Consider the following 57,419-nt stretch of genomic DNA (forward strand, 5'->3'; position numbering starts at 1 on the left):
TTTCGTAGCCCTTGGTAAAGAAAAAGTTTTTGGCGCAACCGAGAATGTCCTCTTTGCGTTCCTTTCCCTTTTGTATGTTCAGGTTTTGTTTTTTCATGGGCCAAAAACCGACCGACGGTCGGTCTATTTTCTGGGACCCGGATTGGCCCGGTCAATCAAAAATTTTTAGGGAAAATGTAGGAACTACCACGTTTTTCGAAAATGATCGGGAAGAATCGGAACGAATCTCGGAACATTCGGATTCTTTTTAAGAATGTAGGAACTCCTCTATTTTACGAAGCAAAAGAGAATATCCGTCTCCGCCTACGACTGAGGAAGCCGTCCGTAGAAGGTCCGGCGATTTTCCGAAATCACCCGAACCCAATTCTCCCGCAAACGGGATTCCGTATTCTTTTTCACAGAGCAAAGAAAGGAAAGAATGAACCGGCCCGATCGAAAACGTGCAGACTTTTTTGTTCAAAAAGATCGCTTCGAACAAGGATTGACCGAAGTAACCGACAAAACCCGAAGAAGAAGCCAAAAGATTTTGGAATTCGAACCGGGAAACCCGAGGAATAAATTCAATCGAATCTTCGACGGTCGGAACTCCGCCGACTCGAAGAATGCGCGTTCGTGTTTGGGCCGGGCCTTGGCGGTACCGTTCGATTTGCTCCGCGCCTCCGATCCGACTCGAAAGAAACAAATCCAATTCCCTCGTAAAGTCGAGGCCTATGTTGCCCGCATAACAAAGAATATGTGAACCGACCTTTCGTTCCGCGTTCCGCAAAGAAGGAGCGATCAAAATTTGATTCAAAGAAAATTCGGTTCGATTTTTCGGATGAGGAAGCAGGTCGTAACGGCCGTATTTGTCCCTTTCCGGTCCGAAATGATCCAAAAGAAGAACTTTAGTTTTTGAATATTCAGGAATTGGAATATCCCTGGAATCAACGATCAGCAAATCGGTTTCTCCGTCCTTTGGAAAATCGCGAAACCAGATCGTCTCCTTCGAAGACGAAGACAAAAGAGCGAAAAGAATTCTCGAACGTTCAAAATGACCGCTTCCGAATTCTTGCGGATCTCCGACTAAAAAACCGATCCTTGATTTTTTTACGGTCTCGGATTGAGGAGTTTGAAACCGGATCTGTTCCACGTTTTGATTTCCCGAAAAAACGCCCGGATCTTTTTCATAAAGTTCGATACATTCTTTCGCGCCGAAAAAAAAGCCGGATTTGTAAAGCGAACGAAAGATAAGCGAAGCGGTCTCGAAGTCCTTCGGTTCGTCCACGGTCAGTCTGAGTTTGGGAAGAATCTCCTTTTCGGATTCGGTAAGCAAAGAAGGAATCTTAAGAATCCGAAAACGATCCGGATTCTCCTTGATATGAAGACTTACGTGTTCCTTATGTCGTTCCTCAAGAACGTTAGGCGTCCATTGAAGCGCGTCGCGTGTAAAAATTTCTCCGCCCATTCCCAAAGGAAGCCCGGTGATATACGCGAGATCCGATTTCGAAAACGAGAACGCTTGTAAAAGTTGATCCAAGTGAAGCGTATCGTAAAACGGATTGTCCCCGGTAAGACGCAGAATCGTTTCGGCTTCGTAAAACTCGGAAGCGTCCAAATATCTTTTTCGTACGTCCAAAAGATTTCCCACAAACCAACGATAGTTTCTTTTCTCCAAAAAGGAACGAAGCTCTTTGTCTTCTTCCGGTATGAGATAGACGATCTGTTCTTCTGGAAGAACCGTTCGAATTCTTTCTTGGATTCTATCGACGAGGGTTTTGCCGGAATCGGGCGGGAATTCCTTTAAGACTTTTCCCGGAAGTCGGGTCGATCCGGTTCGAGCTTGGACGAACGCGTAAACCTTACGCGTTGAACGTATACCATTCATCGCAACTCAAACAGGGAGCGTTCGTGGTTTCGTGTTTTCCGTTTAAGGAATTTGCAAAGGACGAAAGTCCTTTTTGCCAAATCTGCATTAAGGTTTCATTGTGTAGATTTCCGGATTCTTTTCCGTGGGTTTGTTTACAAACGGAAACGCTTCCGTCCGAATTCACGTAAAGATCCCGGTTGAGATGCCAGCAGAATTCTCTTTGAATCGGAGTCAGATCGGTGACCCGTTTTTCCGGCATCAATCCCGCGTAACGGTTGTATTTTTGAAGAACGACTCCGTATCCTTGTTTTTCGGTTTCGTCCACCCAGGCTTCGACCTCTTCTTCTACTTCCTGGATTTTTAAGAATTGAAGATAGATCCGATTTTTAGGAAAAACTTTTCCCAACTTCTCCAAGTTGGAAAGAACTCGATCCGATTCTTTTTTGCTGTAAAGGTTCGCGTATTTTTCGGGATTGCGGGTCGTGAGGTTCACGATCCAGGTGATCTTTTCCTTGGAAGCCTGATCCAACGTATTCAAAAAATCTAAAATAGAATCGAGGTTCGTATACAACGCGGTTTCTATCATCAGCTCCTGAAGAAGATTCGGAGAAGAATGAAGAACGGTCGATACGAGTTTCGTAAACTCGGGATGCAAAAGAGGTTCTCCGAGTCCGCCGAAACAAACGCTGTATTCGTTGGAAAAGGATTCTTCCTGTTGTTGGATTAGTTTTTCCAAAATCGCGGGGCTTAAAAACGTTCCGTCCGTTTCGTTGGAAACGAATTGTCTCGGACAAAAACCGCAAGCGAGTTCGCATCCGCGATAGACTTCGAGTTCGAGATACGAAGGGCCGGTTCTAAAAACTTCGGGATGAGTTTGGATCCAAGGAAGAATTTCCGAATAACTCCATTCTTCCTTGGATTTTAAAAATCCCCGAACCAAGTTTAAGGATCTTTTGTTTTTTAAGGAGAAGTCGAGTCTGTACTGACGAAGATCCGGAGCGTGATAAAAAATCTCCACGTCGAAATGATTGATGTTCTTATTCAGATATTCCTGTGCGCCGTTTTGAATCGTATCGGGGATCGCGTTCGTAAATTCCCTCGAAAGAATCGTGGGAACGATTCCGGCGGGAAGATTTTCACTGTAAGAGTATTGGGAAAGATATCGATCGTGTCTTGCGTAGATCTCCGCGCTTAGATCCGCGTCCAAACAGGGAAAAAGTCCGGTGAAATAAAAAAAGGAAGCGTCGTCCCAATCCGGATCTCCGGTTCTGGAAGCGGGAAGTTCCGCCGAAATCTTTTTTAGAAACGCGATTTCGGAAGAATTTTCCAAAATCTGAATATTCAAAAAATTGTATATGTTTAGTTTTGAGTCGAAGGGCCAGGAGTTGAAAAAGACCTTGGAATCCGGCAGAATTCCCGAAAGTTTTTTCAGGGAAAGGCGGAGCAGATTCTCCCTTTCCGTCGAAGACAAGGAACCCAAAAGGGAAGCGGTTTCCGGATTGAAAAAAACCGCAGAATGGGAAATCGGAAATTTCATGGCTTGAATTTAGTATCGGTCGGATTTTCGAAACTCGTAATACTCAAAATCAATCCAGGTGAAACGTCTCTTCTTTGAGAGGAATTTTATTTTCTTTTCTGTAGGAATCGTCGAAGATCTGAATCGGGATTTCGGCTCTCGATTCCTTCAACCATTTGTGAAACGTGTCTTCTTCTTTGTCCCGATAAAGAATGTTTTGAATTCCTCCGCGCAGGTTTTCCATCGGGGTCGGTCGTTTGCCCTCGATTTTGAGTATGCAATATCTTTTACGTTCGTCTCGAAACACGTCCGAAATTCCTCCGTTGGGAAGAGGGGCCGCGATCGTCGCCGTGACCTTGCTGTATTTATAAAGATCAAAGGAGGAAATCCATTCCACAAGTCCTCTTCTGGATCGGAGCGCGGGATCGTTTCTCGGAGAACCCGCGACCAGAGAAAAGGAAGAAGGATCGGCGATCACCGATTTTCTGATTTCGGAAACTTCCTTATAGAGTTTGTTTTCTTCTTGGACCGAATCGTTTTCGGGAGCGATCGAAATGATTCTATAACGAATTTCGAATCCGACCTTGTCCTTGTTTTGATTGTACCAGTTTCGGATCTCGCTTTCGCTCGGAGGAGGAACCGCGATTTTCAACTGAAGAAGTTGACCCTTTTTGATTTGATACGGAAGTTCCGTAACCCAGAGTTCGAAGGACATTCCCGAAGAAGCTTCCATCGCCTTTTCGAATTGTTTGCGGCTGGTGATTCCCATCACTTCCATTCTTTTTTCGATTTCGGACTCGACCCTTTGTTCGTTGACTTGGATCGATTCTTCTTCGGAAACCACGTCCACGATCGCGCGGTCGATGAGAAAATCTATGATTCTCGTTCTGAGGGATTTACGGAAGTCCTCGTGTTTTAAATGTTTTTGAAGACGGTTGTATTTTTCACCGGCGTCGTCCAGATCGAGTTCCGAAATGGAAACCGTTCCCACCGTGGCGATGACCCGGTTTACCGATTCGGCGGTTTGAACCGGTTTTTGAAGAAATAGAAACACAAACATTCCTGCAAAGAAGAAGGTTTTTGCGTATGTTTGTTGCGAACGGTTCATGCACGGCTCCAAGGGTAAGAATTGCCTTTGATCTGTAAGATCCTAAGCAAGATCCCTTGGTTCAACCGTTTTTCCGGATTTAGTTGGTCTTAAACTTGCCCACTAATTGTCCGAGGTTTTCGGCTTGTCCGTGCATGTTTCCCGAGAATGACGTGAGATCGTCCGCGCCCGCGGCGATTTCCTGAGTTCCGTCGGAGATGCTCACGATCGTTTTTGTGATTTCGTCCGTGGCTCTTTTTTGTTCGAGAACTGCTTCTTCGATTTGTAAACTGAAGGTCATGAGTTCGTTCGCGCTTTGAGAAATTTCTTTCGTGTTTTCTTCCTGAGTTTTCACCGAAGTCAAAACGTTCTTTGCGTAACGATCGAATTCTTCGACTTGTTCTCTGAGTTTTTTAAGAACGTTAGACGCTTCCGAAACTTTCGTATTTCCGTTTAATACGGCGTTGTTTGTAGAGTTTACAAGAGCCCCGATTTCTTGAACGCTCGTGGAAGTCTGCGAAGCAAGTTTTCCGATTTCTTCCGCGACGACTGCGAATCCTTTTCCCGCTTCTCCGGCTCTTGCTGCTTCGATGGCGGCGTTGAGTGCCAACAAATTTGTCTTTTCCGAAATCTCGGTGATGATGGAAAGAATTTCCGTAATCCGAGACGCGCTTTCACCGATCGCCGCCATAGCGCTTGTGGAAGCGATCATCGCACTTTCTCCGGTCACACCTTGTTCTTTGGATTCGGCGGCAAGCCTAACGAGATCCTGCATTTCCCGATTGATGTTCGCAATTTGTTCTTTAAGACGATCCACGTTTCCATCGATTTCTTTCATGCTGGAAACCGCTTTCTCCATGGACTTTCCGACGTTCTGCGCGGAAGCCGCGAGTTCTTCGACAGCCGCCGAAGATTCTTCCGCAGCGGACGCTTGTGTTTGTGCGACATCGGAAAAACTTCTCGAAGAATCCGCCATCTTCTCCGAAGTTCCTTTGAGAGTATGTGCGGAACCTCCGATTTCACGAACGACTTTCAAAAGATTCTCCCGCATCTGGTTCATCGAATGAAGAAGAGTTCCGATTTCGTCGGAGCGGTGATACGTTTTTTCAACGACTAGATTTCCCTTCGCGATTTCCTCCGAGAAACCGATCGCTTTGAGAAGTCCGGTAGTAATCAATTTTTGGAATATAAAACTCAAACAGATTAAAACCGAAATCAAAATCAAAATCGCCGCAACATAACTTTTAAAAAGAATGCTCAACACTTCGCTTTGATAAATGGAATCGGGAACGCTGACCTGCATTACCCAATATCGTTTGTCCTTACCGACGTGAAACGGAAAGTAGTAGTGCGTATGTCCTTCCGAGTTGTACGTGAAATTCTTTCCTTCGTGTGCGAATTTTAAAAAGTGATCCAGCTCGGCTTTGTCCGGAATTTTCTTTCCGATCAAAGAAGGATCTTTCCCGTTGACGCCGTATAAACCGCTCGGAGAAATCAACGTCATAAATCCTTGACCGCGAAACGGTTTTTCTTCCCCGAATTTTTTTTGAAGTTCTTCGATTCTCAAGTCGATCCCGCAAGCTCCTCGAAAGAATCCGTCTTTGCTGATCGGCGCGACGATCGAAAGCATCATAACTTCTTGATTGCCCGCTTTATAAAGATACGGTTCGGAAACGAAGTACGTGTTGTTCTTTTTCGGAATCTGATAATAGTCTCCGCTTCCGTCGGTCTTATCGTAGTTGATGGAAGGTTCAATGAGCGCTTTACCTTTTTCACCGGATTGAAAGACATACGGAACGAATCTTCCGCTTCCGTCGTGCGCGGAAGCGTTTCGATATTGAGCGTCTTTTCCGTCGTAAAGATTCGGTTCGTAGACGAGCCAAAGAGCGAAGAACGTGGGATTTCTTTCGATGACTTCCTTCATCGAAACGATGATCTGTTCCCGAGACGGAGAAGTAAAAATCAAAGGAGAACGAAAGCCTCTCGCGTAAAACATCGCGGAGTCGAGAATGTCCTTCACTTCCAAGGACCAACGTTCGGAAGTGATCGCGGAATTATTTTCCACTTCGGATTTAAGATTCTGATACGAAGTGACAGAATTGATTGCGGCAAGAATGCTGAATCCGATAAACAAAACCACTGACAAATAAAGCGAAATACGAACTCGAATACTCATACCTTTCCACCTTTCTTACTTCCAAATAGGGAAGGATTATTGTAACAAAAATGTAAAAGTTATCAATTCAAATACTAGACATCCTCCTTTTGTTCCGGTAAGAATTATAATTTACAATGTGTTTTATAAATCTAAGAATCAAAAGTGAAATTTCTTTTTGGTCCTGAACGTAATTCTCCCTTTCAGTTGGTTCTGAATTTACCGATGAGTTGTCCGAGGTTTTCCGCTTGTCCGTGCATGTTTCCCGAGAATGAGGTGAGATCGTCCGCGCCCGCGGCGATTTCCTGAGTTCCGTCGGAGATGCTAACGATCGTTTTTGTGATTTCGTCCGTTGCTCTTTTTTGTTCGAGAACCGCTTCTTCGATTTGTAAACTGAAGGTCATGAGTTCGTTCGCGCTTTGAGAAATTTCTTTCTTTCGTGTTTTCTTCCTGAGTTTTCACGGAAGTCAAAACGTTCTTTGCGTAACGATCGAATTCTTCGACTTGTTCTCTGAGTTTTTTAAGAACGTTAGACGCTTCCGAAACTTTCGTATTTCCGTTTAATACGGCGTTGTTTGTGGAATTTACAAGAGCCCCGATTTCTTGAACACTCGTGGAAGTTTGCGAAGCAAGTTTTCCGATTTCTTCCGCGACGACTGCGAATCCTTTTCCCGCTTCTCCGGCTCTTGCTGCTTCGATGGCTGCGTTTAACGCGAGAAGGTTTGTTTTTTCCGAAATCTCGGTGATGATGGAAAGAATTTCCGTAATCCGAGACGCGCTTTCACCGATCGCGCCCATGGCGCTCGTAGATGCGACCATCGCATTCTCGCCCGTAACTCCTTGTTCTTTAGATTCAGCCGCAAGTTGGACAAGATCCTGCATTTCCCGATTGATGTTTACGATTTGTTCTTTGAGTCGAACTACGTTTCCGTCGATTTCTTTCATGCTGGAAACCGCTTTCTCCATGGACTTTCCGACGTTTTGAGCGGAAGCCGAGAGTTCTTCAACCGCCGCCGAAGATTCTTCCGCAGCGGACGCTTGTGTTTGTGCGACATCGGAAAAACTTCTCGAAGAATCCGCCATCTTTTCGGACGTATCTTTCAACACATTCGCCGAACCTCCGATTTCACGAACGACTTTCAAAAGATTCTCCCGCATCTGGTTCATCGAACCGAGCAAGGTTCCGATTTCGTCGGAGCGGTGATACGTTTTTTCCGCGACAAGATTTCCCTTTGCGATTTCTTCCGAGAAACCGATCGCTTTGAGAAGTCCGGAAGTAATCAATTTTTGGAATATAAAATTCAAACAGATCAAAACCGAAATCAAAATCAAAATCGCGGTTAAGAAACTTTTGAAAAGTATGTTTAAAACTTCCGTAGTGTAGATCGAGTTCGGAATGCTTACCTGCATCACCCAATAACTTTTATCCTTACCGACGTGAAACGGAAAGTAGTAGTGCGTATGCCCGTCCGCGTCTCGGATGAATTCTTTTCCTTCCGCGCTTTCTTTAAGATAGAAGTCCAATTCTTCCTTGTCTTCGATGGTTTTTCCCACGAGTTCCGGTTTGTTTCCGTGAACCGCATAAACACCCTTAGGCGAAAGTAAGGTCAGATAACCTTGATCCCGAAACGGTTTTACGCCGCCGAAGATTTTTTGTAGTTCTTCGATCTTCAAATCGATTCCCGCCGCGCCACGGAAGTTATCACCCAAGCTGATCGGTGCGACCAAGGAGATCATAAGAATTTTTTCACCGCCCACAACCGTATAAACATAAGGATCCGTAACTAAATATACGTTTTTCTTTTTGGGAATTTGATAGAAATCGCCGCTCGGATCCGTGTTGTCGTAGCCGACTCCCGCTTCGAGAGTGCTCTTACCCGGATCTTTTGTCTGATGAACATAGGCGACGAATCTTCCGCTCGCGTCGTGTCCCGGAGCGTTTTTATACTTCGCGTCCTGTCCGTCATACGCGTTCGGTTCGTAGACGAACCAGATTCCGTAAAAGTTCGGATTTCGGTTTAACACTTCCTTCATGGATTCGATCATCGCTTCTCTCGGAGGAGAAGTGAACATCAAAGGAGAACGAAATCCCCTCACATAAAACATAGCCGCGTCGAGAATGTCCTTCACTTCCAAGGACCAACGTTCGGATGTGAGTTTGGAACTTCCTTCCACTTCCTTTTTTAAGTTTTGATACGAGGTGATCGAGTTGATTACCGCGAGAATGGAAAATCCGAGAAAGAGAACCGCCGCAAGATAAATGGAAATTCGAGTACGAATGCTCATGAATTTTTCTCCGTTGATTGATTGAGATCGCCATCGGCGACTTTGAACTTGCCGATGAGTTGTCCGAGTTGTTCGGCTTGTCCGTGCATTTCACCCGAGAATGAAGTGAGATCGTCCGCGCCCGCGGCGATTTCCTGAGTTCCGTCGGAGATGCTCACGATCGTTTTTGTGATTTCGTCCGTTGCTCTTTTTTGTTCGAGAACCGCTTCTTCGATTTGTAAACTGAAGGTCATGAGTTCGTTCGCGCTTTGAGAAATTTCTTTCGTGTTTTCTTCCTGAGTTTTCACCGAAGTCAAAACGTTCTTTGCGTAACGATCGAATTCTTCGACTTGTTCTCTGAGTTTTTTAAGAACGTTAGACGCTTCCGAGACTTTCGTATTTCCGTTTAATACGGCGTTGTTTGTGGAATTTACTAACGCCCCGATTTCTTGAACACTCGTGGAAGTCTGTGAAGCAAGTTTTCCGATTTCTTCCGCAACGACTGCGAATCCTTTTCCTGCTTCTCCGGCTCTTGCTGCTTCGATGGCTGCGTTTAACGCGAGAAGGTTTGTCTTTTCCGAAATCTCGGTGATGATGGAAAGAATTTCCGTAATCCGAGACGCGCTTTCACCGATGGCGCCCATGGCGCTTGTGGAAGCGATCATCGCACTTTCTCCGGTCACACCTTGTTCTTTGGATTCGGCGGCGAGCCTAACGAGATCCTGCATTTCCCGATTGATGTTCGCAATTTGTTCTTTAAGACGATCCACGTTTCCGTCGATTTCTTTCATGCTGGAAACCGCTTTCTCCATGGACTTTCCGACGTTTTGTGCCGAAGCCGCGAGTTCTTCGACAGCCGCCGAAGATTCTTCCGCAGCGGACGCTTGTGTTTGTGCGACATCGGAAAAACTTCTCGAAGAATCCGCCATTTTCTGAGACGTTCCTTTGAGTTTGGAAGCGGAGGCTCCGATTTCACGAACGACTTTCAAAAGATTCTCCCGCATCTGGTTCATCGAACCGAGAAGGGTTCCGATTTCGTCTTGTTGTTCGTGAGAACTTTGTGCGACAAGATTTCCCTTTGCGATTTCTTCGGAGAAACCGATCGCTTTGAGAAGTCCGGAAGAAATCAATTTTTGGAATATAAAATTCAAACTCAAAAGAACGACGATCAATATGACTAACGTGGAAACAAAACTTCGAAACAGAATGCCCGCGATGTCGTCCCGATAAATCGAATTCGGAATGCTTACCTGCATCACCCAAAATCTTTTTTCTTTTCCGATATGAAACGGAAACAGATAATGCGTATAACCGTCCGCGTCCGCAGTGAATTTTTTTCCTTCCTGGCTGAGTTTGAGATACGTTTGCATATGCTCTTCGGGAATCGACTTACCGACCAAACCCTTATCCAAGCCGTTGACCGCATAAATCCCCTTAGGTGAAATCAGAGCCACGTATCCCTGATCTCGAAACGGTTTCGTATTTCCGATCAGCTTTTGGAGTTCCTCCAACTGATAATCGATTCCGGCCATTCCGTAATAACGGTTGTCCGCGCTGATGGGAACCGTGAGCGAGATCATGAGAATTTTGACATTACCTTCGATTTCGTAATAATACGGATCGGTCACGAAAGGGTCGTTGAGTTTTTTCGGAATCTGGTACCAATCCCCTTCCGGGCCGGTGCTATCGTAGAACTTGCAAGGTTCGAGAACGATTTCTTCCTTTGTTTTTCCGCGATGAAGATACGGAACGAATCTTCCCGTGGAATCGTGTCCGGGGGTATTGACGAACTGCGCGTCCTTTCCGTCGTACGCGTTCGGTTCGTAGGCGACGCTTGCTCCATATAAATTATCATTTCGCTTTAATATTTCTCGAAGAGAACGGATCACTTCAGTTCTGCCGGGAGAAGCGAATAGAAGAGGAAAACGGAAACCTCGAATCAAGGCCATCGTCGTATCCAAATGATCCTTTACTTCGAAAGTCCATCGTTCTGCGGTTACTTCCGAACTGCTGATCACTTCTTTTTTTAGATTTTGATACGCGCTGTAAGAATTGAAACCGGCTAAAACCGAAAATCCGATGAAAAGAACGACGGAAAGATAAAGCGAAATGCGAAAACGAATGCTCATTGCATGCTCCGAAGGAGTTACTTGAGAAATAGCAAAAGATGATTAAAGAAGATGGGACGAAAAGCTCGAGCAAAATATTGCCAACTTATAAAAAAATCATAATTTTTCCCCTCCGGCGCGGAGAAATTTCTCTATGTCTCATTTAAGTTTGAGGAGGGCATTTGCCGAACGGAAAGCATCTCTTCGAAAACGAATTTGATAAGCGAAATCATAAAATGGAGATCAAGTTTTCGGATAAAAAAGTGACGCTTACTCATTCATCCCCGATTAACGGTTGTCCGATCCCGTTTCTTTGATAAGTTAGAATGAAATAAACAGACTTTTCGAGTTTCCTTCAATCTACTTTGGAGGTTTTAGTCATGTCGCTTTCAGCGCGCAAATTGCTTTTAAGAATCAACGGGATCATGCTTATGATCGCTTCCGTCGTAGCGTTCTTGGTCCTCGATATTCTCGGGATATTTTTCGGCAAAGGACCGGCCCGATTCGTTTTGGAAGGCCAGGAATTTATGGGAGTCGGCGCGTTCGAAGCCCACGGACTTGCGTTTATCCTCGCGGTTCTTTTGTATCGAGCGGAACCGAAACGTTCCTGGCATATTGTGGCGATCGCGATCCATTCTTTATTAGGAACTGCGAATATTCTTATGTGGGGAATTTTCATCGCCATACACAATCTGCCGATGGGTTACGTCACGACCGGGATGCACTGGACTTTTGTCTTTCTGCAACTGCTCGCCGTTTTGTGGACGGACGAAGAGAAACGTTCGTAGTCGATCCAATCTTTAAAAAAAATCTTTCGGACAACGATTCTCGAAAGAAATCCGCAAGCGTGAGTTCCCTTTTTACGAATACTCGGAGGTACTATGACAGTTTCCACACGTCGATTGATTTTACGCGTAAACGGGATCGTTTTGATTCTCGCTTCCACCGTAAGTTTTTTCGTTTTGGATATATTAGGAATTTATTATGGATTCGGACCGGAAGGTCGGATTCTACAAGGACACGAGTTTTTGGGAATCGGCTTTTTCGAAGCGCACGGTCTCGCGTTGATACTCGGGATTCATCTGTTCCGCGCGGAACCGAAACGTTCCTGGCATTTGACCGCGATGGGGGCGCATTTCACATTAGGAACCGCTAATTTACTTTTTTGGAAGATATTTATCGTTTCGGGAAGTCTTCCGATGGGTTACGGAACTACGGGGATGCACTGGTTTTTCGTTCTTCTTCAGTTGCTCGCGGCGATTCGATCTCCCAAGGAGGAATGATCTTGAGGCGCGCGTTTTCTTTTCAAATCGTGGGAGAATTCTCCGTTTAAAAAGAGAACGCGTTCGCCTTCGGGAAAAAATAGTAAGAATTAAGAATATTCTAGATTCCTAAAATAAAAAAGACCGGTTCCGTTCGGAGGTCCGGTCTTTTTTGTTCCGATCTGAATTCCCCCGCGCAAAAGGATCGCGCGGAACGCAAATCTCGCCTTCGACGGCTCGGGTTTATGCCGAAAGGCCGAACACGTCGTGGATCTTGTTGATCGCGACTTTCGCCTGATCTTCGGGGATCACACAGGAGATTTTGATTTCGGAAGTGGAGATCATTTCGATGTTGATTCCGTTGTCCGCGAGCGCTTTGAACATTCCCGCCGCAACTCCGACGTGCGATTTCATTCCCACTCCGACCGCGGAAACGATCGCGATACTTTCGTTGATTTCGGGCTCTTTCGCGTTATGCGCCTTTGAAAATCCCTGAAGGATCGGTTTCGCTTCGAGAACGTCCTTTTTAGGAATCGTAAAGGAGATCGTATTGATTCCGTTATGCGGAGAGGATTGTACGATCATATCCACAAGAATATGTTTGGAGCTGAGTTCTCCGAAAAGTCCCGCGGCTAAACCCGGTTTATCGGGAACGCCCGCGATCGTAATTCTCGCCTGATCGCTCTTTGCGGTGACTCCGCTTACTTTTAATTTTTCCATAATCTTATCCTCGCTCACTACAAGGGTTCCTTGGTTTTCGTTGAAGCTGGAGCGGACGTGAATGACCACGTCGTAGTTCATTCCTAATTCGACGCTTCTGGAATGAAGAACTCCCGCGCCTAAACTCGCAAGTTCGAGCATTTCTTCGTAAGTGATCTGCGTATGTTTTTTTGCGTTCGGAACGACTCTCGGATCGGCGGTATAAACTCCGTCCACGTCCGTATAAATTTCACATTCTTTCGCGCCGAGAACCGCCGCGACTGCGACCGCGGAAGTATCCGAGCCGCCTCTTCCCAAAGTGGTGATGTTTTCTTCCGCGTCGATTCCTTGAAATCCCGCGATGATGACTACCTTTCCTTCTTTGAATGCGGAGTCGATTCGGGAACGATCGATCTCCATGATCTTCGCGTTGGAGAAGTTTCCGTCCGTAAGAAGTTTGATTTGAGAGCCCGTAAAAGAAGTTGCGGGAACTCCGATTTCCCAAAGGGCCATGGCGAGAAGGGCCGTTGAAATTTGTTCTCCCGTGGAAAGGAGCATATCCATTTCCCGTTTCGGAGGGTTCGATGAAATTTTAGCCGCGAGATCCACGAGTTCGTCCGTGGTATGTCCCATCGCGGAGACCACAACTGCGACCTGTTGTCCTTTGTCGTGGTAGGACTTGATTCTTTTTGCAACGTTCTGGATTCTTTCCGGGGTTCCCACGGAAGTTCCGCCGTATTTTTGAACGATGATGTTTGCCATAACCTTATCAGTCATGTTTTTCTTTCGGGACGGGGGATCAAGAGAATTCGATTTTGATTCTCCGATTTTGGAAAGAGGGTTTCGTTCTTAGGAAAGGCTTTAAAACTGACGAAAGAAGAAAATATGTTCAGCATCCTCGATTGGTCCATTCTTTCCTTGTATCTCTTTTTTGCGTTCGGCGCGGGAGTTCTGCTTTCTCCAAAGGCGGGTAAAAGTCTCGTTTCGTATTTCGTAGCCGATCGTAAACTTCCTTGGTGGTGGCTCGGAACTTCGATGGTGGCGACTACGTTTGCGGCGGATACTCCGCTTGTGATCACTGGTTTTGTCGCAGCGGATGGAATTTCGGCGAACTGGTTTTGGTGGAGCTGGGCGATCGGTTATATGGCGATGACCGTTTTTTTTGCGGGCAAATGGAGGAGAATGGAAGTTCTGACCGACGTGGAGTTCGTCGAACTTCGATACGGCGGCAAACCTGCCGTGATCCTTCGCATGGTCAAAGCGTTCTATTTAAGTATATTAGTAAATTCGATTGTACTCGGATGGGTGTTTAAGGCGATGTCCAAGATCACGGGTCCGTTTTTGGATTGGAAGGATCTGATCGGCGCGGACGCTTTTTCGATCGTACAAAGTTTGTGGCCTTCTTTTTTAATATTCGATTCTTTGAATAATACGATCACCGTTTTGATTTTATTTTTGGTCGTCGTGATCTACAGCAGTATGGGAGGAATCCAAGGTGTGATTCTTACCGACTTGGTTCAGTTCGCTTTGGGAATGGGAGGCGCGATCCTCTTCGCTTTTTATGCGGTTTCCAGTCAGGGAGGAATTTCCGGTCTTCTTACCAAGATGGAGGAGGTTTATCCCGATCAACACGAATCGATTTTGAGTTTTTGGCCGGACTTTCAGGACGCCTCTTTGCCGTTTACGGTTTTTCTAATATTCGTTTCCGTTCAATGGTGGGCTCAGTATTATTCGGACGGTTCCGGTTATCTCGCACAAAGAATTCACACCGCAAAAAATCCGAAGGAAGCGGAGAAGGGTTCCCTTTGGTTCAACGTCGCCAACTTTATGGTGAGAACCTGGCCCTGGGTTTTGACCGCGCTCGTCACGTTAGTCGTCTTTCCCTTGCACGATCCTACGAGATATTTTTCGGAGGGACAACTCGTCGCGGGAGATCGCGAAATGGGTTATCCGGTTTTGATGAAGCTCATTCTTCCGAGCGGAGTTTTGGGAATCGTGTTCGCGAGTTTGATGGCCGCCTTTATGTCGACGGCCGATACGCATATCAACTGGGGCGCGAGTTATCTCGTGAACGATTTTTATCTTAGATTTTTACACCCGAGCGCGGACGATAAGACCTTGGTGAGAGTGAGCCGGATCGCGGTCGTTCTGATGTCGATCATCGCGATCCTCGTCGCAACGCAGATTCAATCGATTGCAAGCGCGTGGAAATTTCTTTTGGCGTTCGCGTCGGGGATGGGTTTGCCTCAAATTCTCAGATGGATTTGGTGGAGAACCAACGCTTGGACCGAACTCTCGGGAATGATCACCGCGTTGATTCTTTCCTTGATCTTATACCCGACGTTTCCGGACGTCCGATCGGAATATCTTTTGTTCTGGGTGGCGATCGGTTCCGTGATCGTGTCGATCGTGGTTACGCTTTTGACTCCTCCGGTTCCGCAGGAAACGTTAGACGCCTTTGTAAAAAGGGTAGAACCTTTCGGTTTTTGGAAAGGACGGGACAGCAAGGAAAAACTGGACGAGTTTCGGGAAAAGATCGTTCTTTGGATTCTCGGAACGGTCGCGTTGTTCTTCGGAATGTTTTCCTTGGGATATTTTTTCCTTCTGCGGTTTCCGCAAGGCGCCTTTTGTCTGATCGGTTTTGCGTTTTTCGGAACTGTTTATTGGAGAAAAGAATTCGGACCTAAGGCAAAAGTATAATATTCTCAATTTAGAATATTAGAAACGCGTGAATTGTTTTATTTTTTGACGGTTGACGCTTTTCTTTTGGAGAAGTCCGGTTTTTTGCGGACGTAGATCGTCTTGCGGACCTGCGCGACGAGGGTTCCGTTTCCCTCAATCACTTCGATGTCTATGTCGAAATTCGTCTTTTTCTTTTGATCGCATTCTTCCTTGATTTTCAGAATGTTTTCGGAGGAAATCTTAACGTCCGCAAACACGTCTTGAGACGTCGCTTTCACATAACGTATAAAAACGTCCGTGTCCCAGAGAAGATACGGATCTCCCAAATTATGTTTGAGTAAAAACAAGGGAATCGGGTCCACGAACGCGTAAAGAGAACCTCCGAAATGGGTTCCCATCAATCCTCTGGTTTTGCGGTTGAATGGAAGTTTGACCTTCATTTCCCGAAAGTCCTGCGAGATCCGTAAAATTCTCCCTCCGCAACGCCAATACACAGGCCACCGAAGAAGCATATTCAGCTGAAAGAAAAACAAGGATAAAAAGCGGATCGGATTCATATAAGAATATAGTTTTATATCAAACTAATTGTTTTCAAATGTCAATATTAAATTTTCCGATTCGGCGCCGAAGTTTCGAAAAATTTCTTTCGGATTTTTAGATCGGGCGTGACGGCGTTTCGGAAGCGTTTTTTGCGGGAATTTATCGATTGAAAAACGAGTCCTTTTTTATTTTCTGAACCTTCGGGAAGAATATGAAAGAATCGGCTCCATTCACATCGACGTTGTTTTTGATTCTTTCTTGGGTTTTCGTTTTGGTTGTCTTTTTCCATTCTCCCTTGTTCGCGCAAAAACCCTTACTGGTGGAAGTTGTGATCACCGATGAAACGGGGAATAACGCGGTTTCAAATACGCCGGTCGTATTCCAGGAAATCGGAAAGTATCTCATTACGAACGGAGAAGGTTCCGTAAAGGTCGCCTTTCCCGCTCCGGGAACTTACAACCTGAGAATTATGACTTCCGAAAAGGTTTTTAAAAAAACGGTGACCGTGGAATACGACGGTCAGAAAAAATTTCTTTTCGTTCGTAAGCCCGTTCCCGGAGAGATCAACGTTTACGGCGATAAGGATTTGGAATCCCTTTCGAGATACACATTGAATCAGGAAGAAATTCGAAGATTGCCCGGCGCTCAAAACGACGCGTTGAAGGCGATTCAAACCCTTCCCGGAATCGCGGCCGTTCCTCCGATCGGTTTGTCCTCGTCTTCGTTTAACAATTTGGTCAACAGCGTGGGGAACTCGAACCCGTATTCGAACAGCGAACGCGGTTTTTTGGTGATGCGCGGAGGCGGAACGCTCGCCAACGGTTATTATCTGGACGGTTTTCCGATGACTTATCCCTATCACCTGGGCGACCAATCTTCCGTACTAAATAATAATATTATAAAGTCGTTTAATATTTACTCGGGCGCGTTTCCCGTGCAGTTCGGTTTTGCGACGGGCGGGATCATCGACATTCGAACCCCCGACGCGGTCGCTAAAACTTTTTCCGTAATCAATCTGAACACGTTTCTTTCCGACGTGTATCATCAGAATAAGATCGCCGAGAATTTATACGCGATCGTTTCCGCGAGAAAATCCTATCCGAACGTTACGATGTTGAAGTTGTATCCGGAAGGAATTCCTCAGGATGCGAAATACGCGGACTACGAGGACTATCAAGCCAAGTTCAATTGGAAACCGGGAAACAATCATACGTTCAACGTTCTTCTTTTCGGAGCCAAGGATAAACAGAAATACACGAAGGCTCAGGACGATTTCGAAAACAGTAAAAAAGAATTCTTAGGTCTTTCCACTTTGCAGGAAGCTGCGTCGGGCCGTCCTCCCGTGGGTTTGGAGCGATTGTTTCGAACGAGCGGTTTCCGTTATACGTATAATAATAAATCCTGGTTCGAAACCTCCGTGTCTCTTTCGAACAATTATTTTCGAGAGAATTTCGAAGTGAACTTCAACAATCCGTTGACCGCCGAGCTGATCTTCGGTTTGCAGAACGTCACCACTCAGAATATTAACTTTTTGGAAAATAATACGAGGGTCACTCTGATTGAAAGACATCTAACGTTTCGTTTCGGAGGACAACTTAGGGAAAAGACGATTCAACTTCAGGGCGAGGACATCAAATCTTCCAATTCCACCTTTCTCGATTTTTTCAACAGCCTTTTGGATTCCAATCGTCAGTTCCGCGCTTTGATCGAAGGGGATCATATTCATACGAGAGAGATCGCGGGTTTTGCCGAGTTGGAATTTAAGATCGGCGGTTTCAGCGTTCTTCCCGGTTACAGACACGACTACTACGATAAGGTGCACGAAAAACGGGACGCGTTTCGCGGAAGAGCCGAGTATGAAATTCTTAAAACCGGAACGAAATTTTTGGCGGGAACGGGAGAACACTACAACGCTCCGTTGCAGATCGAACAGTATTCCGCGAGATCTGGAAATCCGAATCTGAAGATGGAACATTCGATTCATTCTTCCGTGGGAATCGAACAAAGAATCTCTTCGGATTATATCATCAAGGTGGAAGGCTTTCATAATCAGTATTCCAATCTTGTTACGCCCGATTCTTACGTTCAAGATCCGTATCAACCGAACAACGAAAAACGAGACATCGTAAATCATACCGCCGACGTAGAAAAAAATCCTTACATAGTCAGAAACATGAACTACTCGAATTCAAGGGACGGTTATTCGAGAGGTGTGGAGTTTTTTCTAAAAGCCAATCAGGGTTCGGCGAGAAGATTCTTCGGTTGGATTTCTTATACGAATTCCGTTTCGAAAAGAAACAACCACCAGCCCCAACTTACGGACGACGAGGAAAAACAAAGAACGAAGGATAACCGAGGTCATAGACTTCAATACCAATTGCACGAAGGCGGAAACTATCTCAATTACTACGACGACGGCAAGTTCGAACTTCTCGTCGACAACGACAAACTGCTGTTATACGATTACGATAGAACGCATATTCTCAACATCGTGTTCGCTTGGAAGTTCGGTCAGAGTTGGCAGATCGGAAGTAAATATACGTATCTTACGAACGTCCCGATCACTCCGATCGTCGGTTCGAACAAGGCCGCGGCGATCGCTTCCACGGGTATCAATTTATACAATCCGAAGTACGCGGACCATTATAACTCGGGGAGATGGCCAGACTTTCATCAGCTCGATATTCGTATCGATCGTTTTATGAACTATCAATGGGGTTACGTGAACACGTACATCGAACTCATCAATTTTTTCGGAAACAGAAATCAGATCAGTCAGACGTTCAATAACTTCGGAGCTTACTCGAGGGACGCGGTGACCAATCCTCTGACGGGTATCACGACTCCGAGCAATCCGGCCCCGGTATATAATTCCAATTACATCGAGTCCACGGCCATCGGAGGAAAGGTGAAATATTATCCTTTGATCAGCGTCGGGATTCAGATTAAGTTTTAGGATTTTCGGATCGGACCGCATTCTCCATTCGAAAAGGATGGACAGAATGTCTTTTTTTTGATTTCTGGAAAGTATCATTTAGAATCAACCTTGCTTGATTCTGTCATCAAAAGCATTTCATAGGGGATAGCACTCATGTCCGGACATTCGAAGTGGGCAACGATCAAACGTAAGAAAGACGCGATCGATTCCAAACGCGGAGCCATTTTTACCCGAGTAGGAAAAGAAATCACAGTAGCCGCAAAGATGGGAGGAGGAGATCCGGAAGGAAATCCGAGACTTAGACTCGCGGTGCTGAAAGCCAAGTCAGTGAACATGCCCAAAGACAATATAGAAAGGGCGATCAAAAAAGGAACCGGAGATTTGGAAGGAGTCACTTACGAAGAGTGTCTCTACGAATGTTTCGGACCCGGCGGTATCGCGATCATGGTATCCGCCGTTACCGATAAAAAATCGAGAACGACTCCGGAGATCAAAAGTATTCTTACCAAGTTGGGAGGTTCTCTTGCGACTTCCGGTTCGGTGAGCAGACTTTTTGAAAAGAAAGGAGTGATCGTTTTGGAATCCGCTCAGATCGGAGAAGACGAATTGGTCGATCTCGCGGTCGGAGCCGGAGCGGAGGACGTGATCAACGAGGGCGACGTTTACAGAGTGATCACCGCACCAGACGATTACGAAACCGTTCTACACGCGTTGAACGAAAAAGGACTCAAAGCGGAAGAATCAGAAATTCGTTATATCGCTTTGGTCAGTTCGGAAATCGCGGACAAGGAAGTTGCAGAAAAAGTAATGAAGTTGATCGATCAACTCGACGGTCACGACGACGTTACTTCCGTTACTTCCAACTTCGAATTGGCGGAATCGCTCGAAAAAGAATTTGAGTGATCTTCTAAAAAATCCTTTCATCTCTTCTCTCTTTCTTGTTGGGAAAGGGAGAAGCGGATCTTCCCTCTTTCCCTTTTTCCTTTCCTTCTTTCGGGAGTTTTTCATTTGAGAATCATCGGAATCGATCCGGGTTCGCATAGAGCCGGTTATGCGGTTTTGGAAAAGGCATCTTCTAAGATTCGGATTCTTACCTACGGAACCGTAGAAGTTCCTTCGGGAACTCCGAGTCCCGAGAATCTTTTGATCCTTCGAAAAGGTCTTGTCGATCTTTTGGAAGAATATAAACCTGCGATCGCTTCGGTAGAGGAGATGTTTTTTGCTAAGAATAAAAAAACCGCGTCTCGTGTGTTCGAATCCCGAGGTGTTCTTTTGCTTACATTAGCGGAATTGAATATTCGAATTTTAGAACCTACCGTTTCTCAAATCAAAAAGGGAACCACGGGAAGCGGAACGGCGGATAAAAAACAGATTCGCCAAGCGTTGAAGATTCTTTTGGGAATCGATCTGCTCAAAGGCCACGACGATTCTTGGGACGCGGTCGCGGCGGCTTATGTCGGGCTTTCGATGAGCTCCAGTCCTTTGCTCGGAGCTCGGGTTCGTTGACGAACCTTCGTCGTATCTCCGACGATTTTTTAGTGAAACGCGCCGGGCCCCGCCCGAGTTAGGGTGGAGGTGGAGAGGTGGTGGGCAAATTCGCAAGATCCTTCTCTAACAGAAAATCGGCTTTTCGTAAAGTAAAATTCCGAACTCAAACTCTTGTCGTACCTCCGACAACGAGCGATTCAAAATAATCTTGATTACTCCACTTCACTTCCTTCGAACGGAATCTTCGTCGTTTTGACGTCCAAAAGAGGACCGAGTTCGTAGACATTCTGATAACCGTACGCTTTGAGCGAAATGAATGTGGAAAGGTTCAGAGATGCCGCCGGAGCTTTTGCGGCAAAGGCTTGAGGACTTCCGGTAAAATTATTATTGCAGTATATTAAAACTTTAGAATGTAAATTCGGGATCGCATGAGCCAAGGATTCTTTTGTGAACTCCGTAAACGGAAGGCTCACCGCGCCTCGGATATGTCTGAGTTTGTAACGCGATTCGGAACGCGCATCCAAAAGAACGACGTCCTCGTTTTCGATCATTCTTAAAAATTCCTCTTCCGTAAGACGTTTGGCCTCTCTTTCCTCCGAGGAAGAATTGACCGTATTCTGAAACGTTTTGTAGTCGATGAGCCGATTCGGAATTCTGTTTTTGGATTTGATCACGGTTTTCTCCTTCCCGATAAGAATGCCGCCTATACAAAGAATCGATAAAAAAATCAAAAGATTTCTCATATTCTCCTCCGAATTGAATTGGATCTTGGATCCAAAAAATCGAATGTCAACCCGGTTTTTTGAAAGCGTTCTATAAGAATAACATTTAAGACCGACTTTCTTTGATCGGAATCGCCCATATCGTGTGTAAAAGAACGCTCGCAAATTCTGGGTTTTGGAAGAAGCGGTTAACGTATCTTTTTGGAAAAATATTTTCAAGGGAAAAGGCTTTTATAAATTGGTAAATCCAAACGAGGAAACGATCAAAGTGAGTAAGAATCGAATCGAAGGTTTTATAAAATCCGAAGAATGGAATCTTCAATATATCGCGGAAGGACAAGGTCCGGATTTGTTCGTAATCGGGAGCGCGCTTTATTACGATCGAAGTTTTTCAAAAAACCTGCGCGATTCTTGCAGAATGATTTTTGCGGATCATAGGGGTTATGCGAACGGAAGTTCTTCCACGGATAAAAAGGATTTTTCTCTGGATATCGTTTTGGAGGATATGGAACGCGTTCGAAAAAAACTCGGATTGAATCGCGTCATTTTACTCGGACATTCCGGTCACGGTTATATGGCTCTCGAATACGCGAAAAAATATCCGCAAAACGTATCCCATCTGATCTTGATGTGTATGACTCCCGATCTATCCAAAAAAAGTCACGAGTTGATCGAATCGTATTTTCAAGAGAACGCTTCCGCCGATCGCAAGGAATATTTCGGAGAAAGAATGTCCAGACTCGGAGAAGCGATTTCGAAAGACCCAGAAAGCGCATTCAAATTATTTAATGTATATGCGGGCGCCCGAAGTTGGTATGATTTCAAATACGATTCTTCTTGGCTTTGGCGGGACGTTCCCGTAAACACCGCGTTCTTCGATCACGTTTGGGGAGAAATTTTCCGCGACATCGATATCAAACCGAAACTCGATAAGATCGAAGCGCCCGTTTATCTCGCTCTCGGAAGACACGATTATCTGATGCCTCCCGCTTATCTTTGGGAACCCGTTTTACCGCTTTTTAAGGATATAACTTTGCGTTATTTCGAAAAGAGCGGACATACGCCCCAACTTGAGGAACCGGAAACGTTCGATCGCGAACTTCTTTCCTGGTTAAAGGAGAAGAAGGCGCTTTAAACGCGTTTTCTTTTCAATCGGACTTCGCTTAACAAAATCAGCGGATCGCTTCCGCAATCGATCTCGCGATAAAAGGCCATTGATAGTTCGGATCCGGCTCGCTTCCCAAACGAACGATCACCGTACGGGTCGACGGAGAAACATAAATCAACTGACCCAGATTGCCCCGAGCCATAAAATCATAGGATTGATCCGAGTTTTTTAAACCCCACCAATGATATTTATAAAAGCCGCCCAACTTCGGCCAAAATGGAAAGACCTTCCATTCTCTTGAGTCCTGCGGATTCGGAGAGGTCGCTTCCTGAACCCAACGTTCGGAAAAAATTTTTTTACCGTTCCAATTTCCTCGATGTAAGAATAAAAGACCGAAACGCGCCAGATCGACCGCGCTCGCTTTAAAACCTACGAGAGTTCTTTCAAAACCTTTTTCCTCGCTGTCCAAGGTCCAAAAGGAATCGAATTCCATCCCCATCGGCTCCCAGATTTTTTTCTGAGTATATAAGGAAACGCTCATATTAGTCGCACGTTCTAAAATGATTCCTTCCAAAATCGGATAATAATCGTTGTAATTGAACGAGGCTCCGATCGGATTCTTACCGGCCTTTAAAGTCGAAACGATTCCTCTTAAATCGTTTCCGTAAAACGTTTGAATATCGGGAGAGAACGGAATGAACAAAAAAAAAGTGTCTTCGATTCTTTGATAGTCGATCCCCGAAGACATGAGCAACAAATCTCGAATCGTTAAAGGATCCAATCCCTTGTTTTTCAGTTCGGGGATATATTCGATCACTGGATCGTCTACGCTTCGGATCTTGCCTTCTTCGATCGCGATTCCGATCAACGTCGATACAATCGACTTGGAAACCGAGAATACTGAATAAACCGAATTCCTTCCGGAATTTTTACCATATTTTTCGAGAACCACTTTGTCGTTTTTGACAACGACTAAGGCGTCGGTTTCCGTACGTGTAAACAAATCGTCTAAGGAGGAAGATTCTTTTCCTTTCATCGTTTGAAAGGTGAGAATATTAGGAAAAATGAATTCTTTATTTTCGGGTAGTTTTGAAACGGGAGGAGACGCGAGGACTTTTTTTACCGGAAAGATATCGTTGGTTTTCGTATCGGGATACACATTCGTGATCGCCCTATAATACGTTCCGTTCGCGTCGCAACCTGCAATCAAAACTGCACAAATACAAACATAAGCGTACGCAACCGAAATTAAAAACCGTCTTCGAATCATCAAAACAACCCCGGAGTTTTTTTGTTAAGCGACATTCCAAATCCCAAGGGACAAAGAACTTTGATTAGACCGTAACTCAACCCGGAAGGTTTAGGGAAAACCATTCTTCCTGTGAGGAGCTCGTTCTTTGTTCGTTTGAAACTTTCGCCGCAATCTTTTCTTGAGCACGTCGAATCGCGGCTGAAACCCAGGAATGAGAAATCGAATTTCCGGCGACTTCGAGTTGTTTCATCAGTTCGGCGACTTTTTCTCCTCCGAATTTTTGGAACAAGGGTTCGTCGAGCGAGGAAAAAACCGTGATCTCTTTGAACTTCAAAGAAAGAAACAGGTCCTATTCCGTTTTACGAAGAGGATGGTGTTCGCAGAAGATAGGCGTTCGATTGAAAAGGTCCGCGGCGGAAAGTTCGCGTGCGTAGGCGAGGTTCGGGGAATTCTCCCCTAAATCAAGAACGGTTTGAAACTTTCGAAACGATTCCTCGAACCAGAACGCGAACAGATACGAATCGTTCTTACGCAGAAGTCTTTTACATTTTTCTAATTTAGAATTTTGTGAAATCCAAACCTCGTCCGTAATCGGAACGGACGGTTGGCGTTTCAAAAAATCGAACATGATTCGAAACTTATCGATTCATCTGATGAAGGATTTGTAAACCGCGCAGAGTCAAAAGCGGATCGATCTTATCGAAGATTCCCGGATGAGCCGCGTCGATCACCGTGACCAAACCGCCGGTTCCGATCACTCTATAATCGTCGCCTTTGTCTTTTTTGATTTCGCGAATGATTCCTTCCAAAAGACCGATCCAACCGAAGAAGAATCCGGCTTGAATCGATTCGATCGTCGAATCGCCTAAGATTTTTTCGGGAGATTGAAATACGATCGGAGGAAGTTGAGAAGTGTTTCGAGTCAGCGCGTCCATGGAAACTTTCAAACCCGGTGCGATCACACCTCCTAGATATTCCGGTTTTTCGCTCACCACACAGAAAGTGGTCGCGGTTCCCAAGTCGATGATGATGGATTTTCCGGGAGAATCGATCACGGACGCCGCGGCGTTTACGAGACGATCCGCTCCGATTTCGTATGGTCTCGGATAAGCGATCGCAAAAGGAAGATTCATCTGATAGTGAACGCGAACGGCTTCGATCTTAAACCAATCCAAGAACATTCTATCCAAGATCGGATTTAAAGTAGGAACGACGCTGGAATAAATTCCGCCGGTGATCGCTTCGTTTTCGATTTTGAATTCTCTTAAGAATCCCTTGAAGAACAGTCCGAGTTCGTCGGACGTTCTATCTTTTCGAGTAACGGTTCGTTTGTGAAAGAGAGGAGTGGTCTTCCCGTTTTCGAAAATTCCGAAGACCGTGTTCGTATTGCCTACGTCGACTACTAAGAGCATTTTAGTTTAGAGAATGGAAGTCCTCCGGGCTGTCAATGAAATCCAGCCGTGTTCCGGAAGGAGTTTTGAGGATTAAGGAGCCGTTTTCACCCAATCCTTCCAATACTCCCGTCAGGAGTTGGCCGTTTTCCGTATAACTTACGGACTGGCCTTTCCAAAGTAGGAGTTCGTTTAACAAAATCAGTTCCTTTTTTCTTCCTTCGGAATCCTTCCAAAGAAGAATCGCCTCGTTTAAAAACGGAATCAGCTTTTCCAAGATCTCGCTTTTTTTACCGGCGCGATCCGGATTCGTGTTCAAGAATCCCGCGTCGCTGAGATGGGAAGGAATCGAATCCACATTCCCGAATAAGTTCAATCCGATTCCTATGATCAGAGTGATGGAAGAACCTTCGATCTCCGACTCTATTAGAATTCCTGCAACCTTTTTCTTTCCTCTGTATAAATCGTTCGGCCATTTGATTTTAATGTCGCGGGTAAGTTCTGGATAAACGGAAAGAATGGCTTTGCAAAGCGCGGTTCCGATAAACAAGGAAAGGCCCGGTCCTCCGTCGAAATTTTCGAGTCCGATTTTTCCGGAAAAGATCAGGGATTCTTCTCCGAAAACTTCCCAGGTTCTATCCTTTCTTCCTCTACCTGCGGTTTGTTCTTCCGCGACGATCCAAGTTCCGTGCGGGAACTCTTTGCTTTTGATGACTGTGTTTGTCGATGTTACCGATTGTAAGAAGATTCCTTTTTCCGGTTGAAGTAAAACATTCTGCATGGCCAATACCATCCTCGCATCGACCGAATGCGCAAGAAGAAAAATGCTCCGACCAAAATCGGTTAATGCGAAATGATAAAGTGGATGAAAGGCTCTTTATTTTTTTGAATCTGCGAATTGTTTTTACAAGATCGCTCATATTTTAAGCAAAGAATGGAATAGATCCCTTGTTTCTCTGTCCGGATGGCAGTTGAGTAGAATGATGATTCTACAACTTAAGAAAGATAGGAGTTCCTACATTTTGAAAAAGAATTCTGGAGAATCGGATCCAACCTCGTTTTCCACAGTGTAGGAACTCCAACTCAAACGCTCCGATCGGTTTCATTTCGGTTTAAATCGAAGTGAATTATAAATATTAATATTCTTATTATATTTTGAATTGACATCCTTTTTAAATTTATAATTTATTTGCGTTATGAAATTACCCCTGAAATCACAACTAACGTGTTTCTCTTTAATTCTTGTTATACTATCCTTTCTGACGATCCAATGCAAATCCTCCTCGGACGACGGAAATGAGAACGTTGTGATCGCCGCTTTGGCGCTGTTAGTCGCTCAAAATAATGCGGCCAACGGCGGATCGAGCGATTCTAAACTTCGTGTTTTTGTAACCGCGACTTCCTATGACGGAAATCTCGGCGGGATCAACGGAGCGGATACGAAATGTTCGACCGATGCCAACAAACCTTCGACCGGAACGTATAAGGCTTTTATCACCGGAGATTCGGGCGGTTTAGGAAGAAGATACGCTTGTATCAACGACGGTGTCGTATGTCCGAGTAATCCGACCACTGGAGCGAAAAACTGGATCTTACAAGCAAGTAAGGATTATTATCGAATCGATCAAACCACAAAGGTATTTACGACCGATGCGAACGGTTTGATTTCCACTGTGAGCAATCCCATCCAAGCAACGGCGGCTTCGTTTTGGTCCGGGTTTGTTGCGACCACGACCGATTGGTCTGCGGCGGGAACGGGAACTTGCGGAAACTGGCAGAGTAACGCGTTCGGTAACAATGGAAACGCGGGACAAGCGAATGCGGCGACGGTGGCCTTAAAAGGAAGTACGATTCCGGCCTGTGATTCGGCTCCTCAGAAACTTCTCTGCGTAGAACAATAACCGTTCAACGATAACGAATCGTAAAAAATAAAGAGAACGAAACGTTCTCCATAAAAGAAAAAACCCCGAAAAAATCGGGGCTTTTTTAATTTCCATTCTCCCTTGAGAAAGAATGCGCTTTCAGTCGAACTTAGCGGACCGCTTTTTAACTCAGCGGTTCACTCCCTAAACTCAGCGGAACGGCTCTCTGAGGATCCGTTCCGGGGCGTTCGCCAGATCGCGTTCTAGGTCGATTGCACTTTAGAAAAATCTAAAGTTCTAATTAACCTTTGTATCTTTCGATCAACATGGATCCTGCGATTCCACCGTGAGCACAAGCGGTGATCACGACTTTGTTCGCGGACGGATCTTCTTTCAAATCCATGATCGCGTTTGCGATCAAACGGATTCCGGTCGCTCCGAACGGGTGACCGATCGCGATAGAACCGCCGTTCGGGTTGATCTTTTTCGCGTCGAAGGATTTTTCCCAATCCCAGCCGGTGTCCATTTTGATTTGCTCGAGAGCTCCAACCGCGGTAGCGGCGAAAGCCTCGTGGATTTCAACGTAGTCGACGTCTTGGATTTTTAAACCGACATCGGCAAGAAGAGCTTCGGTGGCCGCAGCTTGACCGATTCCCATGTTGTTCGGATGAACGCCTTTCATGTTCCATCCGGAAACCACGGCTTCGATCGTAAGACCGAGTTCTTTCGCTTTTTCAACGGTAGTAACGATCACACCCGCCGCTCCATCGGAACGAGGACTTGCGTTGAAGATGGAAACCGTAGGTCCGTGGGATTTTTTAAGATCCTTCGCGTATTTGGTTTTGAATTCTTCGAACTTCATCGCAGGGTTATCGAACATAAGCATAGCGCGTCCCATACGAGTCGGGTTTTCCACCAGGCCTTCACGGAGACCAACCGCTTCGTCGATCGTAAGCTCGTTGCCTTCGTCGTCTTTCATAGGGATGATGTAAGGAGCGTATTTTCCAGCTTTAGAAGCTTCTAATGCTCTTTTGAAAGATTCGAACGCGAGTTTGTCTTGGATCTCACGGGAAAGAGCGTAGTTCTGAGCTACGATTTCGGCAGTCACCTGCATACCGTAAGAAGTTTCTCCGTCGCCGAGTCCGTCTTCCAAAGTATCTCTGAGTTCAACGCCTTCCGGAAGATTGTCTGGAAGAAGTTTTTTAAGTTTATCAAGAGAACCCGCTTTTTTGTTCAAACGAGCGTTTTTAACGATGAAAGGCATGGAAGTTTGGGATTCTTCGCCGATTGCGAGGAACACTTCGCCTTCACCGAGAACGATTCTACGAGCCGCTTCCGCAACCGCTTCCATACCGGAAACGCAGTTATTCGCAACGGTGATACAGGCGATCTCGTCTCTCATTCCGACCAGGTTCGCGATCACTCTTGCAGAGTTAGGCGCGTTACTAAATCCTTCTCCAACAACAACTCCGTCGATTTGAGACGGCTTCAATTTGCTTTTAGCGAGAATATCTTCTGCGACTATTTTCCCCAGGTGATGACCAGGGTATGGTCCCAGAGCTTTCGCGATCTGAGCAAAAGGAGTTCTTCTTGGCGTACAAATTGCCAAAGGTTTTGCTAATTTCATTTTCTTTCTCCAGACTTCAAATTCTTAAATATCAATCCTAGATTCACTTTTGAGAATATTCAAAATTCTCAACATAATCGCCTACGAGTCTTTGAAACTCTTCGGGCGCCTTTTTCGGACGGGCTTTGGTCAGCGAAACCACAAGCTGTTCGTCCTGAACCGCGAAATATCTCAGACCGGTTTCGACGTCCGTAACCTCGTGTCTCATGTAACTTCGGATCTTTTCAAAAGAATGGATCCAAGTGCTTACTTTGATTTTTCTTCCCGCAGGAACGGGATGAAAAAACCGGAACACGCCGCCCATAAAAAACATCGTGGTATCCATTTCCACGAATCGATCGAGTGTAAGACCCGTTTCGGTGGAAAAAAACCATCTCGAGTCCTCTACGATTCTCCAGAGATAAGCCGGGTTGTATTCGCCGAAAATGTTTCTCTCGCTGTAGAGAGTGATCATTTCCGTATCCACGGTTTTGCAGGTTCCTCTAAAATCGGGGATCTGCTGAAACTGATCGAATCCGGTAATCTCCGTTTTTTCAAAAGGAAGAAGGTCGATCGGACTTCCGCCTTTTTCGGAAAACGTAAGAGTTTTGATCTCCGCCGCGGGTGTTCCCGTATCCGATAAAACTTTTTGATCCCAAAAAATCTTACCGTCTTTTAAGGGGAACGCCTTGGTTTCCGTTCTCAGATTGGCGCCTTCCATCTGTTGAGCCAGAAAGCGGATCTGAGATTCCAAAGGATGAATCGCAATCCCTTGTGACAGAATTTCCCTGAGCGAAAAACCGTTCTTTTCCAGGGCCCGAAACCTGCCTTCAAGACAGAAATTTTCGTAAGTCCGGCTCGTTACGTGTCTCTGAGTGTCCAGATCGGATATCCGAGTCACGAGTTGAATTTCATCCGCGATCATATCGGCCCTCCACACTGCTTAGGAGATTCTGACCCTAGTTTAGACCGAGCTGAAATTAGATCAAACAAAAAAATACAGAACGTTCGTTCTGTTTTTTTATTTCGAACTTTCAAAGTCATTGACAGAACTTTTTTCCGGTTGGAAAATGAACCTCGTAGGTTACGGAATAAACGACGTTCAATCATGAAAACTCAACCGCGTAAAAAGAAAGAATCTGGAATCGGCGTTCGGGAAAGAATTTTAGATACGGCTACTTCCCTTTTTTACAAACAGGGTTTTTCGAATACCGGAATGAGACAGATCATTCAGGAATCCAATTCCGTTGCAGCCAGTCTTTACGATCATTATCCTTCCAAAAAAGAATTGGGTCTCGCGTATCTCGCGCGTCAGGAAGAAAAAACTCTCAGTGATCTTCAGGGATTGATGGATCGTTATCTGGATCTCGGAGAATTCTTAAGAGCTTGGGTGATTCTCAAAGAAAAACAAATCCGTCACGGAGAATTCGTGGGTTGTCCCTTTGCGGGTTTTGCGAGCCAGGTTATGGATTCTGATCCGGAATATACCGAATTCCTAAAAGACATCGTTGCCAAATGGACTCGGATGATCAGCGATTATCTTCAGAAGGCGATCGGCTCCGGTCAGCTCAAAAGAAACATGGACATTCAATACGTTGCGAGAAGAATGCTCATGGCCTATCACGGTTCCGTAACGATGTGGAGAATGACTCAGGAACTTCGTTACATACGGGAAATGGAAGATTCTCTTCGGGAAACCGTCGAAGAATATAGAATTCTCTAAAAGTTTTCCGTTTTCAAGGCCGCTTTGCAAAGAATGTAGAATGTAGAATTTCGAATCCATTCTTTTTGCGTAACCAGTCCAACTTTCAAAACGAATCATCCGATATGACAAACAGGATTTTACTCGCTCTCTCGCTCACGGTCGGGTTGTTATTCTACGGTTGTGCGGATACGAACGGCGATCCGAACAAATCGAACCAAAAAGGAGGAAAGATGAATTACGAAGTCAATAAGTCCGAAGAAGAATGGAAAAAAGAACTCACACCGGAACAATATAAGATTTTAAGACAGAAGGGAACCGAAATGGCTTTTACCGGCGCCCTTTATAAAAACCACGAAAAAGGAACTTACGTTTGTGCGGCTTGCGGCGCGGTTCTATTCTCCTCCGAAACCAAATACGAATCCGGTTCCGGTTGGCCTTCGTTTTATCAACCCGCGAAAGAAGGTTCGATCGAAGAAGAAAGAGATTCCAGTCACGGAATGGTAAGAACCGAAGTGCTCTGCGCGAAATGCGGAGGACATTTGGGTCACGTATTTCCGGACGGACCGAGACCGACCGGGTTGCGTTATTGCATCAATTCCGCTTCCTTAAAGTTTAAGAAAGAATAGATTCTCATCCTTATAAAATTTCCGGGAACGTTTTCGTTACGATCGTAATGTCCCGGAAAAATTCTTCCCTTCGTTTTTTGATTTTCAAGTAGTTGCTCGAAGAAAATAATACCTAAAACCGGAATCCACCGGGAGCAACTTCATGAATGATCATCTCGCCTATGTATCCGACAATCGTTCCGTTCGAAACCCTTTCCTACAGATTCTTATGGAAAAGTGGTATACGATTCTTTATATCTGGCACGCGATCATCGGAATTTTCACGCAACTCGAAGATTCTCCCGAAGGTGATAAACGTCCCGTCGTTTTGGTTTCGGGATTTTTAGGAAGAACTCTTTCCTGGGAACCGATGCTCAAACATCTTTCCGCTAACGGTCATCCCGTTTACGTGATTCCGCTCGGATTTCAAGTCGGGAATATCCGAACCAAAAGCAAAATCCTCGAAAACTTTCTGATCGAAAAGAACATTAAGGACTGTTACATCGTAGGTCATTCGATGGGCGGTTTGATTTCCGCAGGTCTTACCTACAAAGGAAGAGATCGCGTTAAGAAAATTTTCATCGCGGGAACTCCCGTGCGCGGAACGGTTCTCGCATACTTCGCGCCGTTTTTTATCTGTTGTTGGCAGATGATGCCAAACTCGAAATTCATCCGAGAAGTCGGAGAGGTTTTCGAGAAGTTGCCTAACGTGCAATCCGTTTTCACACAGAAGGATCAGATCATTCTTCCTTCTGAGAATTCCCGTCTGGGTCATTTCGACGACGTGGAGCTTCCCGAAGCGGGACATTTGAATTTGTTTATGGGTCCTCTCGGAATCGAATGTCTTTTCGATTTGATTACCGCTGAGGAGAATAAGGATCCGAAACCGATTATTAGAAAAGTAGAATCTTCTAAACAAGAAAGTGGTTCGACGAAACAAGGTTTAGCTAATCGTCCGCAAAGCGGTGTTTCCAAGTCCGTCTCATCCAAAACGGCAAAACACACTTCAGCTAAGAAGCAGGCGCAAGTCAAGAAAGCGGCTTCTTCCGCTAAGTCAAAACCTGTCGCTAAGAAAAAAACGACGCCTGTAAAGAAAAAGAAGAGATAAAAGTATATTATCCTTTGGAAAAATGAATCCGTAAGATCGTAATTACGATCCATGTTTTCTTTAGGGTTGCTTTGCTTTTTATGAATGGCGTTTGCTTTACCGAGCGAGCGCCCTCAGTTCCTATTTGTTTCAATATTCAAGATAAAGAGATAATTTGGATCTTCTTGCATCTATGTCTTGATTTAAATATAAAATGAATCTATAAGACTATTGTTTACTGCCGACACTCATAGTCTTAAAAAATATTTCTTCTTGAAAAGTTCGAACCTTGCACTTTGAACGGGTCAACATAAGAGTTCTCAATTTTCTAAAAATTTCGAAACGGCTATACGTTGAGAAATACCCAAGTCTAAGCCACAGAGTTATCAGTTCTTGATGCATCCCTGAGATTTATAGAAGTCTTATTTAACTTATAAATTACTACAGGGCATAATGGGAGAATTCGGGCTAAATTCTTTCTTCTATATTTAAACTAAACATAATATTTGATTTTGATCTCAAAGCTTTCTGAATTCTAACTCTAAAGAATGTTTTTAATTTTATATATAAACTTATTAAATAGAAAATTCATTTTTATATGCAGAAAAACAAAATATCTTATCAATCAAAAAGAAATGAACTTCGCAAAAATAATTTTTTTATTAGATTAAGAATATAAATTAATTCATATATATATTAATGCGAAATTCGGGCTAATAAGAAAAAAAGTTGATTAAAACGGCTTTTAAAGAATAAAACAATATTCATGTTGTATTTTTCGTTTCATCAGGTTCTTTTTCTAAACTTTAGCGCAGGAATATTCTCTATTATATTAGGACTTTATGTATTTTATCCAAAGCCAAGACGACCCGTTCAGATTCATTTTGGTTTGCTTGGAGCTTGTTTAGGATTTTGGTTTTTATCGTTTATAGTTCGAGATTTATGTCCTTACGAGTACGTAAAGCTTGTTGTTAATTTAGGGGTTGCAGTGAGCGTCCCAGTCCCATTCTTTATTTTTTTGATTTCGGATTCTTATCGACGAAGAACGTATAAACCGAACCCGTATATTTTTTATCCGCACTTTGCATTGATTGCGTATTTATTTTTAGAATGTGCCTTTATTCGAGTTTTTACGATAACTTCAAGACAGGAAGAGTATGTTCAAATCAGCTTTAATTGGATATATCCCGCAATCCTACTTTATGCTTTAATAATATTTCTCTTCGCGATCGGTAAATATGGAATTAAAACCTGGAAGACACGAGGAAAAACTCGTGTGGCCTCCGCTTTGATGGTTTTTGGTTTAGTTTCTCCATTGATATGGTTAAGCTGGTTTTTAACTCAAAATCCACTTGCAAAGGGATTATTTTCGAGAGGTCAAGCGGCGATTTGTTGCATCACGGGGATGTTAATCTGGGCGATCGCGATTCTAAATTGTAACGCATTCCGAATTCCGGCCTTTAGTCTTATCGAACCGAGATTACCAACGTTTCATAGATTGACTCGACCATTCTTTAATTTTATGACGAGAATGATCGATTTAAAATACTATCGACAGCAAGAGCTGACTCGAAAGGAGAAAATTGTGATGAAAATGATGATTCACAATAACGAACTTTGTAAAAACGAAAGTCTATCCGCCATTGATCGGGCTTTGATCTTAGCTCAGACTTACGGAAATTATTTACGGTAATGTGTTTTCTTTCGAATCTTCTTTTGCGAGACTAAGAATGAGTTTGTTTGCGATTTCAAAGTCCTTTTTGGGTAAGGCCGCCAAGACCTCGACCAGATCTTTTAACTTCTTATTGGATCTAATTTTGCGAAGGAGATTCGATTCGGCATCGATGTCGGCTATTTTTTCACGATAGCCTTGATAAGATATTTTACTGGGTAAGTCACCGGTCAGAATCCATTCCCTTCTGTAACCGTGAACCATTTCAATGGTTATTGCGGCATCTTCAGGAATTGGAAATCTTCCACTCATCCAACCGCTGATGGTTTGCTTAGATTTGCCAATTGTCTCCCCAAATTCCTTTTGATTGCCTTTGAAATCAGAGAGTATTGTTTTTAATCGATCTTTTTGTTCTTTCAAAATGAGTCCGATAATAATACTTTTTTGGTTGACAATAGTATTAAAATAATACCAGTGTGTTATTGGAAAAGCATTAGTTGATCTAAAGACTGGAAAGGGTCCGTCAAAAATCAACTCAAAAGATATGTGTTAAAAGGACAATTCAGCTGGCTGCACGATATAAAAATGAACTGCAGTCTATTTTGTTTCGGTGGGAATTCTAAGAAAAATTCATTAGAAGAATCTAGATCCGTTTATCGGATTTGATTCAACCAAAACGCTATCTTACGCTTTTAAACTTTTTTAAAGGAAAAATAAATGAAAATAAGACAACTTATTTTGCTCACTTCGCTTTTTCTATTTGTATCCTGTGATGATGGTAAGGATAAAAAGGAAGATACTAATATGCTAATATTAGGACTTGCCCAAGCGTCATCTATCTGTCCTTCGGATATCAAGATGGTCATTTCCACTTCTTTCGCAAGCGGACAAGTAGGAACTCCAATTAATTCTTTTGGATTGAAATTCTCGTCTGCTTCAACCTCGGAGTCGGCAATCTTAAATAATCCAAATTGCAAATTTAGCAATTATACTGTTAGTTCAAATTTACCGGCCGGGCTCAGTTTAAACCCGTCTACGGGTCAAATCACTGGTACTCCAACGGTTCAGGGCGGCCCATACTCGATTTCTTTCACTGCGACATTGACGACGGGAAATGGAACCTCATCGACTTTGACTGGAACTACATCATTGACAATATACGCGGCCGGTTCTTTAACTTGTAGTTTCGTCGGCGCAGCGGGAGGATGTGGGGGAGTAAACGGATATTCCTGTACTAATTCTGCATTGTGCTACTCTAGTCTCTCTACTTGCAAGGCGGCTTCTGCTTGCGGATATTAATTATAGAATATTAGGAAAGCTATATTAGATTCATAGCTCAAATTGATCGTGTGTATTGGCCCGGCTCATTACGTTAGAATGGTCGGGCGTTCTTTTAATGGGGCGATTCCAATGCATCAAAACCTTATTATTGATATACGAGAAAATGAAATTCTTACGTTAAAGCAATCCATGAAGTTTAAAACTTTTGCGATCCCCCGAACCCATAAAAAAACCGCCCGAAGATTTCTCTCCAAGGCGGTTGAACGAAAGAAAGAATTCTTTCTAAGATAATAATTTCGTAAATTACTAAATTAGAATCTTTCGCCTTTCGGTTTAGCAACGTTTACTTTCAGGTTGCGAGTAAGAACGTTTTTTCCGTCCAGATCTTTGATCGCTTTGTCCGCTTCATCCTTGTTCGGCATTTCGACAAAGCCGAAACCTTTGGATTTTCCGGAATACTGATCGGTGATGATTTTAACGGAGTTCACGGTTCCGTGTACTCTGAAAAGATCACCTAACGTGCCTTCGTTGAGATCGTAAGAGAGATTTCCTACATAAATATTAACTGACATATTTTCCTCGTGTCGTTATGAATTAGATCAAGTTATCTTGATTTAAAAACAGCGTTTCCCAGCGACGGGAAGTAGAAAAATTTTAGAGATGCAGGACTTAGAAAGAAGAGCAAACTTTAAGATAGGACTACGTTTTAGAAGTTAGAAAATCGATTGAATAACTGGAATTCTTTGTCCATACTATCGGCTGAATTTTCTTTGGCAATACTTAATTTCTTTCTATTCCAATTCGAAAAAACGATTTTCCCGTTTGTTAGAACGAAAAGCGAGTTCGGACTAACTTCGATTTCGTTCAAGGACCGAAAGATGATTCTGGAAACCGAGCGGTTGATCTTAAGAGAATGGAGGAACGAGGATTTGGAGCCGTTCTATCGAATGAGTTCCGATCCGATCGTAATGGAATACTTTCCATCACTCTTAACCAAGGACGATTCCGAAAAATTCATAGAAAAAGTCCGATCTCATTTTGAAAATTTCGGTTACGGTCTTTGGGTTTTGGAATCCAAGTCCGGGGGAGAATGGATCGGCTTTACCGGATTTATGAATGTTTCGTTCCAAGCCGCGTTTACTCCGGCGGTCGAAATCGGCTGGAGGCTCGCTTCTCCGTTTTGGGATCGGGGTTACGCGAGCGAGGCCGCGTCGGTTTGTCTTTGTTACGGTTTCGAGGAATTGGGATTCTCGAAAATCGTTTCGTTTACTTCCGTTTTAAACACGCGTTCCCAGTCCGTTATGAAAAGAATCGGTTTGAAAGAAGCGGGTTCTTTTTCTCATCCGAATCTTCCATCGGGACATATTCTTTCCAAACACGTTTTGTATCGGATTTCCGAACCGGAATGGAAAGAATTTCGTTCCAGATTCTGAATTTTGACCTTCGGTCCAGTCTTTTCAAAAATCAAAAATGTAGGAACTCCCACAAATTGTCACAAATCACCTGAATTTTTTTCTTGCCAGAATCTGAACAATTAGCGAACATCGTTCATTAATGAAGTGAACGCCGTTCGCTAAGGAGAACGTTATGGAAGTGAAAATTAAAAACAACCCTGCGCCGAAGGAAACCCTTGGCTCGGTTCGGGAAACCCTGTCGGATGAAACTTTTGCAAATCCGGCCTATAAGGGGATCGGTTACTTTTTGAGAGATCTGTTTTTTTTCGGAGTGGTCATCACGCTCCTTTGGAACGTGGACAGCTGGTACATTCTTCCTTTTTTATGGTTTTTTGCGGGAATGACGATCGCGGCCTTGTTTGTGGTCGGTCACGACTGCGCGCACGAAGCATTGTTCAAAAGTAAATTTCTCCAGTATTGGATCGGACAAATCGCAATGCTTCCTTCCTTACACGCGTTCAATCAGTGGGCGTACGGACACAACAGAATCCACCACGGACATACGATCAAAAGACAAGGCGATTTCGTATGGCATCCGGCGACAGCGGAAGAATATGCTAAATTTGGAATATTCAAAAAATTGATGCATAGATTCTTCTGGTCGGCTTGGGGTGGCGGCTTTTATTATATGGTCGAGGTTTGGTTGAAAGGAATGGTCCTTTTCACCGCTCCAATGAAGGAAGCGGGAAGGGACAAGTGGATTATGATTTCTTTCGCGTTGGCTTCCTCCGGTTTGGTTTTTTACTTCGGCGGTTCCGCAAACGGAGTTTTCGACGCGGGCGCGGGCTTATGGATGTTTACGAAGGTTTGTTTGGTTCCTTTTATCGCTTGGAATTACTTTATGGGAATCACGGTTTACGTTCATCATATCCATTCCGAAATCCCTTGGAAAACCAAGGAAGAATGGACTCCTTATTACGGACAGATGAAAGGAACCATCAACTACCATATCAATCCCGTTATGAACTTCTTCTTTCACAATATTTTCATTCATATGCCGCATCACGTTCATATGAAAATTCCGTTCTACAATCTGAAACGCGCATTGAACGAAATCAAAGCCGTTTACGGCGAACACGTTTTGGAAAGGGATACGATTTTCGGAGATTATTTTAAATCGACTTCCCGTTGTAAGGTGATCGATTCCGAAACCGGAAAATGGATGACCTACCGCGAAGCGAGAAACGTGGAAACGGATACGGACGATGAAGAATTGGAGATCATTCCCGCGTAACGTAACGCGTAAGAATTTTCTATCTCAGAATTTTCGAAACGAAGAACGTATCTTTAGAATCGAAACATTTTCGGAGCGAAAGGATCGCGTTGCGCTTGCGCGCGTTCTTTCGTTTCGGAGGATTCTACTTCTTTTTTCTTTTATCCAGATGATAGGTAAGCGCGAGAGAGATACAAACGCCGAGTTCTTTTTTAGGAAGAGGATCTTTTACGTTTAAACGAATCGCACGATCTCCTTCGAAGTCGAATCGTTTCGGAAAAAGTTCTCGAAAGGTGGAAACCAAGTTCGTCTGACAATGGAAGTAGATCGCGTATCGATCGTCTTGCGCGGGGAGTTTGTCGATTCGGATCGTACTTCCGCTTTTTGTGGTCGGAGTCAGATAACTCGGTTGCCCCCACTTTAAGGTTTCTTCCAAATTTCCCACACCGTCGATCGAACCTGCGGTTTCAAAAATCAATTCTCGAAGAGCCAATAATTTTTCACGGACCGCATTCGGATATTCCTTAAAAACTTCGGCGACCTTCGGGTTTTGAAAACGCGAAGAGATCGTATTTGCTTTTTGTTTTTTTACGGGCATGGAAGAATTCGCTCTTGGATAAAAAATTATTTCCTTATTATTCCACAGCAAGTCGTTTTTGAGAAACGTCTTTTTCGCTTTTACGGGATTCTTACCGAGCTACGCAAAAGATGTCATATATTCGAAAACGGATTTGATTCTTCTTACGAAAGGAAGTTTAGAAAAATTGAATGTGATCTTCAGATCGCTTCTTCCAGTTTCAGAAGTTCCGTTTCCAAGCGGTCGATGAACTTCTTATTCCCGGTGGCTCCGTAGAGTTGCATCGCGCCTTGGTATAAAAACAAAGCCTTTTCGGAAAATTCAAGAGCTGTTTTGGAATTGAGGGACTTTTTCTTTTTCCAAATCGGACGGGAAAAATACATCGTAAAACTTCGGTTCCAACGATCGATGGATTCCAAAATTCTTTCTCTGAGCTCGGGTTCGTGACGCGTTTGCACCGCAAAGTTCGCGAGAGGACAACCGAAACGATACGTCGTTCGGAGCCTCCTTTGGATAAACTTAATCCACGCCTCGACAAAGTCCTGATATTGGTCGTATTTATTCATCATGATTTCGGCTAAGCCGATGATCTGATTTTCCTGAAAGGTAAGATAACTAATCCCGAGATCCTTCTTGGAAGGAAAATAACGATATAGACTTTTTTTAAACGCTTCCGCTTCGCTTAGAATTTCGTTGATCCCCGTGTCCGAATAACCTTTTTCATAAAAAAGTCTTACGGTCGCTTTGAGAATTCTTTCCTTTGCGGGATCTTGCTTGAGAGTCGCCTGTTTCATGGATTTTCGGACCGTAATAACCGAAGCGTAAAAAGGTAGACAAAATTGTCTACCTTTTTGTAGGATTCCAAAAGGTAGACAGACTGTTCTACCATAGGAGAAGATCATGGAAACTCTTGAAAAGAAACAGGAAGTTCAAAAGGAAATTAAGTTATTTTCTCATACGCTCAAAGTGCGCTGGACGGATCAGGACGAGAACGGTCACGTAAACAACGGCGTTTATCAGAGTTACTTTCACGAAGCGAGAGTGGCCGCTTTCGACGAAACCGGTTTGAGTTTGAGCGAACTCAGACAAAGAAACATCGGTCCCGTAATTTTAAAGGCCGAACTCGAGTATAAACTCGAATTAAAATATCCCGATACGGCTCGCATCACCACTCGTTTCGAAGCGCAAAAAGGAAGTAGGGTTTTAACGATTCAGGATCTTTTTCGCGTGTCGGACGGAGCGCTGGTTTGTTCCGCTAAGTTCCACGGTTTGTTTATGGATCTCAAAAAAATGCGTCCCTATAAGGTCTCGGACGAGGAGGCGGCGCGATTGGCCTAAACGATCCGATCGATTGTTTGACTCCGGATTTATAGTTTGACTTTGTCGAGAATTTCCCGAAGTCAAAAAAGTATTGATGCCGAAGAAGATTCTTCCGTATAATTTAAAAAAGAATAGGACGTTAGGCGAAATCTATTGATGGACTTTCGCAAATCGTCTTTCGTCCGTGTTCGGAGGTATCAATCTTGGGCAAAAAGAATTCCGTTTCCGAATTCACGGTTCATATTCCGGACGAGGAGATCGAAGACCTTAAGGATCGGTTAAAACGAACACGATGGGTTACGTCGATCGAAACATCAAACTGGGCCGATGGAACCGATTCGGATTATCTTCGCGATCTGATGCGATATTGGGCGACCGACTACGATTGGCGTTCCCGTGAGAAACAAATCAACAAACTCGATCACTATATCGCCGAGATCGAAGACACAAAAATTCATTTTATTCATACGAAAGGAAAAGGAAAAAATCCGATTCCTCTTTTATTGATGCAGGGATGGCCGAGCAGTTTTATCCAGATGTCGGATATCATTCCGCTTCTTACCGAATTTCAAAACGATTCCATTCTTACCTTTGACGTTGTGGCCGTTTCTTTACCCGGTTATTTATTTTCGGAGATTCCAACGCGACACGGAATGAGTTTTACGCGGATCGCGGACTTGGTTCACAAGTTGATGACGGAAGAATTGGGTTATGCGCGATACGCTGCGCGAGGTTCCGATCAAGGGGCTCTTGTGCAACAACAGTTGGGACTCAAATATCCGAATCAGATTCTCGGTTTACATCGTACCGGAATTACTCCGTTCTTGTTTCCTTTGCCGAACGATCTTTCCGAAGAGGAAGTGGAATATCAACAAAAGGTCGCTTCTTGGGCTAAATTAGAAACTTCTTATGCAAGTTTGCAAGGACTTCGTCCCGAAACCTTAACGCCCGCGCTTGCGGATTCTCCCGTCGGTTTAGCAAGTTGGATCATTGAAAAGTTTCAAAGATGGGGAGATTGCAACGGCGATCTCGACAAACATTTCGGAAGAGATAAGTTATTGGACAATCTTTCTTTGCATTGGTTCGGAGGCGCGGGCGCCGCTTCGATTCGTTTGTATCGGGAAGTGGGTCGCAATCCCGGCCTGAGCGGAAAGGTAAACCTGCCGACCGCGATCATTATGCCCTTGCGCGACGGGATCACGGTTCCCGCTCCTCGCAGATGGGCGGAGCGTTTTTACGATGTTAGGCGATGGACCGTTATGGAGCGAGGAGGGCATTTTTCGGAATGGGAAATTCCTCAAGAAGTCGCCGAAGACGTTCGGGATTTTTTCACTTCGATCAAAGTGTAGTTTTTGTTAAACGACTGCGTGTCAAAAATTTTTAACAAAACAAAGGTTTGATTTAAACCTATGGTTCCAATCTATGATCGGTCAAATTATCAACTGAGACAAATTGAACGACCTTGACTTGTATTCTCTTGTATGCTCAAGGTTTTGATGATTGTATCTTTCTCCGTTGCCGCGTTGATTACGGGCTGTTCTTCCAAAAAGGAAAAAGATGATTCTTCCTTTTTTCTATTATCCTTGCTGTTTCAGCAGGATCGTGCGGAAAACTATGACCGGGAGGTCGAGATCGTTACCCACGCTGTGCCGCCTACAATTCCGAATAGTTCGTATTCTTTCGATTTAAGTTATACCGATCAGGATTTGGAATATTACAAATCTCTTTTGCGTGCACAAATTGCGAAATATCCGAGAGGATATTGGATCAAAGGAAGAGCGGAAAAAATCTTTCTCGTTAAATACATTCTTTCTCCAAGCGGAGGAGCCAAAGGCCTTTCCAATGCTATGAATCAGAACTCGATCATCTTATCGGTTGGAGAATCGCTTCCCGGTTGCAATTGCGACGATCAGTTGATCTCCACGATTCATCACGAACTTACGCATAACGTGGATTTTGCGCGATTGGGATACAACTATTATACGCAACCGGATTGGTATTTGTTGAATCCATCGGGTTTTCAATACGGAAGTCTTTCTCCGAACGATTATCCTCAGTGGACCGACCTCATTCATCCTATTTCCGGGTTTCTGAGTTATTATTCTTCGACCAATGCGCTGGAGGATCGTGCCGTGATTGCTTCGGCTCTATTCGGAGATTCGATGTTGTATGCAAATTTGCTCAATTGGTGTCCCACGGATTTTTATCTATCACGGAAGGCGCATCAACTCGCATCCGATCTGAATCGGTTTTGGCCGTTTGAAGGTCCCGATACGTTTTGGAAAACTAGAGTTTCGGGTATTCTAAACTCTTGTAAGTGATCTAGTTTATAACCGTTTTGATTCTTGTATGATCGCGTCCGCGAGTTTCGACAAACCGGGGCGGATCGTTTTCTTATGACAAAGAAAGAATTTTCTTTCCACGATCAGTTCCGGAATCGGAATCGCCCTGAGTTTCGGAGTGAGACTGTACTCGGATAAAAAACCGATTCCAAGATCCGCTTCGATACTTTTGATCACGGACTCGACGCTTCTCAGTTCCATTCCGATCTTAGGACGAAATTCTTTTCCGAGAGAACGGATCCTTTTTTCCACTGCTTTCCGGATGGCGGACGCGGGATGAAAGAACACGAAGGATTCATCCTTGATATCCTTTAGGGTTTGTTTTTTCTTTTGAAAGATCGGATGTGTTTTCGGCGCGACCGGTAAGATCCGATCCGAAAGAAATTCTCTGGAAATCAGTCCGGGTTCGTTTACGGGTCCGGTAAGAATTCCCAGATCCACTTCGTTTAACAAAATCGATTCTTTTGTTTCCAACGAATCTCCTTCGCGCACCGAAAGTACGAGATCGGGATGATCCTTTCGGATCTTTTTTAAGATCGGAGGAAGAATCCACGCGGATACGGTTCCTCCCGCCGATATGGAAAATTCCCCGGAAAGTTCGCGGCCAGGTTCTTTCATTCCGGATCTTAATTCTTCCCAAAGTTCCTTCATTCGGATCGCGTAACTTAGAAATACTTCGCCTTCGTGCGTCAAACGCACTTGTCTAGGGCCTCTTTCGAAAAGGGAGGTTCCCAATTCCTTTTCCAAAAGAAAAATCTGACGCGAAAGTGCGGGTTGTGTGAGGCCCAATTTTCCGGCGGCCTTTTGAAACGTTCCCGCGTCCCTGATTTCGAGAAAGTATCGGATCTGTCTGAATTCCATCGGATCTAAATCTATAACTTTTAGTTATACTGTCAATCAATCCTATTTATTTGCATTATGGGATCGGATCTGCTATCTTCTTTTTATCGGGAGGAAATATGACGGGCAGAACATTATACGATAAGATTTGGGAATCCAGAGTCGTCGTGAAGGACGGAGAAGAGGACATTTTGTATGTGGATAGACATCTTCTTCACGAAGTGACTTCTCCTCAGGCGTTTACGGCTTTGAAGGAAAAGGGAAGATCGGTGCGGAAAACGGAAAGAACGCTTGCGATCATGGATCATAACGTTTCCACGAGAAATCGGGATTGGAACGGCGCGGGAGAAATTTCCAGAAAGCAGATGGAACTTCTTTCCAAAAACTGCGCGGACTTCGGCGTCGAGCTGTTGGACATCCATCATCCCGATCAGGGAGTGGTTCACGTCGTCGGACCCGAACTGGGGCTTACGTTACCCGGAACCGTGATCGCTTGCGGCGATTCTCACACTTCCACGCACGGGGCGTTCGGAGCCTTTGCGTTGGGAATCGGAACCAGCGAGATCGAACACGTTCTTGCGACTCAAACGATCCGTTTGAAAAAATCGAAAAACCTTTTGATCAAAATCGAAGGAGAACTTTCTTCGGACGTTTCCGCAAAGGACTTGTCTCTTTACTTGATCGGTAAGATCGGAACGAACGGCGGTCAAGGTTACGTGATCGAATACGCGGGCGATGTGATCCGCAAAATGTCCATGGAAGGAAGAATGACTCTTTGCAATCTTTGTATCGAAGCGGGTGCGAGAGCCGGTCTTGTCGCTCCCGATCAGACCACGTTCGATTATCTGAAGGGAAAGGATTATTCTCCGAAAGGCGAAGAGTATAATCAAAAAGTGGAATATTGGAAAACCTTAAAGTCCGACGAGGACGCGGTTTACGACAAAACGATCGTATTGAACGCGGAAGAAGTTTCTCCTATGGTCACATGGGGAACCAATCCGGGACAGGTCGTTCCGGTTTTATCCAAGGTTCCCGATCCGGATTCTTTTTCGGACGCGGAAGCGAGAGCCGCCGCGAGAAGATCCATCGAATACATGGGATTAAAACCGGGAGAAGAACTTCGTTCCGTAAAGATCGACAAGGTTTTTATCGGTTCGTGCACCAACGCTCGTATCGAAGACATCCGAAAGGCCGCCAAAACCGCGCAAGGAAGGAAGGTTTCGTCTAACGTAACCGCGATCGTCGTGCCCGGTTCGGGAAGAGTCAAACGTCAAGCGGAAGCGGAAGGTTTGGATCGGATTCTGATCGAAGCCGGCTTTGAGTGGAGATTGCCCGGATGTTCCATGTGTCTCGGAATGAACGACGATTATCTGCTTCCCGGTGAAAGATGCGCGTCCACTTCCAATCGCAACTTCGAAGGACGTCAAGGAAGAGGAGGTCGTACGCATCTGGTCAGCCCCGAAAGCGCTGTGGTCGCGGCGGTTTTGGGAAGATTCGGAACCGCAAAAGAATTGGAGGAACAAAAAGTATGAAAGCATGGACAAGCCACTCGGGAACCGCGGTTCCTTTGTATCGAAAAGACATCGATACGGATCAGATTCTTCCGAAACAATTTATGAAAAAAACGGAACGCACCGGTTTCGGAGTTCATCTGTTTCACAACTGGAGATATACGGACGAGGAAGGTAAAAAGGAAAATCCGGATTTTATTCTCAATCAAACTCGTTATAGAAGCGCGAGCGTTTTGGTCGCGGGGGAGAATTTCGGATGCGGTTCCAGTAGGGAACACGCGCCCTGGGCTCTGGCGGATTACGGGTTTAAAGCGGTGATCGCTCCTTCGTTTGCGGATATATTCTTCGGAAACTGCGCGAAGAACGGAATCGCCTTGGTCAAACTTTCCCAAAAAGAAACCGAGGAAATTCTCTCCTTCTTGAACGAAAGGGAGAATGCGGAAGTTTACATAGACTTGGACGCGTTAGTAGTCATTGCAAACGGAAAAAAATACGAGTTCGTTTTGGCGGATTCTTTAGTGAATCGGATTCGAAACGGATGGGACGACGTGGATTTGACGATGAAGCAGATTCAAAAGATCGAAAGTTTCGAAACGGTTCTCGTTTAAAACGCCGGATTAGTTTCAAAAATCCGCATATTCTTTCGGAATCGAAAGAGTATTGCGGATCGGATTCGAGCTTTAGTAAGATTCAGATTTTAAAAAAAGGTTCCATATTTAAAATACCGAACGGTGTCCGTTTCTACTTTTATGCGGAATTATAAATTAAAAACGAGTTGAGTCTCTCTTTTAGATAAGAAAAATTTGATTTCATGAAAGCCAAAGACTTAGCGAAAACACTGGGTGTAGAACTTAAGGGAAACGGCGAAACGGATGTGATCGGAGTCGGAGACATCGAAAATCATTCCAACGTTCAATCGAATCGAATTTATTATTTCGAAGCGAAGAAATATTTTAATTCCAATCCGAAAGCGAAGGAAGTGAAATTGGCGCTCACCATTCCCGCGTTAGCCGACGAGTTTCCTTCCGCGTTGATCGTTCCGGAAAATCAAGCCCGTCTTAAATTTATCGAACTTCTTTCCTTGTTTGAAAAAAAACCGAAACCGACCGCGTTCGTCTCGAGCAAAGCGAGCATTCATGAAAGCGCAAAAATCGGTAAGAACGTTACGATCATGGACTTTGTCGTGATCCAAGAGAACGTCGAGATCGGAGATAATTGTCAAATTTATCCGAACGTGGTTCTTGAAAGCGGAGTTAAGATCGGAGAAGGAACCGTATTGAAATCGGGAGTGGTCGTCGCTTACGATTGTATTCTCGGGAAACACAATCTCATCCATTCCAACACGGTGATCGGCGCGGACGGATTCGGTTTTTACGATAAAGGCGGAGTTCGTTATAAGGTTCCACAAATTGGAAACTCCGTGATCGGAGATTACGTGGAAATGGGAGCTTGTTGCACCGTGGATCGAGCTACGATCGAAACGACCACGGTTGGAAATTATACGAAGTTCGACGATCACGTTCACATCGCTCACAACTGCAGAGTGGGTAACTATGTTTATATCGCCGGAGGAACCGTTCTCGCGGGTTCGGTGACTTTGGAAGACGGAGTGATTATGGGCGGTCAAGCGGCCGTTGCGGAAGGAATTACGATGAAGAAAGGATCGATTCTGATGGGAATGTCCGGTCTTACCGAAGACAGCACGGAAAAGGTCGCGTACTTCGGAATTCCCGCAAAACCAGCGTTAGAAATGCATAGAATTCATTCTTCGATGGCAAAACTTCCCGAGCTCGTTCGGGAACATAGAAACCGCGCTAAGAATTGATCGACTCGTTTTTTCGATTCTCAAAGTAAGGGTTGAATCTGCTTTCCGATTCCAAAGATTGGTAAAAGAGGTTCAATCCTTTATGCCATCGAATGCTAGCGCAAAGTTCTACGTTCTTCTCGTAATTGCCATGATCTCTTGGGGTTTTGCCTGGCCTTCCGCAAAGCTCATCGTAGGAGATCAACATCCGAACGTAATCATCTTCTGGAGATTTTTAGCGACCGCGATTTCTCTTCTTCCCGTCGTTCTCTGGAGAAAAGAATCTCTGCGTCTTCCGAATAAAAACACCTTGTTTCAAGTCGCGATCGGCGGACTTCTTTATACGATCTACAATCAATTCTTTCTTTTGGGTTTGAAGAACGGACTCGCGGGCGCCGGAGGAGTTCTCGTGACGACGATGAATCCGATCTTTACCTATGTGCTCGTTCATTCGTTTCAGAAAAAACTTCCGTCCGCGAGGGAAGGAATCGGTCTTTTGCTCGGGCTTGTGGGCGGTTGTATTCTTCTCAGGCTTTGGGAACTCGATTTGAATTCTCTGTTCTTATCCGGAAATATTTTCTTTCTTCTTTGCGCGTTCAGCTGGGCGTTCTTGAGCATGAACAGTCACAGCACGGGACAAACGATTTCTCCTCTCGTTTACAGTTTTTACGTTTTTACGATCGGAACGATTTTGGATTTTTTTCTTGCCATTCCTTACGGAGTGGAGAATGCGTTAAACAGCGGACCTCATTTTTGGTTCCACATACTTTATCTTTCCGTAATATCCACGACCTTCGGGACGACGGTTTATTTTTTCGCTTCCACAAAACTGGGTTCTAGGGTCGCGAGTTCGTTTATCTTTTTGGTTCCCGTGACGGCGCTTTTCGGAAGTTGGATTTTTTTAGACGAGATTCCGAGTTTTACGACCACCGTCGGCGGAACCTTTGCCGTACTGGCGGTTTTTCTTTTAAACCGAACTAAGAACGGAGAGGATCAAAAGGAAAAACATTAAGGATTTGGAATGTGATTTCGTTTCCGATCGAAACGGATCTTGAAAAGAATCGAAAGAAAGTAAAAATCCGTTTTCGATTCGGGATTCGATTTTTTCCTTCGTTCAGCCCCAGCGACTTTGATAATAATGAGTTCCGCTCGGGGCGATTTCAAAACCTTCGGGATGTTCCACGACCAGACTGGATTCTTTTAAGTCTTCCAAATGCGGTCTTAACTGAAACGCGGATTTTGCGGTATTGATCTCCAAGTCTTCCATCGTGGTCATTCTTCCGGATTGGGAAGCGTGATAGATGTCCTGAAAGATTTGAGTGGAAAGTGAATTCATAGGCCTTTCCCATCTTTGAAACTTTTTCAATTTTATGTCAAAGAGTTTTTATCCGAGTCTTCCGGAATTCATTTTGTTTTTTCCGCGGGGCAAAGAATCTCCATTCTCCCCAAACCAAAAAAGCAGAAGATATTTTGCCTAACGTGAATCGAAGTCAAACGTTCGATTTGCGCCTTCCGCTTTTGGGAAAGAATACGCTTCGATCTCGGGTTTTGCCGAATTGCCCGAGGTGACGCGAAACAGGCATTTCCGATCCGATCTTAAAAAATTAGGAACGGGTTTTCGTATTCGTTTTTTTAAATATTCCGTCTCTTCTTGAAGAAAAAGAATGGAAAATGATTCAACCTTAGTGGATAATTCGAAGCCTATGCGCAAAAAGAACCATATGCCTGAAACAAGAAATCCCGTCGAACTGGTAGAGTTTCTCTCGAAGGAAATGGAAAATCCCTCCTTTGACGAATGGCTTTCCGAACTCGCAGACAAGGCGATCGACAACGATAAGTTTGTGTGGAGTTTTTTGTATCAAGTGATGCGCGACGCGGACTCGGGAAGACTTTCCTGGGGTTATCACAAAAGACTTCTTTCCGGCGCGGTTCAAATTCTTTCCCGAGTGGGAGACAGTCGTGCGTATCGTGCCATCATCAATTACGTAAAATCTTTGGATCGTCAGATTCCGATCGGCGCTTTGGAATTGATCACCGATCTTCTTCCGTCTTTTGCGGAAGTGGATTCGGACGAGATTTTAAAAATCGCGGCGACTCAGGATTCTCTTAAATCCGCGTTCGGAATTTTGGCTTTGTTTCAACTGATCGTTCAGGATAAGATTCCTTCCGAAAAAACGGAAGAGATCCGAACCTTTTTGAAAGGTTATAAGAACTACGCATATTATTTGGATTCCGTGATCGAACAAGCGTTGGATCATCTCGACGCTCAGGAAGAACCGAATCTTCTTACGTTTTTCGACGAGATCGCGGTTTAAATTTTACCTTCGCGATTCTTTCGCGGACTTCCATTCTTCCTTTTTGAAAAACACGCCGGAAAGAATTTCTTTCCGGTTGTTGATTCTTTGAAATTTCATCTTTTGTTTTCCATTTCGGTTTAGAATTTTTTTAAAAAGAAATCGACCTTGGAATCGATCGGATGGAATCTTTCAAAAATTTATTTCAAAACGTTCGAGGTTTCGGATGAATCTTATCTTGAGAGGAATTCATTTTTTCGGCGGCTTTTCCGTCATCAATCGTTTGATCGGTCTTGTCGCCTGCGGTACGGTCGCGTTCGGAATCGCCGTACCGGATATTCGTTTTCATTCCGCTAAAAACAATAAGACTGAGTTTACGTTCGCGGAATTCATCGCAACTCCCGCGGATAAAATTCCGAGATACATCAAGATCAAGGACGGAGTGGTTCCGGCGAACAATTACGTGATTTCCACGAAGAAGGAAAGACTTCAACATATCACGTATCCCGTCGCGACCGCAAATTCCGGTCTTGAAAAGGTGAAGGTCATCGTGAAGGACAGCGCGGTAACTCAAGAGGCTTTGGACGACGGAACGTATTTTTCGTCTCCCACCTTTGCGATCGAAGGAAGATTCAACGATACTTCTCTGGATCTCGAATCCCAAAAAATTTATAAGGACATGGGTTACGTTCTCGACGATCATTTGTATTTGATCGAAAGGGGAAGCGAACCGATCGGATTTTTTCCCGCTTTGGGGTTGGCGATCGTTTCTTTGTTTTTGGGATTGTTCATCGCGGCGACTTTTATTCCCGCAAGTCTTTGGAACAAATATTTTCCCGCTTAAAGAGGGAAGAATGATTTTGCCTTTTTGATTTCGTACGGTTCGACTTTGTGATTCGAGCCGATCGAATCAGAGGTTCCAGCCTTCGAGTTTGGATTCCAAAAATTTCTGAAATCGTAAAACCCGTTTCGGCGGGTTTTCTCCCGAAGGAAACAAAAGACAAACGGAAGTATTCGAATCCAGAATCAGATTCGGAAAGATCCGTTTGAGTTTTCCGGAACGCAAAAGAGTTTCCACATCCCAAAGAGAACGAAATAAAATTCCGTCCGCTCCTTCCGCGATCGTCTCGGTTAAAAAAGAACCGTTGTTCGATCGGATTCCCCGATGTTTGGAAAGTTCCGAGATTTTCTTTTTTGTTCCGGGGATTTTTACGCTCGAATGTTCATCCACGTAAAACACATTATAATTTTCTAATTCTTGAATATGATTCGGAGTTCCGACCCGTTCCAGAAATTGGGGAGAGGCCGTCGCGACGATCGGGTTGGACATCAATACCTTACAACGGTTCGTTCGGATCGGTTTCATGATTCGAATTCCCAAATCGAAACTGTCCTCGATGAGGTTGAATTTTTCGTTTCCGAAAACCGTCTCGAGTTGAATTTCCGGATAAAGATTTCCGAACTCGGAGAGAACGGAAGGTAGGATTCTCGTCGCAAAGGGCGCGGGCGCCGTGATCTTGATTTTTCCTTTGAGTTCCTTTTCTACGTTCGCTTCCTTTTCGGCCATTCTCAATTCGTTTAGAATCTTGTCCGTTCTGAGTCGAAAACGGATTCCCGCTTCCGTGAGACGGATCGTTCTCGTCGTTCTTTCGAACAACGTGGTCTTGAGGGCCCGTTCCAATCTGGAAATTCTTTTGCTGATCGTGGGTAAGGAAGTTCTCGTTTTACGGGCGGCCTTTGCGAAATTCCCTTCCGAACAAACCGCTTCGAACAATTCCAAGTCGGTTATACTTTCTAGATTCATTCTTTCCAATTTAGAAATAATCAGTTTCAAATTCAAGACATTGCGGAAAGAATCGTTTTGGATTAGAATCGTCCGCATCAAGGGAGAATGGTATATGAAAGCGATGGTAATCAATCGTTTCGGCGGCGCCGAAGTATTCGAAGCGGGGGAAGTTCCGAAACCGACTTTGATCCCGGGGCACGTTTTGATCCGCGTCAAAGCGACGAGCGTAAATCCGGTGGATTATAAAATCAGAAAGTTCGGTCCTCCGATCGCGCCCGCGTTTCCCGCGGTTTTGAACGGAGACGTAGCGGGGATTATCGAAGAGGTTGCGGATAACGTGTCTCGTTGGAAAGTCGGGGACGAGGTCTTCGGTTGTGTGGGCGGTTTGATCGGAACCGGAGGAGCGCTCGCCGAATACATTCTCGCGGACGAAAGATTGCTCGCACACAAACCGAAAAATCTGAGTTTCGAAGAAACCGCGGTATTACCGTTGGTTTCCATCACCGCTTGGGAAGGGCTTTTCGAAAAAGGAAACATCCAAGCCGGAAATAAGATATTGATAACCGGTGGAGCGGGCGGAGTCGGACATATCGCGGTTCAACTCGCGAAATGGGCCGGAGCTCGCGTTCTTGCGACGGCGAGCGGAGATCAAAAACAAAAACTCGTTCTCGAGCTCGGAGCCGAAGCGGTCAGCGGAAGATCGGAAGCGGAAATCAAAAAGAAGGCGTTTCAAGTTTTTGGAAAGGAGGAATTGGATCTCGCGTTCGACACGGGAGGCGGAAGCGGTTTTGAAACCGCGATCGCTTGTGTGAAAAGAAAAGGAAAAGCGATCACGATCGACGGTTCCGGATCGTTCAACTTGGGAAAAGCTCATTCCAAAAGTTTGGATCTTGCGATCGTCTTTATGTTGATTCCTCTGTTGCACGACGAAGGACGCGAAAAACACGGATTCATTCTCGGCGAAATCGCAAGACTTGTGGAGAATGGAATTTTAAAACCGGTGCTCGATCCCGAAAGATTCTCCTGGACGAAGATCGGAGACGCGCATCGCAAACTCGAAGAGGGAAGAGCGATCGGCAAAATTTCCGTAACAATCGACTGAAAGAACGACGCGCGGTTTTATCTAAAGAAAGAACGAGGAAAGGGGTTTTCATTTTTGAAAAACGATTGAAGCAAATCCGTATTCGGATTTAAACTCATGGAAGAAGGTAATCGTTCATGCAGTCCAAACTTTTCATTCTGTTTTTTATGTTGGGAATTCTTTTTCCTTTGGCCGGAGTTTTTGCGAAGGGAAGTTTTTATGATTTCAAAGTAAAGGATATCAAGGGTAACGAAGTCTCCCTTTCCAAATACAAGGGAAAGGTCGTGATGGTGGTTAACGTGGCATCCAAATGCGGTTATACCTATCAATACGACAATTTGGAAAAGGTCTATAAAAAATACAAGGATCAGGGTTTTGTCGTGGTCGGTTTTCCCGCGAACAACTTCGGCAGTCAAGAGCCCGGAACCGATAAGGAGATCGAAACCTTTTGCAGAATTCAAAAAGGAGCGAGCTTCGATATGATGTCCAAGATTTCGGTAAAGGGAAAGGATCAACATCCTCTCTATTCTTATCTGATCGAAAATTCTCCGAACCCAGGAGAAGTGGAATGGAACTTTGAAAAGATTCTCATATCCAAGGACGGAAAGATCGAAGCGAGATATCGTTCCGCGGTCGAACCGGACAGCTCTTCCGTTACGCAAAAGATCGAATCTCTTTTGAAGTAAGGGCGTTTTTGAGTTTGAAACAATATCTTTCGAGGAAGTCCCGTTTCTTTTTAAGAATTCTACCGATCGCGTTTTTGTGCGTTCTTTTCTGCGTAAACGTTCCCGTTTTTTCGGATACGATGCTCGAAAATCCGAAAGAAGGGGAACAATCACCGCCGTCTTCTCCGATATTCATTCAAAAAGGACTGACCACGACGGCGGTTCAACCGGAAACGATCTTTGAAACATTCAAAAATTATGATGTTTTAATATTCGGGGAAGAACACGACGACGTCGCCGGTCACGAAATCCGTTTGGATTGGTTTCGGAAAATTTCTTCGCAAACTCCCGTAATTCTTTCCTTGGAGATGCTCGAACGGGATCAACAAAAAACCTTGGATGAATATCTAAACGGTCAGATCACCGAAAAAGCGTTTTTGAATTCTTTAAAACTTTGGCCGAATCATCTCCGGGATTATCATCCTTTTTTGAGATTCGCAAAGGAGAATCGGATTCCGGTTCTCGCGTCTAACGTCCCGAGAAAATACGTGAACCTCGTTTCTTCTTCCGGTCTGGAAGAATTGTTCAAGGTTCGTTCGGTTTTTTTACCTCCTAAATATCTGATTCGCAAATTTTCCCAAGAAGCCTACGAAGAAAAAATCAAGAACACTCTCAAAGAACATCCGGGTATGGCGTCGGATGAAACGATTCAAAGGAGATTTGTGGACGCGCAATATCTTTGGGACGCGGGGATGGCCGATTCGATCGCGAACGCTTTTTTGACGAAGGGAAGGAAGGTGATTCATATCAACGGGCGTTTTCACAGCGACGAGAATTTCGGTGTGACGTTTCGGCTGAAGGAACTCGGGTTCAAAACGCTTTCCGTTTCCATGTTTCCTCTCCGGGAGGAGGACGTAGTTCCGACCGAAATTCTCAAAGGCTCCGATTTTACCGTCATTACCGAAAGGAAAGAAAAAGAGAATTAAGTGCTTGTCTGGAACCGGAAGATCCTCCGACAATTAAGAGGATGATGGAGACCGGGATTCAAACTCTGAGAAGCACTCGATTTTTGTGCCCGGATTGCGGAACGACTTCTCGGTTGCCGGAGGGAGTTCCCACAGGTTCCGTTTTCAGGCTCACCTGCTATCAGTGCGGTCATAAGGCTTTGGTAAGAATGGAACTTCCAAAACCGCCGCCGCCGTCGGTTCCTTCCCGTGTAGAATCGATTGCTCCGTCCAATGAAATCATACGTCGTCCCGAATCTCCGAATAATGTAGGATCTCCCACGTTCCAAACTCCTCCTCAATTAAAACAGAGGTCGGAACAACGTCCGTCGGAACCTTCTTTCTCGCCGAACACGGTTTTGCCTTCCGCATCGCCTTCTCCTTCGGAGCCGACCGGACCCGGAATCTTGGAAAGAATGGGAGAATCTTTCTCGCAGTTACAAACCCGACTGAAAGAGAAAGTGTGGGAACTCACGCAAAAATTCCAAGGTTCCCGAAAAGGTCCGCAACCCGATTCTCTTTTATCGAATTCATCCGCGTCCGGTTCCGCCGCTTCGAGTTCCGCTTTGTCGGAGGAACGACCGCTTCTCAAACGGGAAAAAATTTCCTTCGAGGAAAAACCGTTCTTCTCCGTAAGAAGAGAGATCGAAAACGACGGACAACCTCGCATCAAAACCCTCGCGGAACGATTGAGGGAACAAGTCGCCGGAAAACGAATTCAACTTCCGAACGTGGTTTTGCTTTCCGCCGGAGTCGTGGTTTCTTTGCTTTTGGTGGGAATGATTCTTTTTTGGGTCGGGGTCATCACGCGAGAAGCGGAACTCAAAGAGATGATTTCTCTTTTTTACAACCATCAGCCTTCCGTAATCTACGATCGCGACGGGAAAAAAGTTTCCGAGATCTTTGCGAAAAAAACGAGTAACTTGGAATGGGACGCTTATCCCGAGAATTTAAAGAAGATCGTTCTTTTGGTCGAGGACAGAAGATTCTTTTCTCATAGCGGGATCAATTATATGTCCGTGCTTCGTGCGATTTTCGTGAACATCACGAGTTTTCGTTTTAAACAGGGAGCGTCCACGATCACACAACAGCTCGCAAGAATTCTTTTGGACGATCGCGAAAAAAGTCTTGTACGAAAAATCAAGGAAGCCCAACTCGCTTTCGCGCTCGAATATTCGTATGAGAAAAAGCAAATATTATTATATTATTTAAACAACGTATATCTCGGACACGGAGCTTTCGGTTTTGCGAGCGCAGCCGAATTCTATTTTAAGAAAACTCCCGCGGAATTGAACACCGAGGAGATGATCGTTCTTGCTTCTCTCGCTTCCGCGCCGAATCGTTTTTCTCCGTTGAAGAATCCGGATTTATCCAGACAGAGAGTCAACGCGATCATTCATTCGTTTCGGGAAGACGAAATCTTAAAGGAGAATCCGAAGACGAAACTCGACGAGATCTATCTTTCGTTTCACATGCGTTCTCCAGGAGAAACCGTTTTCGGAAACAGACGAGACCATTCTCCATACGTGACCGAACACGTTCGTAAGTTTTTGAATTCCTTGTATCCCGATTCCAATATTTACGAGACGGGAGGATTTTCGATCTATACGACGATCGCGGAACCCGTTCAGGCCGAACTCCCTAAGATCGTAAAGACGTACGTGGATAACGTACAAAAGAACGGGCTCGTTCGTAAAACGAAACTCACGGACAATAAGAATTCGAGCGAGACCGCCGTGTTTCGAAGATACGTTCAGGATCTTTCTCCCGCACTCGAACTTTTTATCGACACGGATTCTTTCAGCGGGGCGAACGAATCGGGTCTTCAGGTCGCGTTAGTCGCCGTTGATCCCGCGACGGGTGAAATTCTTCTGATGCACGGAGGTTCCGAATTCAAAGCGGACAATCAGTTGGACCGAACGACCGCGATGAAACGTCAAACGGGTTCTTCAATCAAACCGATTTTGTATTCGGCCGCGATCGAAACTGGACTTATCAACGCGTCTTCTCGGATCTTGGACGCTCCTTTGATTTATAGAAATCAAACGGGAAATTGGAGTCCGGAAAATATCGGGAATCAATACGACGGCGACATCAGCGTTAGACTCGCTTTGGCGAAATCCAAAAACACCGCGGCGGTTCAGATAGCGGAAAAACTCGGTATATCCAGAATCCAAGACTTCTTTCAGAAATATTTTTTCCCAGATTCCAAAGTGCTTCAATCCAGATTTAGGGGAGATCTTTCCTTGGCCCTCGGCTCGTTGGAAATTTCTCCGTTGGAAATGGCTCTTGCGTATTCTGCGTTTGCAAACGACGGAACGATCAAACGTCCTTATCTCATTCAAAAGATCACGGATCGTTCCGGTAAGATCATCTACGAAAAAAAATCCACGGACGAGTTCGGTTTAAAAGTTCCCGAAGAAAGAAAGGTTTTATCCTCGCAGGTTTCGGAGATCATGATCGATCTTCTTCACGGAAGTGCGAACTCGGCCGGAGTCAGAAACACCGGATACAAGGGAGAAGTCGCCGGTAAAACGGGAACCACAAACGACAACCGGGACAACTGGTTCGTCGGAGTCAGACCCGGTTTATCGATGGCGATTTGGCTTGGATACGACGACCCGAGTTTCGGTCTCGGATCGTCCGCGTTAGGCGGAACCGTTGCGGCTCCTTTGTGGGGAACGGTCGCCAAAATCTTCGAAGCGGCCGAGGATTCCGACGAAAAGAGAAAGTATCCGATCAGCGAACACGCTCTCAGCGCCACCGTCTGCGAAGAATCCGGTAAACTTCCCGGACCTTCCTGTAAACATACGAGAAAGGAACTTTTTAAAAGCGGAACGGTTCCTTCCGAGGTTTGTCCTCTCAACCACGGAGCGGACGCAAAACGGGAAGTTCTTAGAAATGTATTCTAAAGTATTTTATTTTATTCTAATATTCTTATTTTTAGCTTCGAATGCGGTTTCCGTTTCCTACGAGGACGCGTATGCGATGGAAAAGGAAGATCCTTTGTTTTCGATTCCGTTGTATGAAGAACTCCTCAGGACCTCCCAAAAATCGGACGTTCGAAAGACCGCGTCTTCCCGGCTTTTTTTTCTTTATGAGAAATATCGCAAATACGTTCCCGCGATTCTCGTGATGAGCCGTTCCGGAAAGATTACGGACAAAAAAGGAAAATATCCTTCGATCGTTTCCGAACTCGCAAGCGGTTTGAACGTAAGTCCTTTCGCGCTTGTCTCCGTAATTTCCGGTTGTAGCAGACCGATTCCGAATCCCGATCCGTTCTTTCAAGAAACACAAACGTCTCCCTCTAAGGAAGAATCCGTTTCCGAAGAAGCCAACGCGGCTCCGGGTTCCGAAGACGGAAACGCACAACCGACGCAAGAGATGCCGTTCTTGTTTAAGATTCTTTCTCGAAAAGAAAACGCTTCCTTGTATAAGGCCTGTTATGCGGTGAAAATCAAAACGGGCGATTACGACGGCTGGGAAAAAATCCACGCGTTCGGAGAGTCAAAGGGAATTCTCACCCCCGAAACTTCTTTGGCTTTGAGAATCAGCTTCACGCTTCATTCGGGAAGAGGAAGCGCTTACAAAAGAATTTATTCCGGCGGAAAACTCAAATCGTTAAGCGAAGACGGTAAATCGGATCTTTTATATCTTTACGGAAAGTTTCTGAGAAACCTGGGCAAATACGATTCTTCCGCAAGATATTTTTGGATGAGCGGTTCTTACGGAAACAAGGATCGAAGTAGAATCGAAACCGCAAAAACGCTTTTGGTTTCTGGTAGAAAACAGGAAGCCTGTTCGTATTTATCAAAAAGTTTTTTCCCTGGCGACGAATCGGAGGAACTTCTTTCCCGCGTTTGTTTTAAGAATTTCGAAAACAATCATCCCGGTCAGGATTTTTTAAAAGCGATCCGAATTCTGAACAACGACAACTCCGATCCGGTCTTCGAATACTTTCTCGGCAAAGGCGCTTCGACAAAAGCGGAAGAATCCGAACCCGAGGACAACGAAGCCGCGTCAAACTACGGTAAACTCGTGGACGAACGATTATTCTCCGGTGAAAAAAATCCGACTCCGTTTTGGGATTATCGAAAGAAAGAAGGGACCTTGTATCTATCGGGTTCTCCCCAATTCCTTTGCAAAACGAGCCGTTCCGTTCTATTTAAGAAAAATCTAATACAACCTCAGAACTGCGCGCCTTTCCCTTCGCTTTCCGCGGACTCGATTCTTTCCACTCCTTTGTTTGCGTCCGATCAGGATGAATGGAGTTTGTTGGTCGCCAATGCGGCCTACAATCCGGTTCTCGGTCGCGCGGTTTTTATGGGCGACGGCGCGGAGGAAACCTTACAGTTTTCCGGTTTGATCTATCGCAAATCCTTGAATCGTTTTTTTCTGGAAGGTTATTCTGCGGACGGTCGTTATCGTCTTTACGCGATCGATTGGAAAAACGTTCAGACGAATCTCTCCGAAGGAAATTAGGGAAAGAATTCGGCGTGTGCTCCCGAATCGTTTGCCGATTGGTTCAATCCTTTTTTCAATTAAGTATTGTAGGAACTCCTACAACTTCTCGTTGATCTTTCGATTTCAAGATTTTGTATGAGGTCCTACATTTTCGGGTTAGATCGTTGAATTTCGACTTTGTGTGGGA

At 44.7% G+C, this 57,419-nt stretch carries 50 protein-coding genes and 4 pseudogenes (1 of these 54 cut by a window edge); 30 read left to right on the forward strand and 24 right to left on the reverse strand.

Annotated elements, in window-relative coordinates; all coding sequences use genetic code 11:
• The 7 genes and pseudogenes from LEP1GSC052_RS19580 to LEP1GSC052_RS19610 all read right to left on the reverse strand — a co-directional run.
• Positions 1–97 carry the start of a TetR/AcrR family transcriptional regulator gene (locus LEP1GSC052_RS19580; RefSeq protein WP_020985744.1) on the reverse strand. 695 nt of this gene lie to the left of the window's left edge, so the window shows 97 of its 792 coding nt (coding positions 1–97); the start codon lies at positions 95–97; its stop codon lies beyond the left edge, outside the window.
• Between the two features lie 150 nt (positions 98–247).
• Positions 248–1,864 (reverse strand): cytidylyltransferase domain-containing protein, encoded by a 1,617-nt coding sequence (locus LEP1GSC052_RS19585; protein WP_020985736.1) that lies wholly within the window; start codon positions 1,862–1,864, stop codon positions 248–250.
• Positions 1,839–3,383, reverse strand: coding sequence for a spiro-SPASM protein (locus LEP1GSC052_RS19590; protein ID WP_020986449.1), 1,545 nt, complete (start codon positions 3,381–3,383; stop codon positions 1,839–1,841). The genes LEP1GSC052_RS19585 and LEP1GSC052_RS19590 overlap by 26 nt, the downstream gene beginning before the upstream one ends.
• A 49-nt stretch (positions 3,384–3,432) precedes the next feature.
• Entirely contained in the window at positions 3,433–4,470 is a 1,038-nt protein-coding gene (locus LEP1GSC052_RS19595; RefSeq protein ID WP_010575975.1) for a putative peptidyl-prolyl cis-trans isomerase, read from the reverse strand.
• A 79-nt stretch (positions 4,471–4,549) separates the two neighbouring features.
• Positions 4,550–6,625, reverse strand: a complete 2,076-nt coding sequence (locus LEP1GSC052_RS19600) for a methyl-accepting chemotaxis protein (RefSeq protein ID WP_010575974.1) — start codon at positions 6,623–6,625, stop codon at positions 4,550–4,552.
• A 182-nt stretch (positions 6,626–6,807) separates the two neighbouring features.
• Positions 6,808–8,890 (reverse strand): annotated as a pseudogene (locus LEP1GSC052_RS19605) (methyl-accepting chemotaxis protein).
• Positions 8,887–10,998 carry a methyl-accepting chemotaxis protein gene (locus tag LEP1GSC052_RS19610; protein WP_020986378.1) on the reverse strand — a complete coding sequence of 704 codons (2,112 nt, stop codon included), beginning with the start codon at positions 10,996–10,998 and terminating at the stop codon, positions 8,887–8,889. The pseudogene LEP1GSC052_RS19605 and the gene LEP1GSC052_RS19610 overlap by 4 nt, the downstream one beginning before the upstream one ends.
• A gap of 359 nt (positions 10,999–11,357) precedes the next feature.
• On the opposite strand from LEP1GSC052_RS19610, the gene LEP1GSC052_RS19615 reads away from it, so the two are divergent.
• Both LEP1GSC052_RS19615 and LEP1GSC052_RS19620 read left to right on the forward strand, forming a co-directional pair.
• Positions 11,358–11,765, forward strand: a complete 408-nt coding sequence (locus LEP1GSC052_RS19615; protein ID WP_010575970.1) for a hypothetical protein — start codon at positions 11,358–11,360, stop codon at positions 11,763–11,765.
• Between the two features lie 93 nt (positions 11,766–11,858).
• The gene (locus tag LEP1GSC052_RS19620) at positions 11,859–12,260 is read left to right on the forward strand and encodes a hypothetical protein (RefSeq protein ID WP_010575969.1); all 402 of its coding nucleotides are present in this window, start codon (positions 11,859–11,861) and stop codon (positions 12,258–12,260) included.
• A gap of 222 nt (positions 12,261–12,482) precedes the next feature.
• Here LEP1GSC052_RS19620 and LEP1GSC052_RS19625 read toward each other — a convergent pair whose 3' ends face one another.
• Positions 12,483–13,700, reverse strand: coding sequence for an aspartate kinase (locus LEP1GSC052_RS19625; RefSeq protein WP_010575968.1), 1,218 nt, complete (start codon positions 13,698–13,700; stop codon positions 12,483–12,485).
• 123 nt (positions 13,701–13,823) lie between these two features.
• Between LEP1GSC052_RS19625 and LEP1GSC052_RS19630 the strand changes: the two genes are divergently transcribed.
• Positions 13,824–15,638, forward strand: a complete 1,815-nt coding sequence (locus LEP1GSC052_RS19630) for a sodium:solute symporter family protein (RefSeq protein ID WP_010575967.1) — start codon at positions 13,824–13,826, stop codon at positions 15,636–15,638.
• A 38-nt stretch (positions 15,639–15,676) separates the two neighbouring features.
• Here the strand turns inward: LEP1GSC052_RS19630 and LEP1GSC052_RS19635 are convergent, their stop codons facing one another.
• Positions 15,677–16,177: a DUF4442 domain-containing protein gene (locus LEP1GSC052_RS19635; protein WP_010575966.1), complete on the reverse strand. Its 501-nt coding sequence runs from the start codon at positions 16,175–16,177 to the stop codon at positions 15,677–15,679.
• A 194-nt stretch (positions 16,178–16,371) separates the two neighbouring features.
• Here LEP1GSC052_RS19635 and LEP1GSC052_RS19645 point away from each other — a divergent pair, with 194 nt between their 5' ends.
• The 3 genes from LEP1GSC052_RS19645 (at position 16,372) to LEP1GSC052_RS19655 (ending at position 20,604) form a co-directional block, all read left to right on the forward strand.
• Positions 16,372–19,116, forward strand: coding sequence for a TonB-dependent receptor plug domain-containing protein (locus LEP1GSC052_RS19645; RefSeq protein ID WP_244265288.1), 2,745 nt, complete (start codon positions 16,372–16,374; stop codon positions 19,114–19,116).
• Between the two features lie 135 nt (positions 19,117–19,251).
• Entirely contained in the window at positions 19,252–20,001 is a 750-nt protein-coding gene (locus LEP1GSC052_RS19650) for a YebC/PmpR family DNA-binding transcriptional regulator (RefSeq protein WP_010575963.1), read from the forward strand.
• A gap of 105 nt (positions 20,002–20,106) precedes the next feature.
• On the forward strand, positions 20,107–20,604 hold the full coding sequence (locus tag LEP1GSC052_RS19655) for a crossover junction endodeoxyribonuclease RuvC (RefSeq protein ID WP_010575962.1): 498 nt from the start codon (positions 20,107–20,109) through the stop codon (positions 20,602–20,604).
• A 194-nt stretch (positions 20,605–20,798) separates the two neighbouring features.
• Here LEP1GSC052_RS19655 and LEP1GSC052_RS19660 read toward each other — a convergent pair whose 3' ends face one another.
• The gene (locus LEP1GSC052_RS19660) at positions 20,799–21,329 is read right to left on the reverse strand and encodes a rhodanese-like domain-containing protein (RefSeq protein ID WP_010575961.1); all 531 of its coding nucleotides are present in this window, start codon (positions 21,327–21,329) and stop codon (positions 20,799–20,801) included.
• 217 nt (positions 21,330–21,546) lie between these two features.
• Here LEP1GSC052_RS19660 and LEP1GSC052_RS19665 point away from each other — a divergent pair, with 217 nt between their 5' ends.
• Positions 21,547–22,443 (forward strand): alpha/beta fold hydrolase, encoded by an 897-nt coding sequence (locus tag LEP1GSC052_RS19665; protein WP_208855703.1) that lies wholly within the window; start codon positions 21,547–21,549, stop codon positions 22,441–22,443.
• A gap of 37 nt (positions 22,444–22,480) precedes the next feature.
• On the opposite strand, the gene LEP1GSC052_RS19670 is transcribed toward LEP1GSC052_RS19665, so the two are convergent.
• The 5 genes from LEP1GSC052_RS19670 to LEP1GSC052_RS19690 all read right to left on the reverse strand — a co-directional run bounded on the left by LEP1GSC052_RS19670 (position 22,481) and on the right by LEP1GSC052_RS19690 (position 25,840).
• On the reverse strand, positions 22,481–23,686 hold the full coding sequence (locus LEP1GSC052_RS19670; protein ID WP_020985562.1) for a serine hydrolase domain-containing protein: 1,206 nt from the start codon (positions 23,684–23,686) through the stop codon (positions 22,481–22,483).
• Between the two features lie 76 nt (positions 23,687–23,762).
• A complete protein-coding gene (locus LEP1GSC052_RS19675) occupies positions 23,763–24,002 on the reverse strand; it encodes a hypothetical protein (protein ID WP_010575957.1) in 240 nt (79 codons plus the stop codon).
• Positions 24,003–24,017: 15 nt separating this feature from the next.
• Positions 24,018–24,284 (reverse strand): hypothetical protein, encoded by a 267-nt coding sequence (locus tag LEP1GSC052_RS19680; protein ID WP_156892137.1) that lies wholly within the window; start codon positions 24,282–24,284, stop codon positions 24,018–24,020.
• 22 nt (positions 24,285–24,306) lie between these two features.
• Complete coding sequence (locus tag LEP1GSC052_RS19685) at positions 24,307–25,080, reverse strand: type III pantothenate kinase (protein WP_010575955.1); 774 nt, start codon at positions 25,078–25,080, stop codon at positions 24,307–24,309.
• A 1-nt stretch (position 25,081) separates the two neighbouring features.
• Entirely contained in the window at positions 25,082–25,840 is a 759-nt protein-coding gene (locus tag LEP1GSC052_RS19690) for a biotin--[acetyl-CoA-carboxylase] ligase (protein WP_010575954.1), read from the reverse strand.
• A 526-nt stretch (positions 25,841–26,366) separates the two neighbouring features.
• Here LEP1GSC052_RS19690 and LEP1GSC052_RS19695 point away from each other — a divergent pair.
• A complete protein-coding gene (locus LEP1GSC052_RS19695; protein ID WP_010575953.1) occupies positions 26,367–26,960 on the forward strand; it encodes a DUF1554 domain-containing protein in 594 nt (197 codons plus the stop codon).
• A gap of 262 nt (positions 26,961–27,222) precedes the next feature.
• Here the strand turns inward: LEP1GSC052_RS19695 and LEP1GSC052_RS19700 are convergent, their stop codons facing one another.
• Complete coding sequence (locus tag LEP1GSC052_RS19700; RefSeq protein ID WP_010575952.1) at positions 27,223–28,548, reverse strand: thiolase family protein; 1,326 nt, start codon at positions 28,546–28,548, stop codon at positions 27,223–27,225.
• A 43-nt stretch (positions 28,549–28,591) separates the two neighbouring features.
• Entirely contained in the window at positions 28,592–29,452 is an 861-nt protein-coding gene (locus LEP1GSC052_RS19705; RefSeq protein WP_010575951.1) for an acyl-CoA thioesterase, read from the reverse strand.
• Between the two features lie 183 nt (positions 29,453–29,635).
• Between LEP1GSC052_RS19705 and LEP1GSC052_RS19710 the strand changes: the two genes are divergently transcribed.
• The 4 genes and pseudogenes from LEP1GSC052_RS19710 to LEP1GSC052_RS19725 all read left to right on the forward strand — a co-directional run bounded on the left by LEP1GSC052_RS19710 (position 29,636) and on the right by LEP1GSC052_RS19725 (position 33,617).
• Complete coding sequence (locus LEP1GSC052_RS19710) at positions 29,636–30,250, forward strand: TetR/AcrR family transcriptional regulator (protein ID WP_010575950.1); 615 nt, start codon at positions 29,636–29,638, stop codon at positions 30,248–30,250.
• Between the two features lie 212 nt (positions 30,251–30,462).
• Positions 30,463–30,858: a peptide-methionine (R)-S-oxide reductase MsrB gene (msrB, locus tag LEP1GSC052_RS19715; protein ID WP_010575949.1), complete on the forward strand. Its 396-nt coding sequence runs from the start codon at positions 30,463–30,465 to the stop codon at positions 30,856–30,858.
• Between the two features lie 142 nt (positions 30,859–31,000).
• A pseudogene (locus LEP1GSC052_RS19720) lies at positions 31,001–31,756 on the forward strand (esterase/lipase family protein); the annotation flags it as partial.
• A 934-nt stretch (positions 31,757–32,690) separates the two neighbouring features.
• The gene (locus LEP1GSC052_RS19725; protein WP_020985723.1) at positions 32,691–33,617 is read left to right on the forward strand and encodes an LIC10906 family membrane protein; all 927 of its coding nucleotides are present in this window, start codon (positions 32,691–32,693) and stop codon (positions 33,615–33,617) included.
• Here the strand turns inward: LEP1GSC052_RS19725 and LEP1GSC052_RS19730 are convergent.
• Entirely contained in the window at positions 33,609–34,016 is a 408-nt protein-coding gene (locus LEP1GSC052_RS19730) for a helix-turn-helix domain-containing protein (RefSeq protein WP_010575946.1), read from the reverse strand. The genes LEP1GSC052_RS19725 and LEP1GSC052_RS19730 overlap by 9 nt on opposite strands.
• Positions 34,017–34,454: 438 nt before the next feature.
• On the opposite strand from LEP1GSC052_RS19730, the gene LEP1GSC052_RS21125 reads away from it, so the two are divergent.
• Positions 34,455–34,895, forward strand: coding sequence for a putative Ig domain-containing protein (locus LEP1GSC052_RS21125; RefSeq protein ID WP_240631112.1), 441 nt, complete (start codon positions 34,455–34,457; stop codon positions 34,893–34,895).
• Positions 34,896–35,188: 293 nt separating this feature from the next.
• Here LEP1GSC052_RS21125 and LEP1GSC052_RS19740 read toward each other — a convergent pair whose 3' ends face one another.
• Positions 35,189–35,449 carry an RNA recognition motif domain-containing protein gene (locus LEP1GSC052_RS19740; RefSeq protein ID WP_010575944.1) on the reverse strand — a complete coding sequence of 87 codons (261 nt, stop codon included), beginning with the start codon at positions 35,447–35,449 and terminating at the stop codon, positions 35,189–35,191.
• 306 nt (positions 35,450–35,755) lie between these two features.
• Between LEP1GSC052_RS19740 and LEP1GSC052_RS19745 the strand changes: the two genes are divergently transcribed.
• Both LEP1GSC052_RS19745 and LEP1GSC052_RS19750 read left to right on the forward strand, forming a co-directional pair.
• Positions 35,756–36,310, forward strand: coding sequence for a GNAT family N-acetyltransferase (locus tag LEP1GSC052_RS19745; RefSeq protein WP_040913760.1), 555 nt, complete (start codon positions 35,756–35,758; stop codon positions 36,308–36,310).
• Between the two features lie 154 nt (positions 36,311–36,464).
• Positions 36,465–37,565, forward strand: a complete 1,101-nt coding sequence (locus LEP1GSC052_RS19750; protein WP_010575942.1) for a fatty acid desaturase — start codon at positions 36,465–36,467, stop codon at positions 37,563–37,565.
• Positions 37,566–37,689: 124 nt separating this feature from the next.
• On the opposite strand, the gene LEP1GSC052_RS19755 is transcribed toward LEP1GSC052_RS19750, so the two are convergent.
• Together LEP1GSC052_RS19755 and LEP1GSC052_RS19760 are read right to left on the reverse strand one after the other, a co-directional pair.
• Positions 37,690–38,142: a DUF1801 domain-containing protein gene (locus tag LEP1GSC052_RS19755; protein ID WP_020985824.1), complete on the reverse strand. Its 453-nt coding sequence runs from the start codon at positions 38,140–38,142 to the stop codon at positions 37,690–37,692.
• Between the two features lie 179 nt (positions 38,143–38,321).
• A complete protein-coding gene (locus LEP1GSC052_RS19760; protein ID WP_010575940.1) occupies positions 38,322–38,915 on the reverse strand; it encodes a TetR/AcrR family transcriptional regulator in 594 nt (197 codons plus the stop codon).
• 106 nt (positions 38,916–39,021) lie between these two features.
• Between LEP1GSC052_RS19760 and LEP1GSC052_RS19765 the strand changes: the two genes are divergently transcribed.
• The 3 genes from LEP1GSC052_RS19765 (at position 39,022) to LEP1GSC052_RS19775 (ending at position 41,762) form a co-directional block, all read left to right on the forward strand.
• On the forward strand, positions 39,022–39,459 hold the full coding sequence (locus LEP1GSC052_RS19765; RefSeq protein ID WP_010575939.1) for an acyl-CoA thioesterase: 438 nt from the start codon (positions 39,022–39,024) through the stop codon (positions 39,457–39,459).
• A 185-nt stretch (positions 39,460–39,644) separates the two neighbouring features.
• Complete coding sequence (locus LEP1GSC052_RS19770) at positions 39,645–40,790, forward strand: epoxide hydrolase family protein (protein ID WP_010575938.1); 1,146 nt, start codon at positions 39,645–39,647, stop codon at positions 40,788–40,790.
• Positions 40,791–40,937: 147 nt separating this feature from the next.
• Positions 40,938–41,762, forward strand: a complete 825-nt coding sequence (locus LEP1GSC052_RS19775; protein WP_244265289.1) for an LIC13305 family lipoprotein — start codon at positions 40,938–40,940, stop codon at positions 41,760–41,762.
• 6 nt (positions 41,763–41,768) lie between these two features.
• On the opposite strand, the gene LEP1GSC052_RS19780 is transcribed toward LEP1GSC052_RS19775, so the two are convergent.
• Complete coding sequence (locus tag LEP1GSC052_RS19780) at positions 41,769–42,644, reverse strand: LysR family transcriptional regulator (protein ID WP_010575936.1); 876 nt, start codon at positions 42,642–42,644, stop codon at positions 41,769–41,771.
• 98 nt (positions 42,645–42,742) lie between these two features.
• On the opposite strand from LEP1GSC052_RS19780, the gene leuC reads away from it, so the two are divergent.
• From leuC to LEP1GSC052_RS19800, 4 genes are all read left to right on the forward strand, one after another.
• Positions 42,743–44,155 carry a 3-isopropylmalate dehydratase large subunit gene (gene leuC, locus LEP1GSC052_RS19785; protein ID WP_010575935.1) on the forward strand — a complete coding sequence of 471 codons (1,413 nt, stop codon included), beginning with the start codon at positions 42,743–42,745 and terminating at the stop codon, positions 44,153–44,155.
• The gene (gene leuD, locus LEP1GSC052_RS19790; RefSeq protein WP_020985624.1) at positions 44,152–44,742 is read left to right on the forward strand and encodes a 3-isopropylmalate dehydratase small subunit; all 591 of its coding nucleotides are present in this window, start codon (positions 44,152–44,154) and stop codon (positions 44,740–44,742) included. The genes leuC and leuD overlap by 4 nt, the downstream gene beginning before the upstream one ends.
• A gap of 203 nt (positions 44,743–44,945) precedes the next feature.
• Positions 44,946–45,959: a UDP-3-O-(3-hydroxymyristoyl)glucosamine N-acyltransferase gene (lpxD, locus tag LEP1GSC052_RS19795; protein WP_020986493.1), complete on the forward strand. Its 1,014-nt coding sequence runs from the start codon at positions 44,946–44,948 to the stop codon at positions 45,957–45,959.
• A gap of 82 nt (positions 45,960–46,041) precedes the next feature.
• The gene (locus LEP1GSC052_RS19800; RefSeq protein WP_040913765.1) at positions 46,042–46,950 is read left to right on the forward strand and encodes a DMT family transporter; all 909 of its coding nucleotides are present in this window, start codon (positions 46,042–46,044) and stop codon (positions 46,948–46,950) included.
• A 102-nt stretch (positions 46,951–47,052) separates the two neighbouring features.
• Here the strand turns inward: LEP1GSC052_RS19800 and LEP1GSC052_RS19805 are convergent, their stop codons facing one another.
• Positions 47,053–47,274, reverse strand: a complete 222-nt coding sequence (locus tag LEP1GSC052_RS19805) for a hypothetical protein (RefSeq protein ID WP_010575931.1) — start codon at positions 47,272–47,274, stop codon at positions 47,053–47,055.
• Positions 47,275–47,641: 367 nt separating this feature from the next.
• Between LEP1GSC052_RS19805 and LEP1GSC052_RS19815 the strand changes: the two genes are divergently transcribed.
• Both LEP1GSC052_RS19815 and LEP1GSC052_RS19820 read left to right on the forward strand, forming a co-directional pair.
• Positions 47,642–48,253: a hypothetical protein gene (locus LEP1GSC052_RS19815; protein ID WP_020986385.1), complete on the forward strand. Its 612-nt coding sequence runs from the start codon at positions 47,642–47,644 to the stop codon at positions 48,251–48,253.
• 205 nt (positions 48,254–48,458) lie between these two features.
• The gene (locus LEP1GSC052_RS19820) at positions 48,459–49,076 is read left to right on the forward strand and encodes a hypothetical protein (RefSeq protein ID WP_010575928.1); all 618 of its coding nucleotides are present in this window, start codon (positions 48,459–48,461) and stop codon (positions 49,074–49,076) included.
• Between the two features lie 66 nt (positions 49,077–49,142).
• Here LEP1GSC052_RS19820 and LEP1GSC052_RS19825 read toward each other — a convergent pair whose 3' ends face one another.
• A complete protein-coding gene (locus LEP1GSC052_RS19825; protein WP_167593886.1) occupies positions 49,143–50,036 on the reverse strand; it encodes a LysR family transcriptional regulator in 894 nt (297 codons plus the stop codon).
• A 94-nt stretch (positions 50,037–50,130) separates the two neighbouring features.
• Between LEP1GSC052_RS19825 and LEP1GSC052_RS19830 the strand changes: the two genes are divergently transcribed.
• The 6 genes and pseudogenes from LEP1GSC052_RS19830 to LEP1GSC052_RS19850 all read left to right on the forward strand — a co-directional run bounded on the left by LEP1GSC052_RS19830 (position 50,131) and on the right by LEP1GSC052_RS19850 (position 57,250).
• The gene (locus tag LEP1GSC052_RS19830; RefSeq protein WP_020985717.1) at positions 50,131–51,120 is read left to right on the forward strand and encodes a zinc-dependent alcohol dehydrogenase family protein; all 990 of its coding nucleotides are present in this window, start codon (positions 50,131–50,133) and stop codon (positions 51,118–51,120) included.
• Positions 51,121–51,236: 116 nt separating this feature from the next.
• Complete coding sequence (locus LEP1GSC052_RS19835; protein WP_010575925.1) at positions 51,237–51,785, forward strand: glutathione peroxidase; 549 nt, start codon at positions 51,237–51,239, stop codon at positions 51,783–51,785.
• 14 nt (positions 51,786–51,799) lie between these two features.
• Positions 51,800–52,750: a ChaN family lipoprotein gene (locus LEP1GSC052_RS19840; RefSeq protein ID WP_040913767.1), complete on the forward strand. Its 951-nt coding sequence runs from the start codon at positions 51,800–51,802 to the stop codon at positions 52,748–52,750.
• Between the two features lie 41 nt (positions 52,751–52,791).
• Positions 52,792–53,260: pseudogene (locus LEP1GSC052_RS21850) on the forward strand (transglycosylase domain-containing protein); the annotation flags it as partial.
• 92 nt (positions 53,261–53,352) lie between these two features.
• A pseudogene (locus LEP1GSC052_RS19845) lies at positions 53,353–55,680 on the forward strand (transglycosylase domain-containing protein); the annotation flags it as partial.
• Positions 55,670–57,250 carry a hypothetical protein gene (locus LEP1GSC052_RS19850; protein ID WP_020985813.1) on the forward strand — a complete coding sequence of 527 codons (1,581 nt, stop codon included), beginning with the start codon at positions 55,670–55,672 and terminating at the stop codon, positions 57,248–57,250. The pseudogene LEP1GSC052_RS19845 and the gene LEP1GSC052_RS19850, both read left to right, overlap by 11 nt.
• Positions 57,251–57,419: the final 169 nt, after the last annotated feature.

The organism is Leptospira kmetyi serovar Malaysia str. Bejo-Iso9 (genome assembly GCF_000243735.2).
GTDB classification, from domain to species: Bacteria; Spirochaetota; Leptospiria; order Leptospirales; family Leptospiraceae; genus Leptospira; species Leptospira kmetyi.

Bases quoted from the DNA above. Each gene is read 5' to 3' on its own strand.
- LEP1GSC052_RS19585 (WP_020985736.1), bottom strand. From the start codon at position 1,864: ATGAATGGTATACGTTCAACGCGTAAGGTTTACGCGTTCGTCCAAGCT.
- LEP1GSC052_RS19590 (WP_020986449.1), bottom strand. From the start codon at position 3,383: ATGAAATTTCCGATTTCCCATTCTGCGGTTTTTTTCAATCCGGAAACC.
- LEP1GSC052_RS19595 (WP_010575975.1), bottom strand. From the start codon at position 4,470: ATGAACCGTTCGCAACAAACATACGCAAAAACCTTCTTCTTTGCAGGA.
- LEP1GSC052_RS19600 (WP_010575974.1), bottom strand. From the start codon at position 6,625: ATGAGTATTCGAGTTCGTATTTCGCTTTATTTGTCAGTGGTTTTGTTT.
- LEP1GSC052_RS19610 (WP_020986378.1), bottom strand. From the start codon at position 10,998: ATGAGCATTCGTTTTCGCATTTCGCTTTATCTTTCCGTCGTTCTTTTC.
- LEP1GSC052_RS19615 (WP_010575970.1), top strand. From the start codon at position 11,358: ATGTCGCTTTCAGCGCGCAAATTGCTTTTAAGAATCAACGGGATCATG.
- LEP1GSC052_RS19620 (WP_010575969.1), top strand. From the start codon at position 11,859: ATGACAGTTTCCACACGTCGATTGATTTTACGCGTAAACGGGATCGTT.
- LEP1GSC052_RS19625 (WP_010575968.1), bottom strand. From the start codon at position 13,700: ATGGCAAACATCATCGTTCAAAAATACGGCGGAACTTCCGTGGGAACC.
- LEP1GSC052_RS19630 (WP_010575967.1), top strand. From the start codon at position 13,824: ATGTTCAGCATCCTCGATTGGTCCATTCTTTCCTTGTATCTCTTTTTT.
- LEP1GSC052_RS19635 (WP_010575966.1), bottom strand. From the start codon at position 16,177: ATGAATCCGATCCGCTTTTTATCCTTGTTTTTCTTTCAGCTGAATATG.
- LEP1GSC052_RS19645 (WP_244265288.1), top strand. From the start codon at position 16,372: ATGAAAGAATCGGCTCCATTCACATCGACGTTGTTTTTGATTCTTTCT.
- LEP1GSC052_RS19650 (WP_010575963.1), top strand. From the start codon at position 19,252: ATGTCCGGACATTCGAAGTGGGCAACGATCAAACGTAAGAAAGACGCG.
- LEP1GSC052_RS19660 (WP_010575961.1), bottom strand. From the start codon at position 21,329: ATGAGAAATCTTTTGATTTTTTTATCGATTCTTTGTATAGGCGGCATT.
- LEP1GSC052_RS19670 (WP_020985562.1), bottom strand. From the start codon at position 23,686: ATGATTCGAAGACGGTTTTTAATTTCGGTTGCGTACGCTTATGTTTGT.
- LEP1GSC052_RS19685 (WP_010575955.1), bottom strand. From the start codon at position 25,080: ATGCTCTTAGTAGTCGACGTAGGCAATACGAACACGGTCTTCGGAATT.
- LEP1GSC052_RS19690 (WP_010575954.1), bottom strand. From the start codon at position 25,840: ATGCAGAATGTTTTACTTCAACCGGAAAAAGGAATCTTCTTACAATCG.
- LEP1GSC052_RS19700 (WP_010575952.1), bottom strand. From the start codon at position 28,548: ATGAAATTAGCAAAACCTTTGGCAATTTGTACGCCAAGAAGAACTCCT.
- LEP1GSC052_RS19705 (WP_010575951.1), bottom strand. From the start codon at position 29,452: ATGATCGCGGATGAAATTCAACTCGTGACTCGGATATCCGATCTGGAC.
- LEP1GSC052_RS19710 (WP_010575950.1), top strand. From the start codon at position 29,636: ATGAAAACTCAACCGCGTAAAAAGAAAGAATCTGGAATCGGCGTTCGG.
- msrB (WP_010575949.1), top strand. From the start codon at position 30,463: ATGAATTACGAAGTCAATAAGTCCGAAGAAGAATGGAAAAAAGAACTC.
- LEP1GSC052_RS19725 (WP_020985723.1), top strand. From the start codon at position 32,691: ATGTTGTATTTTTCGTTTCATCAGGTTCTTTTTCTAAACTTTAGCGCA.
- LEP1GSC052_RS21125 (WP_240631112.1), top strand. From the start codon at position 34,455: ATGGTCATTTCCACTTCTTTCGCAAGCGGACAAGTAGGAACTCCAATT.
- LEP1GSC052_RS19740 (WP_010575944.1), bottom strand. From the start codon at position 35,449: ATGTCAGTTAATATTTATGTAGGAAATCTCTCTTACGATCTCAACGAA.
- LEP1GSC052_RS19745 (WP_040913760.1), top strand. From the start codon at position 35,756: ATGATTCTGGAAACCGAGCGGTTGATCTTAAGAGAATGGAGGAACGAG.
- LEP1GSC052_RS19750 (WP_010575942.1), top strand. From the start codon at position 36,465: ATGGAAGTGAAAATTAAAAACAACCCTGCGCCGAAGGAAACCCTTGGC.
- LEP1GSC052_RS19755 (WP_020985824.1), bottom strand. From the start codon at position 38,142: ATGCCCGTAAAAAAACAAAAAGCAAATACGATCTCTTCGCGTTTTCAA.
- LEP1GSC052_RS19760 (WP_010575940.1), bottom strand. From the start codon at position 38,915: ATGAAACAGGCGACTCTCAAGCAAGATCCCGCAAAGGAAAGAATTCTC.
- LEP1GSC052_RS19765 (WP_010575939.1), top strand. From the start codon at position 39,022: ATGGAAACTCTTGAAAAGAAACAGGAAGTTCAAAAGGAAATTAAGTTA.
- LEP1GSC052_RS19775 (WP_244265289.1), top strand. From the start codon at position 40,938: ATGATTGTATCTTTCTCCGTTGCCGCGTTGATTACGGGCTGTTCTTCC.
- LEP1GSC052_RS19780 (WP_010575936.1), bottom strand. From the start codon at position 42,644: ATGGAATTCAGACAGATCCGATACTTTCTCGAAATCAGGGACGCGGGA.
- leuC (WP_010575935.1), top strand. From the start codon at position 42,743: ATGACGGGCAGAACATTATACGATAAGATTTGGGAATCCAGAGTCGTC.
- leuD (WP_020985624.1), top strand. From the start codon at position 44,152: ATGAAAGCATGGACAAGCCACTCGGGAACCGCGGTTCCTTTGTATCGA.
- lpxD (WP_020986493.1), top strand. From the start codon at position 44,946: ATGAAAGCCAAAGACTTAGCGAAAACACTGGGTGTAGAACTTAAGGGA.
- LEP1GSC052_RS19800 (WP_040913765.1), top strand. From the start codon at position 46,042: ATGCCATCGAATGCTAGCGCAAAGTTCTACGTTCTTCTCGTAATTGCC.
- LEP1GSC052_RS19805 (WP_010575931.1), bottom strand. From the start codon at position 47,274: ATGAATTCACTTTCCACTCAAATCTTTCAGGACATCTATCACGCTTCC.
- LEP1GSC052_RS19815 (WP_020986385.1), top strand. From the start codon at position 47,642: ATGCGCAAAAAGAACCATATGCCTGAAACAAGAAATCCCGTCGAACTG.
- LEP1GSC052_RS19820 (WP_010575928.1), top strand. From the start codon at position 48,459: ATGAATCTTATCTTGAGAGGAATTCATTTTTTCGGCGGCTTTTCCGTC.
- LEP1GSC052_RS19825 (WP_167593886.1), bottom strand. From the start codon at position 50,036: ATGAATCTAGAAAGTATAACCGACTTGGAATTGTTCGAAGCGGTTTGT.
- LEP1GSC052_RS19830 (WP_020985717.1), top strand. From the start codon at position 50,131: ATGAAAGCGATGGTAATCAATCGTTTCGGCGGCGCCGAAGTATTCGAA.
- LEP1GSC052_RS19835 (WP_010575925.1), top strand. From the start codon at position 51,237: ATGCAGTCCAAACTTTTCATTCTGTTTTTTATGTTGGGAATTCTTTTT.
- LEP1GSC052_RS19850 (WP_020985813.1), top strand. From the start codon at position 55,670: ATGTATTCTAAAGTATTTTATTTTATTCTAATATTCTTATTTTTAGCT.